The sequence below is a fragment of the Microbacterium rhizosphaerae genome, from assembly GCF_034120055.1.
Lineage (GTDB): Bacteria > Actinomycetota > Actinomycetes > Actinomycetales > Microbacteriaceae > Microbacterium > Microbacterium rhizosphaerae.
The window spans coordinates 2,342,455-2,398,941 of the sequence record NZ_CP139368.1; the positions used below are offsets into that span (position 1 = coordinate 2,342,455).

The window sequence follows — 56,487 nt, forward strand, 5'->3', positions numbered from 1 at the left end:
TGTGCTGCTCGAACTCGTTGCGCGGGATGCGGACCGCCGGCACGCCGTCCGGCCCCGACGGAGGCGGTGGGGCATCGTCGACGTCGCGAGGCTCGGCCTCGTCCTTCGACGGCGGCGCGGTCTCGTCTGCTCCCGCGGCGACCGGCTGCGGCAGCGGCGGCAGCGGCGGAAGGGGTGGCACGGCAGGAGGTGGTGGCACGGCGGGAGGCGGTGGCACGGCGGGAAGGGCGGTCGATCCGGTGTCCGGGCGCTGCGACCGATCCCGTTTGCGATGGGACGGCGCGTGCGCACCCTCCTCGCCGGGTGTGCGGTCAGCGGGAGCATCGGTCATCGGCGCGCCTCAGACCTCCAGCAGTTCGGCTTCTTTGCGCTTGAGCGCCTCGTCGATCTCGTCGACGTGGGAGCGGGTGACGGCGTCGAGCTCTTTCTCGGCACGCGTCAGCTCGTCGTCGCCGACCTCGCCCTTCAGCGCATCGAGGTCGTCCTTCGCCTTGCGACGGATGCCACGCACGTGCACCTTCGCGTCCTCGCCCTTGCTCCGGACGATCTTCACGAACTCCTTGCGGCGCTCCGCGGTGAGCTCCGGAAGCGTGACGCGCACGAGGGCGCCGTCGTTCGTGGGGTTCGCACCGAGGTTCGGCATGTCGCGGATCGCCTGCTCGATCGCCTTCAGCGCCGACTTGTCGTACGGGTTGACGACGAGCGTGCGCGCCTCGGGGTTGCTCAGGGAGGCGAGCTGCGCCAGCGGTGTCGGCGAGCCGTAGTAGTCGACCATGACCTTCTGGAACATCTGCGGGTTCGCGCGGCCCGTGCGGACGGTCGCGAAGTCCTCCTTCGCGGCCTCCACTGCCCGATCCATGCGGGTTGCGGTCTCGGACAGGACGTCGGCGATCACGGGGGCTCCATTCGATCCAGAGGTTCACATCAGTCTAGTCGGCGCGCCCCGCGCGGCCGCGGACGGCGGTCGCCGCGTCACGCGGTCGATCAGGCGGTGACGAGCGTCCCGATGCGCTCGCCGAGCAGCGCCCGCGTGACGTTGCCCGCGGGCTCCATGCCGAACACGCGCATATCCATCTTGTTGTCCATGCACAGGCTGAACGCGGTCGAGTCGACGACGCGGAGACCGCGCTGAAGGGCCTCGAGGTAGGTGATCGTATCGATCTTCGTGGCGGATGCATCCGTCTTCGGGTCGGCCGTGTACACGCCGTCGACGCCGTTCTTGGCGACGAGGACCTCGTCGGCGTCGATCTCGAGGGCCCGCTGCGCGGCGACCGTGTCGGTCGAGAAGTACGGGAGTCCGGCGCCCGCGCCGAAGATGACGACGCGGCCCTTCTCCATGTGACGTTCGGCGCGGCGCGGGATATACGGCTCGGCGACCTGCGTCATGGAGATGGCGGACTGCACGCGGGTCGCGGCACCCGCCTGCTCGAGGAAGTCCTGAAGGGCGAGCGCGTTCATGACGGTGCCGAGCATGCCCATGTAGTCGGCACGCCCCCGGTCCATGCCGCGCTGCTGCAGTTCGGCGCCGCGGAAGAAGTTCCCGCCGCCGACCACGATGGCGATCTCGACCTGATCGACCGCGGCCGCGATCTCACGCGCGATCTGACCGACGACATCGGGGTTCACGCCCAGCTGTCCGGCCCCGAAGGCTTCGCCGGAGAGCTTCAGGAGGACGCGGCGGCGCCCGGTGTTCTCGGTGATCACGTGTTGTTCCTCTCGTCGCGAGTCAAAATCTACATGCCAAGGGCCCGCACCGAGCAGGTGCGGGCCCTGGGGGGATGACTACGCGCCGACCTTGAAGCGGGCGAAGTCGGTCACCGTGATGCCGGCGTCCTTCGCGACCTGCGCAACGGACAGCTTGTTGTCCTTCGCGTAGTCCTGGTCGAGCAGAGCGACCTGCTTGAAGAACGCGTTCACGCGACCCTCGACGATCTTCGGGAGCGCGGCCTCCGGCTTGCCCTCGTTGCGCGAGATCTCGGTGACGATCTCGCGCTCCTTCTCCACGTCCGCCTCGGGCACGTCGTCCCGGGAGAGGTAGGTCGGGTTCGCGAACGAGATGTGCTGCGCGATGCTGCGAGCGGTCTCCGCGTCGTCACCCGAGTAGGCGACCACGACGCCGACCTGCGGCGGCAGGTCCTTGCTCGTGCGGTGCAGGTACACCTGGAAGTTGTCACCGGTCAGGGTGCGCACACGGCGCAGCTCGACCTTCTCGCCGAGGATCGCGGCCTCGTCCGAGATGAGCTGGCCGACGGTCTGCGAGCCGGCGGGGGCGTCCAACCCGGCCTCGGCCGAGTCCGCGGCGACCGCGGCGACGGCGTCGGCGACCTTGTCGGCGAGGGCGATGAACTTCTCGTTCTTCGCGACGAAGTCGGTCTCGGTGTTCAGCTCGATGAGCGTGACCTTGCCGTCGCTCTCGCGGGCGGCGACCAGACCCTCGCTCGTCGAGCGGTCGGCACGCTTCGCGTTGCCCTTCGCGCCCTTGAGGCGGAGGATCTCGACGGCCTTGTCCATGTCGCCGTCGGCCTCTTCGAGGGCCTTCTTCGTGTCGACCATGCCCGTGCCGAGCTGCTCGCGGAGAGCCTTGATGTCGGCGATGGTGAAGTTTGCCATGGGTGGCGGCTCCTTGTTCGTGTCAGTTCTCATGGATGCCGCGGCGGAGCCGTCCTGAGACGACTCCGCCGGGCGAAAGACGGGTTGAGGGGTTCGATCAGGCCTCGGTGCTCTCGGCCTCGGCGGCGAGCTCCTCGGCGACGATCTCGTCGGCGATGGCCTCGGCAGCGAGCTCCTCGGCGATCTCCTCCGCCACGACCGCCTCGACGGCCAGCTCCTCGGCGGCCTCCTCGTCGCCCGCCTCGGCGGCGGCGATGGCCTCGGCGGCCAGCTCCTCGGCGACCTCTTCGGCCACGACGGCCTCGGTGGCGAGCTCGACGGCGTCGGCCTCGGCGGCAGCGGCGCCCTGCTCCAGCAGCTCGCGCTCCCACTCGGCCAGCGGCTCGGCCTGGGTCTCGTCGGTGGCCGGCTGGTGGCGCTGGATGAGGCCCTCGGCGGCGGCGTCGGCGATGATGCGGGTCAGCAGCGAGACGGAGCGGATCGCGTCGTCGTTGCCGGGGATCGGGTACTGGAACTCGTCCGGGTCGGCGTTCGTGTCGAGGATGCCGATCACGGGGATGCCGAGCTTCTTGGCCTCGTCGATGGCGAGGTGCTCGCGCTTGGCGTCGACGACCCACAGTGCCGAGGGGGTCTTCTGCAGGTTGCGGATGCCGCCGAGCGACTTGTGCAGCTTGTCGAGCTCACGACGCTTGAGCAGGAGCTCCTTCTTGGTGAAGCCGCTCGCAGCCGGGTCTTCGAAGTCGAGCTCCTCGAGCTCCTTCATGCGCGCGAGGCGCTTGCTGACCGTGCTGAAGTTGGTGAGCAGACCACCGAGCCAGCGCTGGTTGACGTACGGCTGGCCCACGCGGGTCGCCTGCTCCGCGAGCACCTCCTGCGCCTGCTTCTTCGTGCCGACGAAGAGGATGGTGCCACCGTGGGCGACCGTCTCCTTGACGAACTCGTAGGCCTTGTCGATGTAGGCCAGCGACTGCTGGAGGTCGATGATGTGGATGCCGCTGCGCTCCGTGAGGATGAAGCGCTTGACCTTCGGGTTCCACCGGCGGGTCTGGTGTCCGAAGTGGACGCCGCTGTCGAGCAGCTGGCGAATGGTGACGACGGCCATGGCCGTTCTCCTGTTCCGGCGCCTCGCGGCGCCCTGTTCGGTTCTTCGCGACGATCGGCGATCGCCACGCCTGGCGCCCGGCGCACTCCCACCCGCAGCAATGCTGGGGACCGTGGGGAGTGGATGCCGTCCGATGCGGGTTCCGCTCGGACTCTGGGCACGCGGAGTCACCCCGACGAGCGGGATGCACGACAAGTGTATCAGTCGAGGGTGGCGGGCATGATTCTCTCCACTTCCCTGGTCGCGTGCTCCGCATCCACCGCTCGCGAGCGGACGGATCCGTCCCCGGCCGGCGACGAGGAGGATCGCGTGATGACACCGCTCGTCCGAGGCCTCGTCCTCGCCGTCGTCACGATCGGACTGGTCGCCGTTCCCGGCGGTGCGGCGGCATCGTCGGCCGCGATGGCAGCGCGGGCGCCGTCCGGCGGTCCCACGGCGCACGGATGGCTCTGGCCTGTACACGGTGCGCGGATCGCAACGCCCTACGCCGCGCCCGCGCAGGCGTACGGTCCCGGTCACCGCGGTGTCGACCTCGAGCCGCGGGGCGGCGACGCACACGTCCGGAGCCCGGCGGACGGCGTCGTGGCGTTCTCCGGCATGATCGCGGGGCGAGGGATCCTGACGATCGACCACGGCGGCGGGCTCGTCACCACCCTCGAGCCGATCACGTCGGAGCTCCACCCGGGGGACGCCGTGAGCGGCGGCGAAGAGGTCGGTGAGATCTCGCTGGGCGGGCATGCGCCCGCGGCGGCGATCCACTTCGGAGTGCGGCTGAACGGCGAGTACATCAATCCCCTGCTGCTGCTGGGAGGCGTGCCGAGGGCGATCCTGCTGCCTTGCTGCGAGTAGTGGCGCCGTCAGGCCCGCGGATGCGCGAGCTTGTAGGCGGCGGCAAGCCGCTCGCTCGAGACGTGGGTGTAGATCTGCGTGGTGCCGAGGCTCGCGTGTCCGAGCAGTTCCTGCACGCTCCTGAGGTCGGCGCCGCCGTCGAGCAGGTGGGTGGCCGCCGAGTGGCGCAGCAGGTGCGGACCGACGGCGGCCGATCCGACGACGGGACCGATCACGCGCGTGACGAGGTCGTAGACGGCCCGCGGTGACATGCGGCGGCCGCGCGCTCCGAGGAACAGCGCTCGCCCGTCCGTGCGCCGCACGTCGCCCTCGACGCGGGCGGCGAGCGTCGGTCGCCCTCGCGCGAGATACGCGTCGAGCGCCTGGGCTGCCGGCATCCCGTACGGCACGACCCTTTCCTTCGAACCCTTGCCGAGCACCCGCGCCGTGGCGCGCCCGCGGTCGAGGTCGTCGATATCGAGACCGCAGAGCTCCGAGACGCGCACTCCCGTGGCATACAGCAGCTCGAGGATCGCGTGATCGCGCAGGGCGACCGCATCCCCGTCCTGCGCCGTGCGGGCGAGCGCGTCGAGTGCGGCGCCGACTCCCTCGGTCGTGGCGACCTTGGGCAGCGGCCGGCTGCGCTTCGGTGCGACGAGTCGGAGAGAGGGATCGGATGCCAGGAGCTCCTGTTCGAGGGCCCAGCCGAAGAAACCCCGTGCGGCCGCAGCGCGGCGCGCGATGGACGAGCGCGCGTCGCCGTGCTTCGCGCGCTCCCAGAGCCAGGACCGCAGGTGCTCGAGGTCGATGTCCTCCAGCGGAACCCCCGCTGTCGCCGCGGCCAGGCCCGCGAGGTCGGATCGATACGCCCGAACGGTCGCGGGCGACAGGCGCCGCACGTCGGCGAGATACGCCGTGTAGCGGTCGACGGCGGCCATGAGCTCCATGGGTCCATCCTGCGACCCGCCCGCCGGGTGCGCGGCGGGGCGCGCGGCGATTCCCCGGCCTGATGAGGCCCTCCGTCGAGCACCGTGCCGTCGCCGCGGCGGCCGAGCGGACCACGCATCGCTCAACCGCTCGGGACGAGCCTCCGCCAGCCGGCGGCATCCGCCTCGGCTTCCCCGTCCAGGCGCATGAGGCCGAGATGCAGCGTGACGTCGTCTACCGCCATGCCGCTGCGCCGCGCGATCTCGTCCACCGTGCGACCATTGCGCAAGCTCAGCGCGTCGCCGACGCGAGTCCTGTCGTCCGTCCGCGGCCGCCGATCCCCGGCGGAGGGGGTCTGGCCCGAGCCGTCCGGGGACGGCATCAGGAATAGCCCGTCGCCCTCGAGCAGCTCGAGGACGTCGCCCGCCCCGGTGATGCATCGCACATCCCTGTCGGAGTCGCGAAGCAGGCGGTGACACCCCGCGGAAGCGGGGCTCGTGACAGGACCCGGGACCGCCCCGACCGCCCGGCACAGATCGGTGGCGTGGTTCACCGTGTTCAGCGCGCCACTGCGCCACCCCGCCTCGACGACCACGGTGGCATCGGAGACCGCCGCGATGAGACGATTCCGTGCCAGGAAGCGCCACTTCGTCGGAGCCCCGCCGCAGGGAACCTCGCTGACCACGACTCCGGATCGCGCGATGCGCTCCAGGAGCTCGAAGTGACCCGCCGGGTACGGTCGCTCGACCCCGCCGGCGAGGAAGGCGGCGGTCACGCCACCTGCATCGAGCGCGGCCCGATGGGCGGCCCCGTCGATGCCGTAGGCCGCCCCGGACACCACCGCGACGCCGCGGCCCGCGAGCTCGGATGCGAGCTCTCGCGCCACGTGCTCCCCGTACGCCGTCGCGGCGCGGGCGCCCACCAGCGCGACCGCGGGGTGCAGCCGGGTCAGCGCTTCGCGCTCGCCGCGGATCCAGAGGCACGCCGGAGCGTTGTCGCCGAGATCGTCGAGGCCCCGGGGCCACCACGGATCGCCGGGGGCGACGAGGCCGACCGCATTCCGGCGGGCGATCTCGAACGGCGCGTCGAGCTCCTCCTGGACGAGCCGCGGACGCCAGCGCTTCACGGCGTCGTGCCAGTCCCTCTCCCTCACCCCCGCGGCCTCGCGGCCGTCGTCGCCGGCGAGCACCAGCTGCAGGGCCGACACCGCGCCGAGCGCTGCGACGAGCGATCCGGCGACGCGGTCCCCCGCTTCGGCGATCGCGCTCCACAGGGCGGCCGCGTAGACCTCCTCGTGATCACGGGAACCCGCAGCGACGAGCGGCGCGACGAGCGAGCGAGCGCGAGAGGAGGAGAAGGTGGGACGGGTCATGTGCGGATTCCCTTCTTGAGGAACAGGGCGCGGCCGATGTCGTCGATCGCGAGTCGGTCGCGGCCGTCGAGCGCAGCGGCGCTCCAGGCGAGGCGCAGGACGCGGTCGTAGCCGCGCAGCGTGAGAGAACCGCGGGCCAGGGCGTTGTCGAGGGGGCGCCGCACCGCGGGCGGCGGCGCGTACGGCCCCTGCCGCAGCCACGTGCCGGAGACGTGGGCGTTCAGGCGCCACGGCGTGTCACGCAGCAGGGAAGCCGTCCGCGCCCGGGCTTCGCTCACCCGATCGCGGGCCGTCGCCGTCGTGACACCGGAGGAGCCGCGCGCCGTGTGCGCGACGGACACGCGGGTCATCGCGAGCTCGATGTCGACGCGGTCGAGCAGTGGTCCGGAGAGCCTGCTGTGGTAACGACGGATGGCGAAGGGCGCGCACGTGCAGCTGCCGCCGCGCACGCCGTAGTCGCCGCACGGACACGGGTTGGTGGCGAGCACCAGCTGGAAGCGAGCCGGGAACTCGGCGCTGAGCCCGGAGCGATGGATGACGATCGACCCGTTCTCGAGGGGCTGCCGGAGCGCGTCGAGCGCGCTGCTCGCGAACTCGCCCGCCTCATCGAGGAACAGGACGCCTTCCGTCGCGCGCGCGATGGCGCCCGGCCGGATGATCTTCGATCCGCCGCCGACGAGAGCGGCGACGCTGGCCGTGTGGTGCGGAGCTTCGAACGGCGGGGTGCGGGAGAGGTCGGTCACGGGATCGCCGGACAGCGACCGGACGGAGGCGACGGCCAGGGCCGCTTCGTCTTCGAGGGGAGGGAGGATGCCGGGCAGGCGCCGAGCCAGCATCGTCTTGCCCGCGCCCGGCGGTCCGCTCATCATGATGTGGTGTCCGCCGGCGGCCGCCACCTGCAGTGCTTCGACGGCCTCGGGCTGCCCGATCACGTCGGCCAGGTCGAGCGATTCGCTCTCCGCGACCGGAACCGGAGCCGCGCCCAGCGCTACGGGCTCGACCTCCGGCACCTCGACGCTCGCACCGTGGAAGCGGGCGGCCTCGGCGAGCGACCCGGCGCCGATCACGCGGATGCCGTCCACGAGCTCGGCCTCGCGCCGGTTGGACTCCGGCACCACGACCCTGTCGAATCCCGCCCGCGCGGCCGCCAGAACGGCAGGGAGCACGCCGGGCACCGGGCGCAGGCGCCCGTCGAGGCCGAGCTCGCCCAGGTGGACCGTCGCGGCGACGGAGGCGGCATCCATGATCCCCTCCGTCGCCAGCGATGCGATCGCGATGGCGAGGTCGAAGCCCGACCCCTGCTTGGGCAGGCTCGCCGGCGAGAGGTTCACGGTCAGCCGACGGCGCGGGAGCGGGAGCTCGCTGTTGTCGCAGGCGTTGCGCACGCGCTGCACCGCCTCTCCGAGCGCCTTGTCGGGAAGGCCGATCAGCCGGAAGTCGGGCGTCTGCTTGGTCAGGTCGGCCTCGACCTCGACGATCGCGCCGTCGATTCCGGTCAGAGCGACCGACCAGGTGCGCGCGACGCTCACCACAGATCCTCGAGGTGCACGAGGGCGGCAGACGCCGGATCGGGACCGGTGATCGCGATCGCATCGAGGCGAAGCTCGCCCGCCGATTCGGGATGCGCCTGCCGCCACGCCATGGCGAGCCGCCACAGCCGGGCGCGCTTGCGCGCGTCGACAGCCTCGAGCGGATCGCCGAACAGGTCGCCCCGGCGGGTCTTCACCTCCACGACGGCGATCGCCCCGCCGCGCTCGGCGACGATGTCGATCTCACCGCCACGGGTGCGCCAGTTGCGGTCGAGGATGCGGTAGCCCGTCGCTTCGAGATGCGCGGCTGCGCGGTCCTCGCCCGCGCGCCCCAGGTCGTCCTTCGCTGCCATGACGGCCATGCTGGCCGGTCGGCGACGGGTCGGACCCGCGCGCCGAATCGGATGTCAGCAACCGGCGGCGACCCCGGGACGGGGAGGAGACGTCAGCTGTCGAGCGAGAGCTCTTCAGGCAGGTGGAAGTCACGGCGCGACAGCTCCTCGACGTTGACGTCCTTGAACGTCAGCACCCGCACGGACTTCACGAACCGGTCGGCGCGGTAGATGTCCCACACCCACACGTCGGTCATGGAGATCTCGAAGTAGAAGTCGTGCTCCGTATCGCGGCGGACGACATTGACCTCGTTCGCCAGGTAGAACCGGCGCTCGGTCTCGATCACGTACTGGAACTGCGAGACGACGTCCCGGTACTCCTTGTAGAGCGCCAGCTCGAGTTCACGGTCGTAGTCGTCGAAATCCTCGTCCATGGTCTGTCCATCCTACGGCGACGCGAACGCGCGCGACGCTCCGCACGAGCGCCCGCGCTCAGAACAGCGTGGGCGCATCCGCGATCGCCCAGGATGCCCGGTGGTGGTCGCTGAGCCCGTGCACGCGGATCGCCTCGCGGTGGTCGACGCTGGCGTACCCCTTGTTGCGGTCCCAGCCGTAGACGGGCACGTGGACATGCAGCTCGCGCATGTGATCGTCGCGCGCCACCTTGGCAATGACGGATGCCGCCGCCGCGCTCGCGCAGTCGCGGTCGGCCTTGACGATCGAGTGCACGGTGAGACCGGTCGCGCCGGCCGGGGTGATGTAGTCGTAGTTGCCGTCCAGGAGCACGACGGCGTCCTCGGGGACGACGCCCTGTGCGCGCAGCTCGGCGAGGGCCCGGATCGCCGCGTTGCCGAGGGCCCGCATGATGCCGACCTGGTCGATCTCGGCGGCGCTGGCCCAGCCGACGGCGCTCGCGCCGACCCAGGCGGCCGCGCGCGCGGCGACCTCGGGCCTGCGCATCTCGGGCACGAGCTTCGAATCCCGCAGGCCCGGGGGCACCCGCTTGCGGGCGCGCGCCGCATCCACCGCCGTCGCGCCGACCGCGACAGGACCGGCCAGCGCGCCGCGACCGACCTCGTCGCACGCGATCACGAGCGCGTGCTCGCGCAGCAGGCGCCGCTCGACGGTGAGGCGGGGCTCGACGACGGTCATCATGTCGAGGCCAGCTTAGGGGGACGGCCTCGGGCTCGCACTCGGGGACGGGACGGACGCGAAGACCTCGTGATGGAAGTCGATGAGGCCGAATCTGTCGAACGGCCACGTTATGACGAAGGCGCGGCCGACGACGTTGTCCACGGGGACGAACCCCTTGCCGGGCTGGTCGAGGTGATATCGGGAGTCCTGGGAGCGGTCGCGGTTGTCGCCGAGCACCCACAGGGAGTCCTTCGGCACCACGACATCGAACGGGACCGGCCGCGGCACGGTCTCGCCCGGCGACAGCTTGACGTAGACGGACTCGTCGAGCGGCGTCCCGTTCACGGTGATCTGACCGAGCGCGTTGCAGCAGACGACGTGGTCGCCGGCCACGCCGATGACGCGCTTGATGAGGTGGTCGTCGCTGTCGGGGGCGGAGAGCCCGACGAGCGAGAGCAGCCAGTCCCCCGCCTCCACGATGAACGGACGGGCCGGTGCGGTCGACGGCGGAAGCCAGCCGCCCGGATCGCGGAACACGACGACGTCTCCGCGCTGGTAGCCGCCCACGTGCGGCGTGATCTCATCGACGAGGATGCGGTCCTGGATCTGGAGGGTGTCCTCCATCGACGCCGACGGGATGTAGAACGAGCGGACGAGGAACGTCTTGACGACCAGCGAGACGAGGATCGCGACCGCGACGATGACGACGATGTCGCGCAGGAGCGAGACCCAGCCGCGCTTGCGCACCGCAGCGGAAGACGAGCGGCTCGCCGGTGCGGGCGTCGCGGCGGACTCAGCCGAGTTCTCGGTCGTCATGGCATCCTTCGTGCATGCGGCGGCGGTCGCGCAGCCAGCCTCTCAAGCGTCCCACATCCATCGGCGCGCGACGCACCGCGCCGGCCCCCATCCGGCTGTGAAGCGGCTAGGAACGACGAACGCCCCGGCTGTGCCGGGGCGTTCGTGGAGACCGACTCAGGAGTGGTCGCGCTTCTCCTTGATCTTGGCCTTCTTGCCGCGGAGGCTGCGCAGGTAGTAGAGCTTCGCGCGACGGACGTCACCGCGCGTCACGAGCTCGATGTGGTCGATCACCGGGCTGTGCACCGGGAAGGTACGCTCGACGCCCACCTGGAAGCTGATCTTGCGGACCGTGAAGGTCTCGCGCACACCGTCGCCGGAGCGGCCGATGACGACGCCCTGGAAGACCTGGATGCGGGAGCGGTTGCCCTCGGTGATGTTGACGTGCACCTTGACGGTGTCGCCGGGGGCGAAGTCGGGGATGTCCGAGCGGAGCGAAGCCGCGTCGACGGCGTCGAGGATCTGCATGATCGATCACTTCCTGCACCCGCCACAGGTCGGCTGCGAGATTCGTATGGGAAAGGATTCGTGTGCCCGGCGCCGCCGGCTTCGCCTGGCGGCTGTATTCCCCTGAGGCAGAACCTTTCAGGGCACAAGCATCCATTCTGCCATGGATGCCGCGCACGGCAAAAACGCTACGGAGCCGTCGGCTTCTTGCCCTCGGTGATGACGATGATGTCGGGCTCCGCCCGCAGGTCGTCCGCCGTCGTCGAGGGCCGCTCGGCGGCGATGAAGCCCACGCCGGCGCGGGTGTACTGGACGATGCCCGCGGGCCGGGCCTCGCGCCAGAGCTCCCAGAGGACGAGCCAGAAGAGTCCGACGAAGACGGCGATCGTGAGGACGAACACCGGCGCCCACCATGCGGGGTTGTAGAAGCCGAGGGCGATCGTCAGGCAATGCCAGACCGTGAATCCCAGGACGTCCCACCACGAGATCGCGCGCTGCGCCCGCACCGTGCCCCGCGCACGCACGAGGAGCGTGAGGACGAGCTCGCCGATCAGCACCGACGGGATCGCGAGGAACAGCACCCAGAGGAAGGCCCACCCGCCCGCATTGAAGACGCCCCAGCCGACGAGCAGCCACAGCGGCAGCAGGAAGGCGGCGGGGATCAGCCACCCGAAGAACGCACGCCGCAGCCACATGCCTTAGATGGTACGCCGGACCGGTCCTGCGCGGACCCGGTGCAGCGCGGCGCGGGGCATCCTCACAGCGAGGGGGCATCGCATCCGCGAGAATGAAGACAGAACGGAAGGAAACCGATGATCGAGCTGCGCACCCCCGCCGAGATCGAGCAGATGCGACCCGCGGGCCGCTTCGTGGCCGAGACGCTCGCCACCCTGCGCGACGAGACGAAGGTGGGCACCAATCTGCTCGCGATCGACCGCCGCGCGCACGATCTCATCCGCCGCGCCGGCGCGGAGTCCTGCTACATCGACTACCACCCGTCCTTCGGCGCCAGCCCGTTCGGCAAAGTCATCTGCACCTCCATCAACGACGCGGTGCTGCACGGACTCCCCCACGACTACACGCTGCGCGACGGCGACCTCGTCTCGCTCGACTTCGCGGCGTCGGTGGACGGCTGGGTCGCCGACTCCGCCGTCTCGTTCATCGTCGGCACGCCACGCGACGAAGACCTGCGCCTCATCGACACGACGCAGCGGGCGCTCGCCGCGGCGATCGCCGCCGCCACGGTGGGCCATCGGATCGGAGACCTGTCCGCCGCCATCGCCGCCGTGTCGCACGGCGAGGGCTACGAGATCAACACCGACTTCGGCGGCCACGGCGTCGGCCGGGTCATGCACGGCGACCCGCACGTGCCCAACGACGGCAAGGCCGGGCGCGGCTACCCGCTGCGGGCGGGTCTCGTGCTCGCGCTCGAGCCATGGCTGCTCGCGACGACCGACGAGCTCGTCACCGACCCCGACGGCTGGACGCTGCGGAGCGTGGACGGCTCCCGCGGGGCGCACTCCGAGCACACCGTCGCGATCACCGACGACGGCCCCATCGTCCTCACCGACCGGTCCTGGCTCGGCGTCGACTGACCGTCGCCCCCCGCGTCAGGTGCGCGCCTCGGTCTTGGGGGCGTGCACGGGCGTCGTGACCGCGGCCAGAGCCGCGAGCGAGGCGGCCACCGAGTGGTCGGGCTCGACGTCGACGCGCGGGTGTTCGGAGAGCAGGATGAGCGACCGCGCCTCGAGCCGGATGTCGTCGCCCGGGCGGACGATCGCCGAATCGGCGCGATGACCGGCGGTGTCGATCACGATCTCCCAGTTCGGGCTGTATTCCACCTCGGGCACGTGGAAGTCGATGCCGTCGTCGCCGCCGTTGAACAGGATGATGAAATGTCGGTCGCGGATCGGCTCGCCGCGGCGGTCGCGCTCCTGGATGCCGAGCCCGTTGAGGAACACGCCGATCGCCCGGCCGAATCCGGAGTCCCAGTCCTCCGGCTGCATCAGGGTGCCGTCGGGCCGCAGCCACGCGATGTCCTGCACCGGTGCGCCCTCCTCGCGCCGCACGGGTCGCCCCTCGAAGAACCTGCGACGGCGGAAGGTGGGATGGTCGCGCCGCAGGCGCGCCATCGCCGCGGTGAACTCGAGCAGGGGTCTGTCGGCTGCCTCCCAGTCGACCCACGTGAGCTCGTTGTCCTGCGCGTACGCGTTGTTGTTGCCCTGCTGGGTGCGGCCGAGCTCGTCGCCGTGCAGCAGCATCGGCACGCCCTGGCTGAGCAGCAGCGTCGCGATGAAGTTGCGCTGCTGCCGCGCTCGATCCGTGAGCACGGCAGGGTCGTCCGTCGGCCCCTCGACACCGAAGTTCTCCGAGCGGTTGTCGTCGGCGCCGTCGTGGTTGTCCTCGCCGTTGGCCTCGTTGTGCTTCGAGACGTAGCTGACGAGGTCGCGCAGCGTGAAGCCGTCGTGCGCCGTGACGAAATTGACGGATGCCACCGGCCGGCGTCCCGAGTGCTCGTACAGGTCGCTCGACCCGGTCAGCCGTGAGGCGAACTCCCCCAGCGCCTGGGGCTCGCCGCGCCAGAAGTCGCGCACCGTGTCGCGGTACTTCCCGTTCCACTCGGTCCATTGCGGCGGGAAGTTGCCGACCTGGTATCCCCCGGGGCCGACGTCCCACGGCTCGGCGATGAGCTTCACCTGCGACACCACGGGATCCTGCTGCACGAGTTCGAAGAAGGTCGCCAGGCGGTCGACGTCGTAGAACTCGCGCGCGAGCGCCGAGGCGAGGTCGAACCGGAAGCCGTCGACGTGCATGTCGAGCACCCAGTACCGCAGCGAATCCATGATGAGCTGGAGGGAGTGCGGGCTGCGGACGTTGAGGCTGTTGCCCGTGCCCGTGTAGTCCGTGTAGAACCGCCGGTCCTCCTCCAGCTTGTAGTACGCCGCATTGTCGATGCCGCGCATCGACAGCGTCGGCCCGAGGTGATTGCCCTCGGCGGTGTGGTTGTACACGACATCGAGGATCACCTCGATCCCCGCGCTGTGCAGTGCGCGGACCATCCCCTTGAACTCCTGCACCTGCTGGCCGGCGTCACCTGCCGCGGCGTAGCGGTTGTGCGGCGCGAAGAACGAGATCGTGTTGTAGCCCCAGTAGTTCGACAGGCCCTTCTGCTGGAGCACGGAGTCGTCGACGAACTGGTGCACCGGCATGAGCTCGATCGCGGTGACCCCGATCTTCGTCAGGTGATCGATGATCGCCGGGTGCGCGATGGCGCTGTAGGTGCCGCGCATCTCCTCGGGGATGGCGGGATGCCGCATGGTGAGACCGCGCACATGGGCCTCGTAGATGAACGTCTCGGCGTACGGCGTCGCCGGTCGGCGGTCGCCGGCCCAGTCGAAGTACGGGTTGATGACGACGCCCTTCATCATGTCCGCCGCGGAGTCGTCATCGTTGCGCGAGTCGGGGTCGCCGAAGGTGTACCCGAACACCGGCTGCCCCCACGTGATCTGACCCTCGACGGCCTTGGCGTACGGGTCGAGCAGCAGCTTGGCGGGGTTGAAGCGCAGGCCCTGCGCAGGGTCGTACGGGCCGTGGACCCGATAGCCGTAGCGCTGGCCGGGCTGGATGTTCGGGACGTAGGTGTGCCAGACGAAGGCATCGACCTCGTCGAGCGGCACGCGCGTCTCGCCGCCGCGTGCGCCGAACAGGCACAGCTCGACGCGCTCGGCGCCCTCGCTGAACAGCCCGAAGTTGGTGCCACCCCCGTCGAAGGTCGCTCCCAGCGGGTAGGCGGATCCGGGCCACGTATGCATCGTCATCCCTTCAGGCGCCGCCGAGCGCGCCGATCACATGTACGCGGACGTTGTTCGTCGACCCGGAGACTCCCGGTGGCGCTCCGGAGATGACGACGACCCGATCGCCCTTCTCGACACGGCCGGCGGCGAGCATCATCTCGTCGAGGCCGCGGATGAGATCGTCCGTCGTCTCCGCGCGCGGCATGAGGAGCGGCTCGACACCCCAGACCAGGGCGAGCTGCGCCTGCGTCGCGGGGAGATCGGAGAAGGCCACGATCGGCGTGGCGTGTCGCAGGCGCGAGAGGCGCCGGGCGGAGTCGCCGCCGTGCGTGAACACGCAGAGGTACGAGGCATCCACGAACTCGGCGATCTCGAGCGCCGCGAGGGTGAGAGCACCGCCCTGCGTGTGCGGGCGCGTGCCGAGCGGCGGGATGCGGTCGAGCCCGCGCTCCTCGGTCGACGCGATGATGCGCGCCATCGTCTCGACCGTCTGCACTGGGTGCAGCCCGATGCTCGTCTCACCGGAGAGCATGACGGCATCCGCGCCGTCGATGACGGCGTTGGCGACATCGCTCGTCTCGGCCCGCGTGGGAACGGGGTTCGCGAGCATCGACTCGAGCATCTGCGTGGCGACGATCACGGGCTTGGCCCAGCGCCGGGCGAGCTCGATGGCGCGCTTCTGCACGATCGGGACCGACTCGAGCGGCAGCTCGGCGCCGAGGTCGCCGCGGGCGATCATGACGCCGTCGAAGGCGTCGATGATGTCCTGCAGCTGGTCGACGGCCGCCGGGCGCTCGATCTTGGCGATGACCGGCACCTGACGCCCCTCTTCGGCCATGACGACCTGGACGCGCAGGGCGTCCTTCGGTCCCCGTACGAACGACAGTGCGACCATGTCGACACCGAGCCGCAGCGCCCAGCGCAGATCGGCGACGTCCTTCTCGGTGAGAGCGGGAGCCTCGACGTCGACGCCGGGGAGGTTGATCGCGGTGTGGTCCTGCACGAGTCCGCCGAGGACCACCTCCGTGCGCACGCTGCGCTCGTCGGTGTCGCCCACGCGCAGGCGGACCCGCCCGTCGTTCAGCACGATCTCGTCCCCCGGTGCGACACTCGCGATGAGAGCGGGGAACCGCGTGCTGACCCGCTCCTGCGTGCCCGGCACGTCGTCGGTGGTGATGGTGAACACGGCGCCCTCGACGAGGCGCTGCGGGCCCTCGGCGAAGGTGCCGACCCGCATCTTGGCGCCGGACAGATCCGCCAGGATGCCGACGGGGTGGCCGTTGGCGGCCGAGGCCTTGCGCACCGACTCGTACAGCCGTCGATGCCGGTCGTAGTCGCCGTGGGCGAAGTTGATGCGGGCGATGTCGATCCCCGCACGCACGAGGGCGTTGACGGTCTCGTCGTCCGTGGTCGCCGGTCCCAGGGTCGCCACGATCTTCGCGCGTCGCATCCCGCCGTCCCCCTTCCGCCGGCGCCGCAGCCGACGACCAGTTCAGTCTTCCATCTGCACGCGTGCGCGGGTCGGGTCCTCACAACTGTGACGTCGACGCTGTGAACGAATCGTTCCCTCGAGGTAATCGGGGCCGCGTCGGGCCGGAAACACCGTCGCCGTACGGTCGCTGCACGAGCACCGCCCACCGAGGAGGAACAATGCCACGGCACGAGCACGTCAAGAGCCGGAAACATGGCGCTGACACGCAGGCAACATCGCTTGAATACCGTGACGGGATGGGCAGCCCCTCCGCACACGGACCACGCATCGTCGTGGTGGGCGCCGGCATGGTCGCGCATCGGTTCGTCGAGAGCCTGCTCAGTCGCGCCGGCGAGGGGTGGCGGGTGACCATGATCGGCGAGGAGGATCGCGACCCCTACGACCGAGTCGGACTCACGGCGTTCTTCGCCGGCGCCGGCCCGGAGGACCTCACCCTCGATCGCGGGCTCTTCGATGACGAGCGCGTGGGATTCCTCCGCGGCGACCCGGTCGCACGCATCGATCGCCGTGCGCGCCGCGTGACGACCAGGGCCGGGATCAGCGTCGGCTATGACATCCTCGTGCTCGCCACCGGCTCGTCGCCCTCGCGACTCGCGGTCGAAGGCTACGGTCTGCCCGGATGCTTCGTGTACCGCACGCTCGACGACGTCGAGGCGCTCGAGGCGTTCGTGCAGCGCAGGTCTGCCGCGCTCGGCCGGCCCCTCGTCGGAACCGTCATCGGCGGCGGACTGCTCGGCCTGGAGGCCGCCGGTGCGCTGCAGGGGCTCGGCGTCGACTGCACCGTCGTGCAGTCCTCGAGCAGACTGATGTCGGCTCAGCTGGATCAGCCGGCCGCGGATGCGCTGCGCCGGCTCATCGAGGCGCGCGGCATCGCCGTGCGGACGGACTCGGTCACGACGCGGCTCGACCCGGACCGCAGCGGGTCGGTCGCCGGCCTCGAGTTCCGCGACGGCGACTACGCCGCGACCGACGTGGTCGTGTTCACCGTCGGCGTCCGGCCGCGGGACGAGCTGGCCCGCGCCGCGGAGCTGGACGTGCACCCGCGCGGCGGCGTCCTGATCGATGCGGGATGCCAGACATCGGACCCCCGCATCCTGGCCATCGGCGAGGTCGCGAACTACGCGGGGATGTGCGTGGGGCTCGTCGCCCCCGGGTACGCGATGGCCGAGGTCGCGGCGACGCGGCTCCTCGGCGGCGACGCATCCTTCCCCGGCTACGACCTGTCCACGAAGCTCAAGCTCTCGGGCGTCGACGTGGCGAGCTTCGGCGATGCGTTCGCCGAGACGCCGGGCGCACTCGACGTCGTGTACGCCGATCCCGTTGCGGGCGTCTACAAGAAGCTCGTGCTGTCCGACGACGCGAAGACGCTGCTCGGCGGCATCCTCGTGGGCGATGCGGCCGCCTACGGGTCGCTGCGGCCCCTTCTCGGGGCGCCCCTCGGGGCCGATCCGGCCGCCTACCTCCTCCCGGAGGGCGCCGGCGCGGCTCCCACCGGCGAACTGCCGGACGCCGCCCTGGTGTGCTCGTGCAACAGCGTCAGCGCGGGAGCGATCAGGGCCGTCGTGCACGACGACGGCTGCACCGACGTGGCGGGCGTGAAGGCATGCACCAAAGCGGGCGCGGCCTGCGGATCGTGCCTCGTGACGGTCAAGAAGATCGTGGGCGCGGAGCTCGTGAAGGCGGGCGCCACCGTGAGCACCGCGCTGTGCGAGCACTTCGATCTCTCCCGTCGTCAGCTCTTCGACGCGGTTCGCGTGTCGGGGCTGACGACGTTCAGCGCCGTCATCGAGCGGTTCGGTCGCGGTCGCGGCTGCGACATCTGCAAGCCCGTGCTGGCCAGCATCCTCTCCACCCTCGTCCACGGGCACGTGCTGGACGGGGAGAACGCGACGCTGCAGGACACGAACGACCACGTGATGGCGAACCTGCAGAAGGACGGCAGCTACTCGGTCGTGCCGCGCATCCCCGGCGGGGAGATCACCCCCGAGGGCCTGCTCGTCATCGGCGCGGTCGCGCGTGACTTCGGGCTCTACACGAAGATCACGGGCGGCCAGCGCATCGACATGTTCGGCGCGCGGCTCGAACAGCTGCCCGACATCTGGCGGCGGCTGGTGGATGCGGGTTTCGAGTCCGGCCACGCGTACGGCAAGTCGCTGCGCACCGTCAAGTCGTGCGTCGGGTCGACCTGGTGCCGGTACGGCGTGCAGGACTCGGTCGGGATGGCTGTCGCGCTCGAGCTGCGCTACCGGGGGCTGCGCTCCCCCCACAAGCTCAAGCTCGGCGTGTCGGGATGCGCGCGGGAGTGCGCCGAGGCGCGCGGCAAGGACGTCGGGGTCATCGCCACGGAGGCGGGCTGGAACCTCTACGTCGGAGGCAACGGCGGATTCACGCCTCGGCATGCGGTCCTGCTCGCCGAGGGCCTGAGCGACGACGAGCTCGTGACGACCATCGACCGCTTCCTCATGTACTACATCTTCACCGCCGATCGCCTGCAGCGGACCGCTCCGTGGCTCGAGGAGCTCGAGGGCGGCGTGGACGGTCTGCGCGCGGTGGTCCTCGAGGACAGCCTGGGGATCTGCGCCGATCTGGATGCGGCCATGGCCGCCCACCTCGACCGCTACGAGGACGAGTGGAAGGCGACGCTCGACGACCCGGACAAGCTGCGGCGCTTCGCGTCGTTCGTCAACGAGCCGACGACCCCTGACCCGTCCCTCGCCTACACGGCGGAACGCGGACAGGCCCGGCCCGCCACAGCCGACGAGCGCGACAGCGGGCGCGTCCTCATCGCCGGCACGACTCTGGAGGTGCGGCGATGACCAATGTGGCCGAGCGTGTGACGACCTGGACCGACGTGTGCGGCCTGGACGACCTCGAGCTCGAGCGCGGCCGGGCCGCCCTCATCGACGGGACGCAGATCGCCCTGTTCCTCGTCCACGGCGGCCGCGTGCACGCCGTGTCCAATCTCGACCCGTACAGCGGCGCGAACGTCATCTCGCGCGGAATCGTCGGGACGCGCGGGGACGCGCCGACCGTCGCGTCGCCGATGTACAAGCAGGTCTTCGACCTCCGCACGGGGATGTGCGTGGACACGCAGGGCAAGGATGCGGCATCCCTCGCCGTCTGGCCCGTGGCCGTCGACGGCGATCGAGTGCTCGTGAAATGGGGAGGCACCGGATGACGGTCACCGGACGTGTGGACATCGTGGGCGGCGGTCCGGGCGCTCTCGATCTGATGACGGTGCGCGCGTGGCGGCTGCTGGCGCGCGCCGACGTCGTCGTCATGGACCGCCTCGGTCCGACCGACATCGACGAGCTCCTCGGCCCCGGTGTCGAGATCATCGATGTCGGCAAGCATCCGGGCCACCACCCCGTGCCCCAGGACGAGATCAACGCGATCCTCGTCGCACGGGCGCGGGACGGGATGCGGGTCGTGCGACTGAAGGGCGGCGATCCGTTCGTCTTCGGCCGGGGCGGCGAGGAGGTGGCGGCGTGCCGCGCCGCCGGCGTGCCCGTCGAGGTCGTCCCCGGCGTCACGAGCGCCGTCGCGGTGCCGGAGGCGGCCGGCATCCCGGTCACGCATCGCGGACTGTCCTCGGGCTTCCATGTGGTGAACGGGCAGGCGGAGCTCACCCCGTCGACGCTGGCCGCCCTCGCCGACGACGCGGTGACGACGGTCGTGCTCATGGGCGTGTCCGCCCTGCCGCGGCTCATCGCCGCGGCCCTGCGCGCCGGGGCGAAGCCCGAGCGCCCGGTCGCGATCGTCGAGAGCGGGCACACGCCGTCCCAGCGGACGACACGCACGACCCTCGGCGCGGCGGTCACGGCGGCCGCGATCGCCGGGGTGCGCAATCCGGCGGTGATCGTGATCGGGGAGGTCGCCCGCGAGGGCCTGCTGGACGGCCTCGCGCTCGTGTCCGGAGCCTCCGTGGATCGGCAGGCCGGATGAACGACTCGCGGCCTGCCCTGTCCTCCGCACTCGAGGGATGCACGATCGTCATCGCGGTCGATCGGCGCTCGAGCGAGCTCGCGGCGGCCCTGCAGCGGCACGGAGCCGCGGTGCGTCATGCTCCCGCCCTGTCGATCGTGCCGCACATCGACGACGAGGCGCTGCTCGCCGCGACCCGCGAACTCATCGCGCGCCGGCCGGACATCGTCGTCGCGACGACCGGCGTCGGGTTCCGCGGGTGGATGGAGGCCGCCGACGAAGCCGGCCTCGTCGACGATCTCCACGAGGTGCTCGACCGGGCCCGGATCGTCGCGCGCGGGCCGAAGGCGCGCGGCGCCATCCAGCAGGCCGGCTTCACGGCCGACTGGGTCGCCGAGTCCGAGACATCCGCCGAGCTCGGCGAGTACCTGATCGCGGCGGGCGTGGCCGGGCGGCGCATCGCCGTGCAGCACCACGGCTCCGGGGCGGACGGGCTGGACGATCTGTTCGCGGATGCCGGCGCCGACGTCGTGAGCCTCACCGTGTACCGCTGGGGACCACCGCCCGACCCGCTCGCGGTGTCGCGGTCGGTCCTCGCGGCGGCGCGCGGCGAGGTCGACGCGGTGCTGTTCACCTCGGCGCCCGGCGCGGCGGAATGGGTCGCGGCGGCGGAGCGCGAGGATGCGCTCGAAGACATCGTGGCGCGATCGCTCCGCGGCAGGCTGCTCCTGGCCGCCGTGGGTCCCATCACCGCGGGACCGCTCCTGGCGACCGGCGCCGACACCCTCGTCGCCGAGCGCGGCAGGCTCGGCTCGCTCGTACGGGCGGTGGTCACCCACTACAGCGGAGGCTCCGGCGCGTCGCTGCCGACCACCGCCGGCACGCTCGAGCTGCGCAGCGCGGGCGTGGTGCTCGACGGCCGGCACATCCCGCTCTCCCCCAGCGCCACCGGGATCATGGCGGCCCTGTTCGACGCATCCGGCGGCGTCGTCACGCGCCACCGCCTGCACGCCGTGCTCCCGCGCTCCGGCGACAGCACGCACGCGGTCGAGATGGCGATCGCGCGGCTGCGCGAGTCGCTCGACGCCCCCGGGCTCGTGCGCACCGTGATCAAGCGGGGCTACCGCCTCGACGTCGTCGACGCCGCGTGAGCGTGTTTCGCGCGTGTGACGAAACCCCCACCCGATGCCGCCGCCTCCGGTGACGAAGACGTGACCTCGGCGCAAGACGGCGCCCGATCGGCGGAAACGCGACGCTCATAGCGTGAGTGGCACTCGCCCGCTGACCCTCGAGGAGGCGCACATGACCACCACCACCACACCCCGCACGACAACCGGCTCGACACCGAGCACCGCGAGCCTGTCCCTGACCCGCCGACCCGGTCGCTGGATCGACGGATGGGACCCGGAGGACATCGGATTCTGGCAGGCCGAAGGCCGCGCGATCGCCCACCGCAACCTGCGCTGGTCGATCTTCGCGGAGTTCCTCGGCTTCATCGTCTGGCAGCTGTGGAGCATCGTCGTCGTGATGCTGCCGGCCGCAGGCTTCCACCTGACGACCTCGGAGTCCTTCTGGCTCATCTCCCTGCCGAGCCTCGTCGGCGCGACCCTCCGGTTCCCGTACACGTTCATGGTCGCGATCTTCGGCGGCCGCAACTGGACGATCGTGTCGGCCGGCCTGCTTCTCATCCCGACGGTGCTCCTCGGGATCGTCGTGTCGAACCCTGAGACGCCCTTCGGGGTGCTCCTGCTCGTCGCCGCCCTCGCAGGCGTCGGCGGCGGCAACTTCGCGAGCTCGATGGCGAACATCACGTACTTCTTCCCGCAGCGCGAGAAGGGCTGGGCGCTCGGCCTCAACGCCGCAGGCGGCAACCTCGGCACATCCGTCGCCCAGTTCGCCGTCCCGATCGTCGTGACGATCGGCGCCGCGGCCACCATCCGGCTTCCCCTTGCGGGATGGATGTGGATCCCCCTCATCCTCGTCGCCATGATCGGGGCGTGGCGCTGCATGGACAACCTGTCGTCGGCGAAGGCCGATGTCCGCGGATCCGCCGGTGCGCTGCGCGAACCGCACCTGTGGATCATGGCGCTCCTGTACATCGGCACGTTCGGCTCGTTCATCGGGTTCGCGAGCGTCTTCCCGAAGCTCATGACCGACCAGTTCCCGGCGATGTCGGCGATCCACGTCGGCGGCGCCATCGTCTCCCTCGCGTTCCTCGGTGCGCTCGTCGGGTCGCTCGCCCGACCGTTCGGCGGCCGCCTCGCCGACCGCTGGGGCGGCGCACGTGTGACCGCGGCCGCCTTCGCCCTCATGGCCGCGGCCACCGTCACGCTCATCCTCGTGATGCCCCTCCACGCCTTCGGCGCCTACCTGGCCTGCTTCCTGGTGCTCTTCGCGGCGACGGGTGTCGGCAACGGCTCCGCATACCGGATGATCCCGAGCATCTTCGCCGCGCGGGCGCACGCGAAGGGCATCGCCGCCGGATCACCCGAGGCCGTGACCGTGCAGCGCCGGGCGGCGGCATCCCTCGGCATCGTCGCAGCCATCGGCGCCTACGGAGGGTTCATCGTGCCGCAGATCCTGAACGCCTCGCAGGCGTCCACGGGCGGCTACGCGGCGGCCTTCACCGGCTTCGTCCTCGCGTACGCGGCGCTGTTCGCGCTCACGGTGGTGGTGTACGTCATCCCCCGCGCATCGCTCGCGAAGCAGCGCATCTGACACGACACGCACGGGAGGAGGGATGCGTCGACCCGGCGCATCCCTCCTCCCTTTCGTGCGCCCCTCCTCTTCGTGCGCCGAGGAGCGGAGCCGGAGCCGAGCCGGAGCCGGAGGATCAGTAGACGTCGCGGGCGTAGCGGCGGTCGGCTGCCATCCGCTGGACGTACTCCGCGGCACCGTCGGCCGACAGGCCGCCGTGCAGCTGCGCGATCGAGACGAGCGCCGCCTCCACGTCGGGCGCCATGCGCGTCGCGTCACCGCACACGTAGACGTGGGCGCCGTCCTCGAGCCAGCGCCACAGCTCCGAGCCGTGCTCGACCATGCGGTCCTGCACGTAGATCTTCTGCCGCTGATCCCGCGAGAACGCGACGTCGAGGCGCGTGAGGAAGCCGTCGGCGCGCATGGCCTCGAGCTCCTCGCGGTAGTAGAAGTCGGTGGACTCGTGCTGCTCGCCGAAGAACAGCCAGTTGCGTCCGGAGTGCCCGTCCGCGCGGCGGTCGTGAAGGAATCCGCGGAACGGCGCGATCCCCGTGCCGGGGCCGATCATGACCATCGGCGCGCCGGGGTCGCTCGGAGGCCGGAAGTCTGCGGAGCGCTGGAGGAAGACGGGCACCCCCGGCTCCTCGCCGTCGGCGAGGAAGGTCGAGCACACGCCGCCGCGGCGATCGCCCGCATCCGTCTCGAAGCGCACGACCGACACCGTGAGCTCGACCGTGCCGGCACCGGACTTCGGGCTCGACGAGATCGAGTACTGCCGAGGCTGCAGGCGCTTGAGCACGTCGACCCACTCCGCGGCCGAGGCATCCACCGGGAACGCGCGGACGAGGTCGACGGCCTGACGGCCCCACAGGAACTGCTCCAGCCGACCCTTGTTCTCCCTGCGCAGGAGCGCCGCGAGCGTGCTGTCGCCGCTGCGCTCGGCGACGAAGCGCACGAGGTCGAGCGGGGTCCGGGTGATGTCGAGCCGCGTCCGCAGCGCATCGCCGAACGAGCGCTCCCGATCGTCGATCTCGACGATCGTCCCCGCCGGGATGCCGGTGGCCTCCAGCCACTCGGCGACCACGGAGGAGCTGTTCGCGCACACGACGCCGAGCGAGTCGCCCGCCTCGTAGGCGGCACCCGTGTCGGCGATGTCGAGGGCGAAGCGCCGGACCTCCTTCGCGGAGCCGCGCCCGCTCAGCAGATCGTTGCGCACGCGGGACGCGAACACGGGGTTCGTCCGCGTGAAGAGCCGCTGGGTGGATCGGGTCGCCTCGGCCGGCGCGGTGCCGGTGCCGAGCAGTCCGACGACCCGGTCGAGCCAGGCGTCGCGGCTCCCATCGGCGTCGGGCTCCACGTCGACCCGCTCCAGGATCGCGGATGCGCCGAGCGCACCGAGCCGCTCGTCGAGGCGGCGGCCGTGTCCGCAGAAGTCGTCGTAGTTCGAGTCGCCCAGGGCCAGCACCGCGTAGCTCAGGCCGGTGAGCTCCGGGGCGGTGTCGGCCGCGAGCTCGCTCCACAGCGCCGCCGCGTTGTCCGGCGGGCCGCCGTCGCCGAAGGTCGACGTGACGACGAGCAGGCGCCGCGCCTCCGCGAGTTCGTCCGCCCGGAGATCGGCCATGCTGCGCACGCTCACCGGGATGCCGTTGGCCCGCATCGTCTCCGCCGCCCCGGCGGCGAACTCCTCCGCCGAGCCCGTCTGCGATCCCCAGGCGAGGATGACCTCGTCCAGCGCCTCGACCGCCTCGGCCGAGCCGGCTCGCGCGCCCGCGAGCAGCCCGTCGGCCCAGGCGCGCGCGAGGGGCGACAGCGGCGCGGTGGGCGGGATGGCAGGCAGTCCTGCGACGGACGCCGTCGATGTCAGGAAGCCTGCGAGGTAGGCGGCTTCGACGTCCGTCAGGGCGGGCGGCGTGAGCCCGGCCGCCGCGAGGACGGAGGGCGCGGCCGGTGTCGCCACCGCGGCCGGCGGCGCATCCGTCGCCTGCCGTGGCGGTCCGACCCGCCGAACCGACACGGCCGCGTACTTGAGCTCGGGCTGCGCCGAGTACTCGTCGACGGCGTCGCTCGTGGCGGCGTTCACCGCGAGGTGCTCGCCGTGCTCGTCGTTCCAGTGGAACGGCGCGAAGAGGTTCCCGGGCTGCACCCGATCGGTCACGACCGCCGGAACGACGAAACGCCCCCGACGGGAGGCGACCTCGACCTCGTCGCCGTCCGCGATGCCGTGCGCCGCCGCATCCCTCGGGTGAAGCTCCACGAACGGGCCGGGATTCAGCTTCGTGAGCGCGCCGACCTTCCCGGTCTTCGTCATCGTGTGCCACTGATGCGGCAGCCGACCGGTGTTCAGCACCCAGGGGTGATCGTCATCGGGCAGCTCCGCGGCATCCATGTGGGGTCGCGCCAGGAACTGCGCGCGACGCGACGGCGTCGGGAAGGCGAGCGCCGGGATCGATCCGTCCTCGGCGATGCGCAGGGTCTGGCTCACCCCGTCGTTCAGGTAGCGGATGGGATGCCGGTCCGCCGCGTCGTCCGGCGGCGCCGGCCACTGCACCGGCCCTTTCCGCAGGCGGTCGTACGTGACGCCGCGCAGGTCCCACCCGGTCTGCGGGTTCCAGAACCGACGGATCTCGTCGAACACCTCCGCGCTGGTCTCGAAGTCGAATCCCTCGCCGTAGCCCATCGCCTTCGCCACACGGCAGATGGTGAGCCAGTCCGGCAGCGCCTCCCCGGGCGGCTCCAGCACCTCGCGCACCATCGTGAGCGTTCGATCGCTGCTCACCATGACGCCGTCGGACTCGATCCACATCGCCGCCGGCAGCGCGATGTCGGCGTAGGCCGTCGTGGCGGTCTCGGCGTAGGCATCCTGCACGATCACGAGCTCGGCCGCCTCGAGGGCCTCGATCACGGTGCTCCGGTTGGCGACGGATGCGACGGGGTTGCTGCAGATGATCCAGACGGCCTTGATCTCGCCTGCCGCCACGCGCCGGAACATGTCGATGGTCCCCGTGCCCGAATCCGCGCGGATCGCACCGGGCTCCAACCCCCACACCTGCTCGACGAAGGCGCGGTCGTCCGCGCTGAAGACGGACCGCTGTCCGGGCAGTCCCGGCCCCATGTAGCCCATCTCGCGACCGCCCATGGCGTTGGGCTGTCCCGTGAGCGAGAACGGGCCGCTTCCCGGGCGGCAGATCGCGCCCGTCGCCAGGTGCAGGTTGCAGATCGCGTTCGTCGACCATGTGCCGTGGGTCGACTGGTTGAGGCCCATCGTCCACAGCGTCATCCATTCGCCCGCTTCCGCGATCCAGCGGGCGGCGGTGCGGATGTCGTCCTCGGCGAGCCCCGTGAGTCCGGCCACGACGGCCGGAGGATACTCGGCGAGGAATGCCGGCATGGCCTCCCAGCCCTCGGTGTGCGCCGCGATGAACTCCTCGTCGATGCACCCCGACTCGACGAGCAGGTGGAGCAGGCCGTTGAGCAGGGCGAGATCCGTTCCCGCGCGGATCTGCAGGAACAGGTCGGCCCGCTCGGCCGTGGTCGTCCGCCGCGGGTCGACGACGATCAGGCGCGCTCCCTGCTTCAGCCGGTCGGCCATCCGCAGGAACAGGATGGGGTGGCAGTCGGCCATGTTGGAGCCGATGACGAAGAACAGGTCGGCGCGGTCGAGGTCCTCGTACGAGCCGGGAGGGCCGTCCGCGCCCAGCGACTGCTTGTAGCCCGTCCCGGCAGAGGCCATGCACAGGCGGGAGTTGGACTCGATGTGCATGCCGCGCACGTAGCCCTTCACGAGCTTGTTCGCGAGGTACTGCGCCTCGGTGCTCAGCTGGCCCGAGACGTAGAGGGCCACGGCATCCGGACCGTGCTCGGCGATGATCGCGCTCAGCCGGGCCGCGGCATCCGAGATCGCGTCATCGAGTGGCACGGGAGCAGGAGCCTCGCCCCGCACCGGGCGGACGAGAGCGGATGCCAGCCGCCCGGGTGCCCGCATCAGGTCGGCGTGCGTGGCGCCCTTCGTGCAGAGCCGACCGCGATTGGTCGGGTGCGACCTGTCGCCTGCCACCTTCAGTGCAGCGGGCGCCGCCGTCACGGCGATGCCGCAGCCGACTCCGCAGTACGAACAGACGGTGCGGGTCTCCGGCATGCTCCGATCATCGGCGCACCACGTTCCGTGCCGTCGTCCATGGGGTTACCCCGTCATCACATCCACCCCACAGCCGGTGAGCGGTGAATGTGAGGTCGTCACTCCTCGTCGACGAGGAGATCGGGCCGCCGCTCCCGCGTGCGCAGCAGCTGCTGCTCGTGCCGCCACGCGGCGATCGCGCCGTGGTTGCCGCTCAGCAGGACCGGCGGCACCTCATAACCGCGCCAGGCCGACGGCTTCGTGTACGACGGGTACTCCAGCAGACCGTCCTCGTGCGACTCCTCGACGAGGCTGTCGGGATTGCCGACGACGCCGGGGATGAGCCGCCCCACGGCCTCGATCATGGCCATGGCCGCGACCTCTCCCCCGTTGAGGACGTAGTCGCCGAGGCTCATGAGCCGCACCTCGCCGAGCGTCGCGGCGTAGGCGAACACCCGCTCGTCGATGCCCTCGTACCGACCGCAGCCGAACACGAGGTGGTCCGTCTCGACGAACGCCCGCGCCGTGCGCTGCGTGAAGAGCTCGCCCGCCGGCGAGGGGAAGACGATCACGGGGCGCTCCGAGCCCGCCGTGACGGCATCCAGCGCCTCGCCCCAGGGCTCCGGCTTCATGACCATGCCCGCGCCGCCCCCGTAGGGCGTGTCGTCGACGGTGCGGTGACGGTCGTGCGTCCAGTCGCGCAGGTCGTGCACGCGGACATCGAGGAGACCCGCCCCGCGCGCCTTCCCGAGGAGCGAGACCTCGAGCACGTCGAAGAAGGAGGGGAAGATCGTCAGGACGTCGATGCGCACCCGACGATGCTAGCCGGGGAGGCTCACTCCCCGGAGTCGGCGTCCGTGGGGTCGGCGTCGGCTTCGGCGTCGCCCGGCTCGTCCTCGTCGGCGGCCAGGTCCTCGAAGAGGCCGGGCGGCGGGGTGACGACGACACGACCCGCCGCGATGTCGACCTCGGGGACGATCGCCTTCACGAACGGCACGAGCACCTCGCGCTCGCCGCTGCGCACGATCAGCAGATCCTGCGCGGGGAAGTGATCGATGCGCAGGACCCGGCCGATCGTCTCGCCGTCGCGGATGACCTCGAGGCCGACGAGCTGGTGGTCGTACCAGGCGTCGTCCTCGGACGATTCGGCGCCGGCATCCTGATCGATCCAGAGGATCGCGCGCACGAGGCTCTCCGCCGCTGTGCGGTCGTCGACGTCCTGGAGGAAGACGACGGGATGCGAGTTCATCCAGCGGAACTCGCGGACGGTGACCGACTTGCCGTGCCACGGCGAGGACTCGGGCACCTGGAGGGTGAAGACCGCGCCGGGGACGAAGCGCCCGTCCGGGTCGTCGGTGTACAGCTCGAGCTTGAGCGCTCCCTTCAGGCCGTGGGCCTTCAGGAGCCGCCCGACGCGAAGCTGCGTACGCGCGGGCTTGGACTCGGAGGAGGAACGCGGGACCTTGACCTCGGCCATCAGTCGTCCGCGACGTCGACGCGCACGCGCCGCCCATCCGCGAGAGCGGTGATGAGCGTGCGCAGGGCCTTGGCGGTACGGCCGCCGCGCCCGATCACGCGACCACGGTCGTCGGCGTGCACGTGCACCTGCAGCACGTCCCCGCGGGCCGACGTGGACGAGACGATCCGCACGTCGTCCGGGTGATCGACGATCCCCTTGACGACGTGCTCGAGCGCGGCGGCCAGCACGACTATTCGGCCGACTCGGTCGACTCGGCCTCAGCGGCCTCGTCCGCGGCGGGAGCCGGCTCTTCGGTCTTCTTCTCCGCCTTGGGCTTGATGACCGACTTCTTGGCGTCGTCGATCTGGAACTCGCCCTTGACCTCGGCCGTCTTCACGGTCGAGACGGCGTTCTTGTCGCCCTTGAACCTGCCCCAGTCGCCCGTGAGCTTGAGGATGGCGAGCACCTGCTCGGTCGGCTGCGCGCCGACGCCCAGCCAGTACTGCGCGCGGTCGGAGTCGACCTCGATGAACGAGGGCTCCTCGGTGGGGTGGTACTTGCCGATCTCCTCGATGACACGACCATCGCGCTTGGTGCGCGAGTCGGCGACGACGATGCGGTAATACGGGGCACGGATCTTGCCGAGCCGCTTGAGGCGGATCTTGACAGCCACAATTCTCCTGAACTGGTGTGTGTGAACGTCGAACGTCGCCAGAAGCGTGGGGTGCACACCCGGCGGAAGCTCTGTGGGTCGGTCCGCGCGTCGGATTAGAGGGTCGGACGGCGGTCCAACCATCAATTCTGCCAGATCATGACGGATGCCGCGAACCGGCGGCGAGCCTCGTGTCAGACTGTGCGCATGACGGTGCCCTTCGCGCCATCCGCGCGCTCGACGGTGGGGATCGAGTGGGAGATCATGCTCGCCGACGGCGAGACAGGTGCTCTGGTTCCGCACGCCCCCGGGATCCTCAGCGCCCTCGCGGAGGAGACGGCCCACGAGCGGTTCAGCGTCACGGGAGAGCTGCTGACGAACACCGTGGAGGTGACGAGCGGCGTCGGCGACACGGTCGCCACCGCCGTCGACGACATCGCGGACGCGATCGCAGCCGTCCGTCGCGTGACGGACGGGCTCGGCGTGGAGCTGCTGTGCGCGGGCAGCCACCCCTTCGCCCAGTGGTACGAGCAGGGCGTCACCGATAAGACGCGCTATCACAAGCTCATCGAGCGGACCCAGTGGTGGGGCCGCAACATGATGATCTGGGGCATCCACGTGCATGTCGGCGTCGACGACGTGCAGAAGGTGTTCCCGATCATGAACGCCCTTGCGATGTACCTGCCGCACCTTCAGGCGCTGTCGGCATCCAGCCCGTTCTGGGCCGGCGAGCGCACGGGCTATGCGTCGAACCGCGCGCTCGTCTTCCAGCAGCTGCCCACCGCGGGTCTGCCCTGGCCGTTGCAGTCCTGGGCGGAGTTCGAGGGATATCTGGATGACATGCAGCGCACGGGTGTGATGGCGGACGCGACGGAGGTGCGCTGGGACATCCGACCCGCGCCGCGCTGGGGCACGATCGAGGTCCGCGCGTGCGACGGCATGTCGACGCTGCCGGAGCTCGCGGCCGTCGCCGCGCTCACCCAGGTGCTCGTGGAGCACTTCTCGCGCGAGCTCGACGAGGGCGCGACCCTCCCGTCCCTGCAGCCCTGGTATCTGCGGGAGAACAAGTGGCGCGCGGCCCGGTACGGCTTGGATGCCCGGGTGATCGTGGATGCGATCGGCACACAGCGCTCCGTCCGCGATCACCTCGCCGAGACGATGGAGGACCTCGCCGACATCGCGATCGAGCTCAAGTGCTCCCGCGAGTTCGCCGGACTCCAGACGATCACGACCCAGGGTGCGAGCTACGCCCGCCAGACCATGGTCGCCGATGCCTCCGAGGGCGATCTGCGCGCCGTGGTCCAGCACCTCATCGGGGAGTTCCGCGAGGGTCCGACCCTGCGCGCGCACCTCGCCGCCCTCCGCCACTGAGCGCGAGCCATCCTCCTCCTACGCATCCGCCATGGATGCCCGGCCGGATATGGCCGTGTCGCCGTCGAGGCGTACCGTGGAGCGAGTGCTGCTCCCCCGCCGTGCCCGTACCGCCGCCGTCCTCGCCGCCCTCGCCGTCGTCCTCACCGGGTGCGCGGCCACCGCCACCGCGAGCTCACCGACGGGCACACCCGCCGAGGCGGCGCAGGCGACAGCGACCGCGACGCCGGCTCCGTCCTCCTCGGCGACGGCCGCACCGGCACCGGCTTCCGGCGCGCAGCCGCAGGTCGTGGTCACCATCGGGGACTCGATCATGGCCGGTCTCGGCCTCGACGAGCAGTACGCCTGGCCGTCCCTGCTGGCGACGGGAACGCCGACGAAGCTCGTCAACCTCGCGTGCAGCGGCGCCGGCTTCATCGCGATCGGCGGATGCGGCACGAACTACGCCGGCCTCATCGCGCAGGCCGCGCAGGCCCAGCCGACGCTCGTCATCGTGGAGTCGTCGAGCAACGACATCGGGCAGACGGATGCCGCGATCGATGAGGCGACGCAGGCCACGATGGCCGCGCTGCGCTCCGCCGTGCCCCACGCCACCATCGTCGCGCTCAGTACGGTCTGGAACGACGAGGACTCCTGGCCGGAGGAGGTGACGTCCTCGTCGACCGCGATCGAGCGCGCGGCGGCCGTCCAGCACGCCCTCTACCTCGATCTCGGCCAGCCGCTCGAGGGACACCCGGAATGGATGCAGTCCGACGACGTGCATCCGACGATCGACGGTCAGCGGGTCCTCGCCGAGTCGGTGCGCCGCGCGCTGGCCGGCGTCGGCCTCGCTCTCTGACGCGCGGGACGGGCTCTCGGCGGCTGCCGCCTCGGTCGGCTCGGGCCGGGCTCTGGCGCGCCGGATGCCTCAGCGGTTGCCGAAGAGCTTCTGGATCTCGGCCATGTCGGCCTCGGTCGGCGCGCCCTGCGTCGCTCCCGCGAGCCCGAAGCCCGAACCGGTCGGTGCAGCGGGAGCCGCGGTGATCCCCGCGTTCTCGGCTGCGCGCTTGGCGGGGTTGCCCGAGCGCGAGCCGGAGCGGCCCTTCTGCGCCGTCTTGCCGCGCTTGCTCGACGCGCCGGGCTTGCCCATCGGACCCATGCCGGGGATGTTCGGCACACCGCCGCGAGCGACGGTCTTCATCATCTTCGCCGCCTGGTCGAAGCGCTGCACGAGCTGGTTGACGTCGGTGACCGTCATCCCGGAGCCGCGTGCGATGCGCAGTCGGCGCGAGCCGTTGAGGATCTTCGGGTTGCGTCGCTCGCCCGGAGTCATCGAGCGGATGATCGCCTCGGTGCGATCCATCTCGCTGTCGTCGAAGTTGTCGAGCTGCTGCTTCATCTGACCCATGCCCGGGAGCATCCCGAGCATCTTCTTCATCGACCCCATCTTCTTCATCTGCTGAAGCTGGTCGAGGAAGTCCTCGAGGGTGAACTGATCGTTGGCGATCTTCTCCGCGACCTTGCGGGCCTCCTCCTCGTCGAACGCGGCCTGCGCCTGTTCGATGAGGGTGAGGATGTCGCCGAGGTCCAGGATGCGGCTGGCCATGCGGTCCGGGTAGAACGGCTCGAGGTCGTCGAGGCCCTCGCCCATGGACGCGTAGATGATCGGGCGTCCGGTCACCGAGGCGACCGAGAGCGCAGCGCCGCCGCGCGCGTCGCCGTCGAGCTTGGACAGGACCACGCCGGTGAAGTCGACGCCCTCCTGGAAGGCCTTGGCCGTGTTGACGGCATCCTGACCGATCATCGCGTCGATGACGAACAGCACCTCGTCCGGGTCGACGGCACGACGGATGTCGGCCGCCTGCTTCATCATCTCGGCGTCCACGCCGAGGCGGCCGGCGGTGTCGATGATGACGATGTCGTGCAGCGCCCGACGCGCCTGCTCGACGCCGTCCTTGGCGACCTTCACCGGGTCGCCCACGCCGTTGCCCGGCTCGGGAGCATAGATGGCTGCGCCCGCCTGCTGTGCGACCACCTGCAGCTGGTTGACGGCATTCGGTCGCTGCAGATCCGCGGCGACCAGGAGCGGTGTGTGTCCGTCCTTCTCGAGCTGCTTCGCCAGCTTGCCCGCGAAGGTCGTCTTGCCCGAGCCCTGCAGGCCCGCGAGCATGATGACCGTCGGCGGGTTCTTGGCGAACTGCAGCCGGCGCTGCTCCCCGCCGAGGATCGCCACGAGCTCCTCGTTGACGATCTGCACGACCTGCTGCGCGGGATTGAGCGCCCGATTGACCTCGTCGCCGAGAGCGCGTTCGCGCACCTTCGCGGTGAACTCCTTGACGACGGGCAGCGCGACGTCGGCGTCGAGCAGGGCGCGCCGGATCTCCCGGACGGTGCCGTCCACGTCCGCGGGCGTGAGCTTGCCCTTGGTGCGAAGGTTGCGGAAGGTCTCGGTGAGCCGATCGGAGAGCGTGCCGAAGGTAGCCATGATCCCTCGATTCTACGGGAGCGCACCCGGCGGTTCGTCGGTCCGCAGGCGGCTCGTCCGCCCGCGGCCCGCGCTCAGTCGGCCGGGCCGAGCTCCTGGAAGAGCGTGAGCTGCAGATCCGCGGGTCCCTGGAGGCGTGCGTTGAGCGAGCGCCACGGGGTCTCGCGGGCGGAGGCGAGGACCGTCGCCCCTGCGGCCTCCAGCCGCCGCGTCTCCGCCGCCGAGTCGGCCACTTCGAACGCGAGGCGGATGTGCGGGCTCGTCACGCCGTCCGTCTCGACGCGGTCGATGAAGCGCACCTGCGCCGCGTTCGCGAGCTCCAGCGTCGCCCTGCCCGCCCCGAGGATCGCGACGCGGGCGCCCCTGTCGCCGTCGTACGACTCCTGCTGCGCAAGCCCCAGGGCGTCACGGTAGAAGGCGAGCGCACCGTCGAGATCGTCTGCGGCGACCACGACGCGCAACTGGGACACGCGACTGGGCGCCGCCTCCGCCGCGATGTCCAGCGCGCGTCGGACGGTCGGCTCGAGAGGTGCACGCCCCGCGCCGTCGTGGGCCCACGACCAGACGGACGCGAGGACGGCGGCGGCGTATGCCGCTCCGGCGATCTCCGCGCGCAGCGTCTCCGCGCCGTCCCGCTCCAGGCGACGCGACACGGCGTGGGCGATGCGCGTCCGGCGCACCGACGCCTCGCGCGAGAGCTCCTCGTCGAGGCCCATCGCCTCGGCGTTGACGATGGCGAGGGCGAGGCTGTCCGGCACGAACCCGCTGAGAGCCGCGGAGAGCGCGACGCCCACGGGCGGCGCATCCGCCGCATCCAGTCGAGCCGCAGCATCCGCGAGCCGCTCGTCGAGACCCGACCAGAGGATGTCGGCCTTGGAGGAGAAGTAGTTGAAGAAGCTGGAGCGGCTCACGCCGGCGCGCGCGGCGATGTCGCCCACCGAGGTCGCCGCGTAGCCGCGCTCCAGGAAGAGCTCGCAGGCCGCCTCCGCCAGCGTCTCGCGCGACGACGCCTTCGGCCGGCCGGCCCGGGACTCGCTCGACATGGTCCCACCCTAGGACCGGTCGACGGCGGCGCAGGGATGCTTCGGCACTCCCCGGAGTGGCCCCCGGACTGCCGTCGCCTGCAGGACGCAGGATCTGACCTCCATCGGGAGGGCCGCACGAGCCTCGCCGTGACCGCCGAGGGTCGTCGCTCACTGCGCGAGCTGCGGGGAGTCGACGCTCAGCTCCTCGGCCGCCTGAGGCGGGAACGCCTCCTTCCGAGTATTGTTGGACGCGATCCACAAACGCGCCACAAGCGAAGGAGCAGCGTGCTCGAGATCCAGACCGTCGGCCTCGCCCCGGACTACATCCCCTATCTCGACGGATGGGCGCTGCAGCGCAGCATCCATTCCGATGTCGTCGCGGGAACGCGACCCGACACCCTGCTGCTCCTCGAGCACGAGCCCGTCTACACGGCCGGGGCGCGCACCGCCCGTCACGAGCGCCCGACCGACGGCACGCCCGTCGTCGACGTCGACCGCGGCGGCAAGATCACGTGGCACGGCCCGGGCCAGCTCGTCGGATACCCGATCGTCCGGCTCCACGAGCCGATCGACGTCGTGGCGCACGTGCGGACGCTCGAGCATGTCCTCATCGGCGTGCTCGCGACCTACGGTGTCGAGGGCTACCGCGTCGAGGGGCGCAGCGGGGTCTGGGTGCGCCGGCCGCTCGGCGAGGACAAGGTCGCCGCGATCGGGGTCCGCGTGCAGCGGGGGGTGACGATGCACGGCTTCGCGCTCAACTGCGACAACTCGCTCGCCGCATTCCGCAGCATCATCCCGTGCGGGATCTCGGATGCAGGCGTCACGACGCTCAGCGAGGTCGCCGGGGCGGAGATCTCCCCGGCCGACGTCCTCGACACCGTGTCGCGCGCGTTCACCGCCGAGTACGCGGAGGTCGCGGCATGAGCGTTCCCGACGGCCGCAAGCTGCTGCGCCTCGAGGTCCGCAACGCGCAGACGCCGATCGAGCGCAAGCCGGAGTGGATCAAGACCAAGGCGAAGCTCGGTCCGGAGTATCAGGCGCTGCACTCCCTCGTGAAGGACGAGGGCCTGCACACGGTGTGCCAGGAGGCCGGCTGTCCCAACATCTACGAGTGCTGGGAGGACCGGGAGGCGACGTTCCTCATCGGCGGCTCGCAGTGCACGCGACGGTGCGACTTCTGTCAGATCGACACCGGAAAGCCCGCCGACTACGACGTCGACGAGCCGCGGCGCGTGGCCGAGAGCGTGCAGCGGATGCAGCTGCGCTACGCGACCGTGACGTGCGTCGCGCGCGACGACCTGCCCGACGGCGGGGCATGGCTCAACGCCGAGACGGTCCGTCAGATCCATGCGCAGAACCCCGGGACCGGGGTCGAGCTGCTGGCGACCGACTTCAACGGCGACCCCGCGCTGCTGCGCGAGGTGTTCGACGCCCGCCCGGAGGTCTTCGCGCACAACGTCGAGACGGTTCCGCGCATCTTCAAGCGCATCCGCCCCGCGTTCCGCTACGAGCGCTCGCTCGACGTGCTGACGCAGGCGCGGGATGCGGGTCTCATCACGAAGTCGAACCTCATCCTCGGCATGGGCGAGGAGCCGGAGGAGGTCGTCCAGGCTCTTCAGGACCTGCACGATGCCGGCACCGACATCGTCACGATCACGCAGTACCTGCGTCCGTCGCCGCGCCACCTTCCGGTGGCCCGCTGGGTGCGCCCCGACGAGTTCGTCGGCTTCAAGGAGGAGGCGGAGCGCATCGGCTTCCTCGGCGTGCTCGCCGGTCCCCTCGTGCGCTCGTCGTACCGTGCGGGTCGCCTGTGGGCGCAGTCGATGATCTCGAAGGGACGCGACATCCCGCCGCACCTGTCGCACCTCGCGCGCGACATCGCCGAACACGGCCTCGGGTTCGCACAGGCGGTCTGAGAGCCGCTGTGCTCAGTCGGCGCTCGTGACCGAGAGCACCGACCCGTCGGAGTCGAGGTTCACCAGCAGCACGTCGTCCGTCGCATCCGGGTCGAGCGCGTACTCGAGCACCGCGAACGGGTCGGATCCCCCGTGCTCGTCGGCGAGGATCGTCATGCTCATGAACTGCAGCGAGCGGATGACGTCGATGTGCAGGTCGCCCGAGACGTCCACGAGCAAGCTCTCGATGTCGTCGCCGAGTTCCTCCTGCTGTTGGAGGATGTACTCGGTCACCTCGCTCGTGCGGTCGTCCAATTCCGACACCATCGCATTGCGTGCGGCGACATCGAGCGATTCGAGGGATGACACCATCGCCGCGGCCACATCCAGCGCCGCCTGAGAGACATCGTCCTGATCCGGCGCGGTCAGATCGACCGTCACCGCCTGGTCGCCGAGCTCCACCGTCTCGGACCAGAAGATGGACCCGTCCGGTCCGGATTCGAGGAGTCCGAAGAAGTCGTGCTCGATGGCCATATCCCCATAGAACCAGGGTCGGGGCGGATGCGGTAGACCGTCGCACGGCGCGTCGGCCGTCATTCCGAACAGGCCCCGGGCAGGCCCATTCAGGCGAATGCGGACGATCAGCCGACGAGGGATGCCGCGAAGACGTGGGGCGTGAATCCGGTGAGGTCGTCGATGCCCTCGCCCTGTCCCAGGAGCTTCACCGGGATGCCCGTGCGCTCCTGCACGGCGAGCACGAAACCGCCCTTCGCGGAGCCGTCGAGCTTGGTCAGCACGAGACCCGTGACGCCGGCGTGCTCGAGGAACGCCTGGGCCTGCATCACGCCGTTCTGCCCGGTCGTGGCATCGAGCACGAGCAGCACCTCGCTGATCGGCGCGAGCTTCTCGATGACGCGGCGGATCTTCGTGAGCTCGTCCATCAGTCCGCCCTTGGTGTGCAGGCGGCCCGCCGTGTCGACGATGACGATCTCGGTGCCGGTGCGCTGGGCGTACTCGACGGTCTGGAAGGCGACGGATGCCGGGTCCTGCCCCTCGCGCTCGGGACGCACGATCGCAACACCGGAGCGCTGCGCCCACGTGGCGAGCTGGTCGACCGCCGCGGCACGGAACGTGTCGGCCGCCCCGACGACGACGCTGCGCTGGTAGCGGCGGAGGAACTTCGCGAACTTGCCGATCGTGGTGGTCTTGCCCACGCCGTTGACACCGACCACGAGGACGACGGCCGGGCGCTCGGTGAGCTTCAGCGTCGTGTCGAACTTCGCGAAGTGCTCCTCGAGAGTCTCCGTCAGCATGCGCTGCAGATCCTTCGGGTCGGTCGTGCGGTACCGCTCGACCTTCGCGCGCAGCTCGTCGACGAGCCGCTCGGTGATGTCGGGACCGAAGTCGGCCGTCAGCAGGGCCGTCTCGAGGTCCTCCCACGTGTTCTCGTCGATCGTGGGCTTGACGAACAGGCCGCGCAGCGCGCGACCGAGCGACCAGGAGCTGTCTGCCATGACTCCACCCTACGAGAGCCCGGCTGAGCGTCCGGCCGACGGACGCCCGCGTGCACTCACGCAGAGGCCCGCTCACGCGCGACGCGCTGCCCGACCACGGCCGACACGCCGTCCTGCCGCATCGAGACGCCGTAGAGGGCGTCGGCGATCTCCATCGTCCGCTTCTGGTGCGTGATCACGATCAGCTGGCTGGAGGCGCGAAGCTCCTCGAACACCCCCAGCAGGCGGCCGAGGTTCGCGTCGTCGAGGGCCGCCTCGACCTCGTCGAGGATGTAGAACGGGCTCGGCCGTGCCATGAAGATCGCGGTGAGGAGGGCCACTGCCGCCAGCGAGCGCTCGCCGCCCGACAGCAGCGACAGCCGCTCGATCTTCTTGCCGACGGGGCGCACCGACACCTCGATGCCCGTCGTCAGCGGGCTGTCGGGATCGGTGAGGGCGATCTGCCCGGTGCCCCCGGGGAAGAGGATCGGGAAGACCTGGGTGAACGCGGCCTTCGTATCCTCGAACGCGGCGAGGAAGATCGCGACCATCCGCTCGTCCAGCTCGTCGATGATCGTGAGGAGATCCTTCCGCGTCTGGGTGAGATCGGCGAGCTGCTCGACGAGGAACTTGTGCCGCTGCTCGAGCGCCGCGAACTCCTCGAGGGCGAGCGGGTTGACCCGGCCGAGCTGCGAGAGCTTGCGCTCGGCGTCCTGCAGGCGGCGGCGCTGCTGGGTCCGATCGAACGCGAGGGGCTCGGCATCCTCCTCCCCCGCCGGGATCTCCTGGTCGGGTCCGTATTCGGCGACGAGGACGCTCTCCTCGAGCCCCAGCTCGGACTGGACGCGCTCGACGAGGCTCGTGACGTGCAGCCGCTTCTCGTGGATCTGCAGCTCGAGCCCGTGCACGCTCTCGGTCAGGCCGCTGAGCTTCTCGCGCGCCGCGAGCTCCTGCCCGCGCAGCTCCGACAGCTCCGCCGTCACCGCGGTCCGGGCGCTCTCCGCGGTCGCGAGCTCGACGCGGGCCTGTGTGACGGAGCGGTCCACGGAATCGAGCAGCGGAGGCAGCCGGTCCGCGACGGATGCCGCGACCTCCCGCTGCAGCCGGCGGATGGCCGAGCGGCGCGCGGCCTGCTCCGCCGCCGCCCGCTCGCGCTCGCGCTGGCGCTCGAGCCCCGTGACGCGGGCCTCGCCGGCGCGGATGCGCTCCTTCATGGTCTCGACGTCGAGCCGGGCGCGCATCTCCGCGTCACGCGTCCGCTCCAGCGCGTCGAGCACGCCGTCGCGCGCCGACGCGTCGAGGATCGGGCGGGGCGCCTCGAGAGCCGCGTTAAGGCGCTCCTGCGCGGCGCGCGCGGTGGTCTCGGCGTCCGCCACCGCGCTCTGCGCCTGCCGCAGGCCCGTCTCCAGGCGCTCGCACTCGGCGACCGCCGCATCGTGGGTCACTGTCGCGCGGTTGACGCGCTCGGTGTGGGCGGCGAGTGCCGCGTCGTGCGCACGCAGCGCATCGAGCGCCTCCTTCGTGTGACGGCGCGCGGCCTCGAGCTCGTGTGACCGATCGGTGAGCGCCTCGCGCAGGGAGTCGGCGACGACGGTGATCTCGGCGAGGCGCTCGGCCGCCGCATCCCTCTCCGCCGCCAGCTCCAGCCGCGACCTGCCCGCGCCGGACCCGACGCGGAGGGCGTACTCGGTCATGACCTCGCCCGCCCTCGTCGCGACGGTGACGGGTCGGCCCGGCTCCGCCTCCGCCAGTCGCGTGACGGCTGCGAGCGCCGCATCCAGGTCATCGACGATCGCGACGTGCGAGAGGAGTGCGAGCAGGCCCGCCGGAGCCGTGACGACGTCGCGGGCTGCGACGATCCCCGCGAGCCCTGCGTGCTCGCGCACGGCGTCCGGCTCCGCGATCGCGATCTCGACGACGCCGATGTCGGCCCCTCGCACGGCGTTCGCCGCGGAGCGCGCGTCCGCGGGCGTGCCGACGAGGACGCCCTCCGCCAGCGGCCCGAGGACCGCGGCGATGGCCGCCTCATAGCCGGGACGCACCTGGACGTGGTCGCCGACGAGACCGCGGATGCCGTGTCCGCCCGCGGCGATGAGCTCGGTGGCGCCGTTGCGCACGTCGAGCGCGCGGCCGAGCGCCGTCGACTGCGCCCCCAGCGCGTCGATCTCCCGCTCGGTGGCGTGCAGGCGCTCACGCAGCTGGCCGACGCGGGTCTCGGCCTCCGTGGCCGCACGCTGAGCGCGCTCGTATGTCGCGGCATGCTCCGCCGACGTGCCCTCGGGCACGAGATCGGGGTCGAGTCCTTCGAGGGCCTCCTCGGCCTCCGCGCGGCGGGTGAGCGCCTGATCGAGCGCGGTCTGCTGTCGGGCGACGGCCGCCTCGACGGCGGCGAGGGCGGATGCGGCGGCATCGGCCTGTCCGCGCAGCGACGTGATGCGCATGTCATGCTCGGAGACGAGCGCGCTCTGGGCGGCGATGTCGGCATCCAGCGCGTCGAGCTCGGCACGAGCCCGCGTCACCTCGCGCGCGGCGGCGGCCGCCGCATCCTGCGCCGTCCCCAGGCCGGCGCTGATCTCGTCGATCTCCGCGAGAGCCTCGTCGATCACGCCCTGCGTCACGGTGGTCTGGGGGCCGGCCCCGTCGTCGTCGGCCGCGAGCAGCGCCAATCGCTGCCCGGTGAGCGTGTAGAGGCCGCGCAGGCGCTCCTGCACCTGCTCCAGGGCGAAGGCGACTCGGCGGGCGTCGTCGACACCCTCGGCGCGCTGCTGCTCCTCGAGCTGCTCGATGCGCGCGCGGACGACCTCGACCTGCTCCTGCAGCACGAGGCGTGCCTCGTGGCGCTCCTGCTCCGTGCGCGCGTGCGCGCCGAGCTCGGCGCGGAGGCCGACCAGCTCGTCGGCGAACAGCCGCGCCTTCGCATCCCGCACGACAGCCGCGATGGTCGCCGCCTCACGAGCGATCTCGGCCTGTCGTCCGAGCGGCTTCAGCTGGCGGCGCAGCTCGCCGGCGAGGTCGCTGAGGCGGGTGAGATTCGCCTCCATCGCCTCGAGCTTGCGGAGCGTTTTCTCCTTGCGACGGCGGTGCTTCAGGATGCCGGCGGCCTCTTCGATGAAGCCGCGGCGATCCTCGGGTGACGCCTGCAGCACCGAGTCCAGTCGCCCCTGCCCGACGATGACGTGCATCTCGCGACCGAGCCCGGAGTCGCTCAGCAGCTCCTGCACGTCGAGCAGGCGGCAGGCGTCGCCGTTGATCGCGTATTCGCTGGCCCCGTTGCGGAACAGCGTGCGGCTGATGGTCACCTCGGAGTACTCGATCGGCAGCGCGCCGTCGCTGTTGTCGATGGTGAGCTGCACCTCGGCGCGCCCGAGCGGCCCGCGCGTGGACGTGCCGGCGAAGATGACGTCCTCCATCTTCCCGCCGCGCAGCGTCTTGGCGCCCTGCTCCCCCATCACCCACGCGAGGGCGTCGACGACGTTGGACTTGCCTGAGCCGTTGGGTCCGACGATGCACGTGACGCCCGGCTCGAACGCGAAGGTCGTGGGCTGGGCGAACGACTTGAAGCCCTTGAGCGTCACGCTCTTGAGGTGCATGGATGCGCCCTCCCTCGCCGCGGCGCGCACAGCCGGACCGGCGCCGGTCTGCGTCGGCCGTTCACCACGGTACCCGACGCCGTGGGCGCGGCCGCGGATCGGCGCGACACGCCGGAAGTTCATCCAACCTCTTGACGACCTGTGAATCTCTGCGGTAGCGTCGGGGACCGCATCGAGCGTTGAAAGGAGGTCACCGATGATGCTCACGAACATTCCCCGCACGCGGCGTATGACGCCGCCGGCATTCCTTGCCGTCGCAGGAGGAGTCTGCCCGGTGACCTCTGCGTTCCGCTCTGCAGCTCTGACAGCGATCTGACGACTCGTCAGGAGAGCTCCGCCCGCCGCCCCTCGGCGGCTCGGCCTCACCGTTCCGGTTGAGCGCGCAGCTTCTGCGCATCCTCCCCCGCTCGCATCGAGCGGACACGACCCATCTCGTCTCTCCGAGGGCGCGACCGCCCTCCCCTTTCCGAAGGATTCCCATGCATACCGCACTGTCCACCGTCCGATCGACCGATCAGGACGCCACCGTCTACATCGTCGATCCCACGACCATCGACCATCACCTGCCCCTCGGCGAGCGACTGTCGCTGCGCCTGGCGGTCTGGCTGCTCGTTCGCGGCGCGCGTCTCGCGCACGCCGAGCGGCAGATCCACGCCCGCCACCACGAGAACGCCCGGGACCGCGAGCACCGCGAGCACTACGCGCTGCGCGCGACCGTCCTCGGCAGCCACCTCGACTGATGCGGCGGCGCGACACCGCGCCGCCGCATCCCTCACACGAAAGAAGCGATCGATGCACACCACGACCGTCGGCCTCGAACTGCGGCCGATGCCCGTACCCACCACCCTCGACGCGGAAGATGCCGCCGACTTCGTCGACATGGTCCGCGTCCGCAACCTCGTCTACCGCGAGATCTCGGGCCACAGCGACTTCGACATCACACCCGGCGAGCTGCTGCCGGCCCTGCAGCCGACGCCGTACACCGACCGGATGTTCTGGAACGTCCTCGTCGACGGGGAGCTCGTCGGGCGGGCGGGCCTCGACCTGCCGCTCGAAGACGGCTCTCGGGTCGGCTTCTGGCGCGTCGAGCTGCGGCGCGACGCATGGGGCCGGGGCGTCGGCACCGCGGCGTACGAGCTGATCGAGCGCGTCGCGCGGGAGCGCGGACGCTCCGTGCTCCAGACGTCGGTGGACCACCCGCAATCGGACGGCCCGCGGCTCGACGCGCCGACCGGGTTCGGCAGCATCCCCGCCGATCGCGCCGCGCGCTTCCTCCGCGACCGCGGCTACGCCCTCGAGCAGGTGGTGCGCATGAGCGCGCTCACGCTCGACGACGACACCTTCGCTCGGGTCGCCGAACACCTCGCTGCGGCCCGGGCGGCGTCGACCGACTACCGGCTGGTGTCGTGGGATGCGCCGACCCCGGCCGAGTTCGTCGCGGGCTACGGCACGGTGAAGGCCGCGATGAGCACGGACGCCCCCGCCGCCGGCATCGAGTACGACGCAGAGCAGTGGGATGCCGACCGCGTCGCCGCCCACGACCGCCGGTACGTCGATGCCGGCCGTCGTCTGCACGTGACGGCAGCCCAGCACATCGCGACGGGAGAGCTCGTCGCGTTCACGGAGCTCGTCATCGGGCACGACCTCGCGGCGACGACCCACCAGGAGGACACGCTCGTCGCGCGGGCGCACCGCGGCCACCGGCTCGGGATGCTCGTCAAGGCCGCGGCGCTGCTGGCCTGGCGCGACATCGCGCCCGACTCGCGGCGCGTCATCACGTTCAACGCGGAGGAGAACCGACCGATGCTCGACATCAACGAGGCGCTCGGCTTCACCCCGGTCTCCTACGAAGGCGAATGGAAGAAGGAACTCTCATGAGCGCCACGACGATGATCGAGACCAACCGGATCACGATCCCCCGGACGCTTCGTGCACCCGACGCGGGCGACCTGCACGAATTCGTGCGCATCTGGAACGCCAGCGCGGCGGCGGATGCCGGTCACGACGCGCTGTACGAGGAGCCGGAGTCGATCCTCGGCTTCTGGCAGGCGACGGACGACTGGGTCAGCATCCCCTTCCTCGCGCGTGCCGATGGCGTCGTCGTCGGCGCCGCCGTCGTGCGGATCGCGACCGAGGACGGCCACACGACCGCGGAATCGGATGTGTGCGTGCTGCCGGAGAACCGAGGATCGGGTGCCGAAGAGGCGCTGCTGGCCGAGGTCGAGCGGACCGCACGCGAGCACGGACGCACCCGCATCCAGCACTTCACGCTGCATCGCGCGGAGGCGCCGGAGCACGAGCTGCGGCCGCCGAGCGGCTGGGGCGTCATCCCCGCCGACGATCCGCAGACGCGGTTCATGCTCAAGAGCGGCTTCCAGCTGGGTCAGGTCGAGCGCAACAGCGCCTTCGATCTGCGGGCGGATCCCGCACCCGTCCAGCGCGCCTTCGACGAGGCCATCGCCTTCGCCGGCCCGGACTACCGATATGTCGAGTGGACCGCGCCGACCCCCGAGGAGCACCTCGACGGGTTCGCCTACGCGATCTCGCGCATGGACACGGACGTCCCCGCAGGCTCGCTCGTCATCGAGCCGCAGCATTGGGACGCCGACCGTATCCGTCGGCGCGACGCGCGCCAGAAGGCGCAGGGGCTCAACGTCTCCGTCGCGGCGGTCGTCCATGTGCCGTCGGAGCGGATCGTGGCGTTCAACGAGCTCGTGATCGGCGGCGACCCGACGGCGGCGACATCGCAGTTCGGCACCCTGGTGCTGAAGGAACACCGCGGGCACCACCTCGGCATGGTCGTCAAGTGCGGCAACATCCTGCGCTGGCGTGGACTGTTCCCGCAGTCGCCGCGGATCTCGACCTTCAATGCGGAGGAGAATCGGCCGATGCTCGACATCAACGAGGCGATCGGGTTCGTCCCGATCTCGTACGCGGGCGCGTGGGAGAAAGAACTCGTGTGAGGCCACTCGAGGATCGGGGGCGGAGCCGCCCGCGTGCTCAGCCGAGTGCGCGGGCGGCCAGCGCGAGCCGCTGGCAGTGGCGGCAGAAGTGGCTCGAGCGGTTCATGAACGCATCGCGCACGATGGGCCGCCCGCACCGCGCGCACGGCTGGCCGGTGCGTCCGTACGCGTTCAGGGAGTGCGCGAAATAGCCGGCCTGGCCGTTCACGTTGACGTACTGCGCGTCGAAGCTGGTCCCGCCCTCGGCGAGGGCCTTCTCGAGCACCGCGCGGACTTCGGTCAGGAGGCGACGGGCGGCGCGCGTCGAGAGCAGATTCGCCGGGGTCTCGGGATGGATGCGCGCTGCCCAGAGGGATTCATCGGCGTAGATGTTGCCGACGCCGCTCACCACCGTCTGATCGAGCAGCACCCGCTTGATCGCGGAGTTCTTCCGTGCCAGTGTCGCGCGCCAGAGCCGGTCGTCGAACGCCGGATCGAGTGGGTCGCGTGCGATGTGCGCGACCTGGCTCGGCAGGAGCGCAGCATCCGTCCCCCACCCGGCGGCCGCGCCGTCGGCGGTCGGCACCAGCACGTCGATCGCGAGCGATCCGAACGTGCGCTGGTCGGCGAACACCACGGCCAGCTCGCCGTGCTGCGCATGCACGATGTCGAGGCGGACCCGCTCATGCCGTTCGGGCGGAGCGCCGGCGGGGCGCAGGAGCAGCTGGCCGCTCATTCCGAGGTGGCCGATCAGGGCGTGGTCGCCGTCGTCGATGCCGAGCCACAGGAACTTCCCCCGCCGGGCGGCGCCCGTGAACGAGCGGCCCGTGAGACGCGCCTCGAACTCGGCCGCGGTCCCCTCGTGGCGCGTGATCGCTCGCTCGTCGATGACGGATGCCGCGACCACCGTGGCGCCGATCACCGCGGGAGCGAGGCCGGCGCGGACCACCTCGACCTCGGGGAGCTCCGGCATCAGCCGCCGTTCGCACCGCGGCCGCTGAGCTGCTGCCACGCGCGCAGGGCCGCCGCCATCTCGGCGTGCTTCTTGCTCGACCCGATGCCGTCCGTCGTGAGGTCGCCGACCGTCACGGTCGCGGTGAACGTGCGGTCGTGGTCCGGGCCGGTGGACGTGACCGAGTAGATCGGAGCGTGTCGGCCGAGACGGGCCGCCGTCTCCTGCAGAGCGGTCTTCGGATCCACCGCGGCGCCGTAGCGCTCGGGGTCGGCCAGCAGCGGCTTGACGAGCCGCTGCACGAGCCCGGACGCGGCCTCCGGACCCGCCGACAGGTAGGTCGCACCGATGAGGGCCTCGGTCGTGTCGGCGAGGATCGAGTCCTTGTCGCGGCCGCCTGTCTGATCCTCGCCGCGACCCAGCCGCACGAACGCGCCGATGCCGATGCCGCGCGCGACTTCGGCCAGAGCGACGGTGGACACCACGCTCGCCCTGCGCTTGGCCAGGGAACCCTCGTCGAGATCCGGGAGCGTCGTGTAGAGCAGGACCGTCACGGCCTGCCCGAGCACCGAGTCGCCGAGGAACTCGAGGCGCTCGTTGTGGGGCACGCCGCCGTGCTCGTACGCCCAGGAGCGATGGGTCAGAGCAAGAGAAAGAAGCTCGGGGTCGATGTCGACCCCGAGCTTCTCGAGGAGTTCGCGCTGACGCGCTCGGTCCGTCAACGGAGCCCGATCAGATGTCGGCGACCTTGCGGCCCTTGTACTCCAGGAACAGCTCGGTGCCCTGCGAGTCGGTGACGACCTTCGCCTGGTGCGGGCGGCTGTAGACGACCTTGCCGTTCTCGACGGTCTTGACGAGCGTGGGGGCCTCGGCCTTCCACTGGGCGCGACGCGAGCGGGTGTTGGAGCGCGAAACCTTGCGCTTCGGAGGGTTGCCTGCCATGGTTCTTCTCTTTCGTTCCTAGGTCATGGGTGTCGACTCGGAGCCCGAGTCCTCAGCCGGCTCCTCTGCGAATCCGGCGAGCGTGGCCCAGCGTGGATCGAGGGGCTCTCGCGATTCCGCATCGGCGTTGTCGGCACGCAGTTCGCCCGTGACGGGATCGAGTCCCGGGCAATCCGGCCGACAGACCGGCTGAAACGGAAGCGAGAGGACAATGGCGTCCCTGACCGCGGTTTCAAGATCCACGTGGTCGTCTTGAACCTCGAAGTCATTCGCTTCCTCTCCAGGATACGCGAAAAGCTCCTGGATCTCGACTTCGACGGGCGCGGCGATGTCGGTCAGGCACCGGCCGCATACTCCCGAATAGGTGCCCCGGGCGTCCGCGGTCACGAGAATGCCCTCGTGCACGGATTCGAGGCGCACGTCGATCTCGACCTTCGAGCCGGCCGGAAGGGACACGAGGCCCTCGCCCCACTGCTCGGTCAGCTGCGGGTCGAGCTCCACTTCGCGCATCTCACCGGGGTGTCGGACGATATCGCGCACATTGAGGCTGAACGGTCCGGGTCTGCGATTCCTCACCCGGGAATTCTAGCGGTGGCGCTGCCCCCGAGGGGCGGACCGGTGGCGTCTCAGATGCCGCGCGCGCCGGTGTCCAGGAACCGTGCGACGGCGGGCGGGACGAACGGGGACACGTCGCCGCCGAGCCCGGCGACCTGGCGCACGAGCGAGCTGGACACCAGCGCGTGCGCAGGGTCGGGCAGGAGGAACACGGTCTCGATGCCCGCCAGGTGACGGTTGACGATCGCCATCGGGGTCTCGTACGCGACGTCTACCTGCGAGCGGATGCCCTTGACGAGCACGCCGGCGCCGACATCGGTGGCGTAGTCCACGAGGAGGCCCATGGCCCACGACGCGAGCACCACGTCGCCCTCGACGCCGTCCTCGGCGATGGACTGCTCGAGCAGTGCCAGACGCTGCGCGATCGGCAGCATCGCCTCTTTGCCCGGATTGTGCACCACCACGACGTGAGTCGTGTCGTACAGCGACGCTGCGCGACGGATGACGTCCAGATGACCGAGTGTCGGCGGGTCGAACGAACCCGGTACGACCGCGATGCGGTTGCTCACGGCATCCACCCTATCGGGCGGTCCGGACCGCTCAGCTGCGCGCCATGGCTGCGCGCTCGGTCGCGTCCAGGCGTCGCTCGATCGCGGCGGCGAGGCCGGGGTGCGACTTCAGCGCCGGATCCGCATCGAGGATCCGCTCGGCCTCCTGCCGCGCGAGCGCGATGAGATCGCCGTCCTTCACGACGCGCAGCAGCCGCAGCGACGTCCGCGCGCCCGACTGCGCATCGCCCAGCACGTCGCCTTCGCCACGCAGCTCGAGGTCCACCTCCGCGAGCTGGAAGCCGTCGAGGGTTGCCGCGACGGCATCCACGCGCTCCCGCGCCGGCGAGCCCGTGGGCGCCTCCGTCACGAGCAGGCACAGGCCTGGGACCGCGCCGCGCCCGACGCGCCCGCGCAGCTGGTGCAACTGCGAGACGCCGAACCTGTCGGCCTCCAGGATGACGATCGTCGACGCGTTCGGCACATCGACACCGACCTCGATCACGGTCGTGGCCACGAGCACGTCGATCTCGCCCGCCGCGACCGCCCGCATGGTGGCGTCCTTCTCGTCGGCCGACATCCTGCCGTGGAGGATCGCGACCCGCAGGTCGGTGAACAGGGGATGCCGCGACAGCAGATCGGCCGCCTGCACGACGCCCCAGCGCGCTCTCGCCGCCTCCCCCGCCACCGGCTGCTCCGGCGCCTCGACGTCGTCGGTCGAGGAGGACGCCGAGGACGCCTCCGCATCGATCGCGGCGCACACGACGAACACCTGGTGGCCCTTGCCGACCTCCTCGGCGACGCGCTCCCACACCCGCGCGAACCATGCGGGCTTCTCGTCGAGGGGTGCGACGAACGTCTCGATGCCCGCCCGGCCGGCCGGCATGGTGCGGATGGTCGACACGTCGAGGTCGCCGAAGACCGTCATCGCGACGGTCCGCGGAATGGGGGTGGCGGTCAGCACCAGAGCGTGGGGGCTGGAGCCCTTCGCGCGCAGCGTCTCGCGCTGCTCCACCCCGAAGCGGTGCTGCTCGTCGACGACGACGAGACCGAGGTCGGCGAACGTCGTGCTGTCACTCAGGAGCGCGTGGGTTCCGACGACGATGAGCGCTTGGCCGGCCGCGACGCGCAGCGCCGCCTTCCTGCGCTCCGCCGCGCCCATCTGTCCCGTCAGGAGCGTCGGCATGAGCTCCGGGGCGAGCCGGGGTCCCAGCATCCGGGTCATCGAGCGCAGATGCTGCGCCGCGAGCACCTCGGTGGGCGCGATCAGCGCCGACTGTCCGCCTGACTGGGCGACCTGCAGCATGGCGCGCAGCGCGACGAGCGTCTTGCCCGAGCCGACCTCGCCCTGCACGAGGCGGTTCATCGGCCAGTCGCCCTGCAGGTCGGCCGCGATCTGCGCGCCGACGGACTCCTGGTCGGGCGTCAGCGGGAACGGGAGACCCGCGTCGAAGCGTTCGAGCAGCGCACCGGGCGCGCGCGAGACGGCCGAGAGCGCGCGGACGAACTGCCGCTGCTGCAGAAGCGCGGTCTGCAGCACGAGAGCCTCGTGCATGCGGAGCGTTCGACGCGCGGGCGCGATCTGATCCTCGAAGTCCGGACGGTGGATGCGCTCGAGCGCGTCGCGCGCCGGCAGGAGCTTGTGCCGCCGGCGCAGGTCGTCGGGCAGCGGGTCGGCCACGTCGCCGAGCCCGTCGAGCACCAGCGCGATGACCTTCTGGATCTGCCACGTCGACATCGCGGAGGTCGCCGGGTAGATCGGGATCGGCAGATTCGCGTACGCCTCGGCGTTCATCTGCGCCTCGGCCTCGTCGTCGAACAGCTGATAGTCCGGATGCGCGAACTGCTTGCCGCCGCGGTACTCCCCCACCTTGCCCGCGAAGATGCCGCGGCGACCAGGGCGCAGTTCGCCCAGACGCCACGCCTGGTTGAAGAACGTCAGCGAGACCTCGCCGCGGCCGTCCCCGATGACGACCTCGAGGATGCTGCCTCTGCGGTTCTGCATGCGACGCTCGCCGGCGCTCTTGATCTGGGCGACGATCGTGACCTGGTCGCCGACGTTCAGGGACGAGATCGGCGTCAGCTCGCCGCGCGTCGCGTACCGGCGCGGGTAGTGCGACAGCAGGTCGCCGACCGTGCGCATGCCGAAGGCGCGTTCGAGCGCCTTCGACGTCTTGCCGCCGACGACGCCGTCCAGGCGCGCGTCGAGCGTCGAGCCGGTCACGTCCGCACCGCTCCCGCCACCTCTGGCGCGCCCTCCCACTGCAGGGTGCGACCGTCGAAGGCGACATCCGTGTGAAGCTGCGCGCTGCCGTCCGCGGCGACGGTGAGCCGCTGCGTGAAGGGCTCCTCGAGCAGGCGGATGTCGACGATGAACCCGGCGCCCTGCCAGCCGCCGGAAGCGGCCGCCGGTCGCCCCTCACGGATGCCGGGGATCCACGCATCCGGGGCGAACTCCAGGGTGTCCTGCCCGATCAGCAGGGAGCGGCCCTCGATGCGGATCCGCGGGATCTCACCCTCGTACGCGTGCTCGACGGGCTCGTCGCGCAGCTCGCCGCCGAGGGGGGCGATGTCGAGACGACCGGGGACCTCGACCGGATGCGTCGTCGGCGCGGTGCCCTCGAGCGCCGGGATCAGCGCGTCCCACAGCACGTCGAGCGGCTGCTGCATGTTCTGCAGCCCGCCCGTGATCGCGATGACCGCGTCGTGACGCGGCAGCACGACGACGTACTGGCCGAAGGCGCCGTCCGCACGGTAGCCGTCGTGTCGGCATCGCCAGAACTGATAGCCGTAGCCCTGCACCGAGTCGGTCGCGCCGCCCCACGTCGAGTTGTCCGCGTGGGCGCTCGTCGCGGTGTCGATCCAGGCGGCCGGGATGATCTGCGCACCGTGCCACGCGCCGCGCTGCAGCAGCAGCTGCCCGAAGGCGGCCAGCTCCTCCGGGCGCGCGGACAGGCCGTAGCCGCCGACGTCGTATCCCTGGGGACTCTGCTCCCACGTGACGTCGCCGAACCCGAGCGGGTCGAACAGCCGGGGCCGCAGATAGTCGACGAGCCGCATGCCCGCAGCCTGCTGCACGATGACGGCCAGGAGGTAGGTCGCAGCGGTGTTGTACGTCCAGTGCACCCCCGGCCGGTGGGCGAGCGGGGCGGCGAGGACGCTGCGTGCCCAGTCGCCCTCCTGCCAGCGGGCCGGCTCCGTCTCGTGCCCGACGGTCATCTCCAGCAGGTGCCGGACCCGCACGTCGCGCAGCTGCTCCGACGGAGCGGCGGGAGCGGCCTGCGGCAGCAGGTCGACGACGCGATCGTCGATGCCGAGAAGACCCTCGCCCAGTGCGAACCCCACCGCCATCGAGGTGAAGCTCTTGCTGACCGAGAAGAGCAGCTGGGGTGCATCCCGTTCGTACGGCGCCCACGTCGCCTCGCCGATGACGTGACCGTGACGCACGATCGTGACGGTGTGGATGTGCGGGACCGCATCGAGCCCGGCCACCACGGCGGCGACGGCGGCGGACGCGACGCCCTGGGACTCGGGGGATGCACGCAGGAGGAGATGCTGAGCCATGGCGCCCAGACTATCCGCGGCCCGTGACACCGCGGCCGCGGTCGGAGCCGCGACGGGATCCGCGACTGCCCGGTAGGTTGTCGCTGTGACCCGCATCATCGCCGGACGCGCCGGATCCCTGACGCTCGAGGTGCCGGATGCCGGAACGCGACCCACGAGCGACCGCGTGCGCGAGTCGCTCTTCGGCGCCCTCGAGTCCGCCGACGCCCTGCGCGGAGCGGTCGTCCTCGATCTGTACGCCGGCTCGGGCGCGCTCGCTCTCGAGGCGGTCAGCCGTGGAGCGGCATCCGCCGACCTGGTCGAGAGGTCCGCTCGCGCCGCGGGTGTCGCGCAGCGCAATGCGGCCCGCGTCGCGAAGTCGACCGGCGGCGATGCCCCGATCCGCGTCCATCGCGTCCCGGCCGATGCCTTCCTCGCCGGCGCCGCCGGCGCCCCGACCTGGACGCTCGCCTTCGTCGACCCGCCCTACGACCTCGGCGAGGTCGAACTCGCCACCACCCTCGGCCGGCTCGCCGGCCGGCTGTCCGAGGGGGCCCTCGTCGTGATCGAGCGGGCGAGCCGCTCCCCCGGGCCCTCGATGCCGGACACGTTGAGACTCACGCGGTCCAAGAAGTACGGCGACACCACCCTCTGGTGGGCCGAGCGGGTGTAGCGGGCCGGCCGCTCAGCCGCGCTGCTCGTCCCAGTCCGCGTACGGGTCCCATCCCCCGCGGCGGTCGAACGGCTCGCCGTCGACGAGCAGGGGTGCGCCGGCATCGGCGCGCACGGCGCCGATCGGACGGAATCCCGCAGGCAGGTCCGCTCTTGGGAAGCAGGCGAGCAGGGCATGATCCTCGCCGCCCGTGAGCGCACGGTCGAGATCGGGACCGAGCGCGCCCGCGTGCAGGTCGATGGACACGCCGGATGCCGTCGCCATCCGCCGCGCGTCCATCGCGAGGCCGTCGGACACGTCCATCATCGCCGTCGCACCGGCGATCGCCGCGACCGGCCCGAGACCGATGGGCGGGTGCGGCCGCAACTGGGCGTCCACCGCATCCCGCTCCCGCTCCGACAGCGCATCGCGGTCGACCGGGATCGGCGTGCCCGTCGCGTCCCGGAATCGCTCGAACAGGATGCGCAGCCCTTCCGCGGCGTGCCCCGCGTCGCCGGCGATCGCCACGACGTCCCCCGGCCGTGCACCGCCGCGCAGGACCGGTGCCCGACCGTCGAGCACCCCGAGCGCGGTGACGGCGATCGTGAGCGTCTCGGAGACCGTGAGGTCTCCGCCCTCCACCGCGCATCCGGGAGCGAGCTCGGCACAGCCGGCGCGCAGTCCCTGCGCGAACCCCTCGACGAAGGACAGACGGGTGTCCTCGGGCATCGCCAGCGCGACGAGCAGCGCCGTCGGGCGCGCACCCATGGCGGCGATGTCGGCCAGGTTGACCGCGGCCGCCTTGAAGCCGAGATCGGCGGCGCCCGACCAGGCCAGCCGGAAGTCCGGCCCGTGCACGAGGGTGTCGACGGTCGCGACGACGCGCCCGTCCGGCGTCGACAGGACCGCGGCGTCGTCACCGGGGCCGATGAGGGCGCCGGACGGCCCGATGCGGCCCAGGATGCGGGAGAGGATCTCGCCCTCCGACAGTTCGGCGACAGTCGGGTCGGGCGCGGTCATCCCTCCACCGTAGCCCGGCGTAGCCTGGAGGAGTGACCCGCACCCGCCGCATCCTCGCCTGCGCTGCGCTGGCCGCGACCCTCGCTCTGGCCGGCTGCTCGACGACCGTGTCGCTCACCCCGGCGGACGATGCGAACAACCCGCACTGCGCCGACGTGATGGTGCGGCTGCCGGGCACGATCTCCACGTCCGACCGCGTGTGGACGGATGCGCAGGCCACCGCGTCGTGGGGCACACCCTCTGCCGTGATCCTCGCGTGCGGAGTGGCGGTACCCGGTCCGACGACGCTGAAGTGCGTCTCGTTCCACGGTGTGGACTGGATCATCCAGCCGGAGAAGGACAACACCTACCGTGTGACCACCTTCGGACGCAAGCCCGCTGTCCAGCTGCTCATCGACACGAGGAAGATCGACTCCAACGCGGTGCTCAGCGCCGTGAGCCTCGCGGCCACGACGCTGCCTCAGCACGGCGACGGCTGCACGGCGCCCGAGACGCCGGCCTCCTGAGCCGGCGGCCGCGCACCGTCTCCTGCGGGCGAGCGCCCCGTCAGCTGCGGGCGAGCGCCGTCTCGACGAGGTCGGTGATGAGCTCTCCGTAGGTCATGCCGCCGGCGATCCACACCTTCGGGAACATCGAGATCGGGGTGAACCCGGGCATCGTGTTGAGCTCGTTGACCACGGGGCCGTCGGCGGTGAGGAAGAAGTCGACGCGCGCGAGACCTCGGCCGTCGACCGCCTCGAAAGCGCGCAGCGCCATCTGCTGAAGCGCACACACGTCGCCGTCGGCCATCTCGGCCGGGCACACGACATCCACACCGTCGCCGCCCAGGTACTTGCCCTCGAAGTCGTAGAACTCACGCGTCGTCAGGACGATCTCGCCGGGCAGCGACACGCGCGCCGGCGCCCCGGCGCGGCTCTCGAGCACACCGAGCTCGACCTCGCGGCCGACGAGTCCCTCCTCGATGAGCACCTTGTCATCCTCCGCGAACGCGACGCGCAGCGCGTCGTCCAGCTCCCCGAGGTCGTGCACCTTCGAGACGCCGACGCTCGAGCCGGCGCGCGCGGGCTTGACGAACCACGGCAGACGCAGCTCCGCCGCCGCGGCTGCCGCCGCGGCATCCTGTCCCGCCCGGACCGTGACCCACGGCGCCACGGGCACACCCGCGGCCTGGAGCACGATCTTCATGAAGTGCTTGTCCATGCAGATCGCCGAGTCGAGCACACCGCCGCCGGCGTACGGCAGATCGAGCGTGTCGAAGAAGCCCTGGATGGTGCCGTCCTCGCCGTGGGGACCGTGCAGGATCGGCAGCACGACGTCGAGTTCGCCCAGACTCTCGACCGCCCCGTCCGCGCGACGCACGCGCAGCTCCCGCACGCCGGATGCCTCCGGCCACAGGATGCGGGTGCCGTTGTCGAGGACCTCGGGCAGGCGGTCGGGATCGAGCGCGAACTTGTCGGGGTCGTCGTCCTCGAGGACGAATGCGCCGGTGCGCGTGAGACCTACCGGGACGACTCGGAAGCGATCACGATCGATCGCCCGGAGCACGCCGCCCGCCGTGGCGGAACTGATCGAGTGTTCGCTCGACCGCCCTCCGAAGAGCACCGCCACTGCCGGCTTGTCCATACTCGGTCCTCTCTCCCTGCGGGGTGTCGTCGTCCGTCGTCAGGTGCGGCGCGATCTCGCGCGGGTTCATCGTGCCGTCGAGCACGCGCTTGACCTGCTCGACGATCGGCATCGAGACCCCCGCCTGCTTGGCCAGCTGGAGGATCGGAGCGACGGATGCGAGCCCCTCGGCTGTCTGGTTCATCTGCTTCACGACATCGTCGAAGCGGTAGCCCTGTCCGAGCAGACGCCCGGCCGTGTTGTTGCGGCTCAGCGGCGACTGGCACGTCGCGATGAGATCGCCGAGGCCGGCGAGCCCCTGGAGCGTCTCGGGGTGCGCGCCCTGGGCGACGGCGAAGTCCGTCATCTCCACCAGTCCGCGCGTGATGATCGACGCCTTGGTGTTCTCGCCGTACCCGACGCCGTCGACGATGCCGATGGCGACCGCGATCAGGTTCTTCAGGACCCCGCCGAACTCCGTGCCGATCACGTCGGTGTTGACGAAAGACCGGAAGTAGCGGTTGCGGGCACGACGAGCGACGTCCTCCGCGGTCTCGAGGCTCATCGATGAGATGACCGCCGCCGTCGGCTGCTCGCGGGCGATCTCGAGGGCGAGGTTCGGACCCGAGGCGACCGCGATGCGGTCGGGGTCGCATTGGAGCTCCTGCTCGATGACCTGGCTCATCCGCAGGCCCGTGCGCTTCTCGACGCCCTTCATGAGCGACACGATCGGCACATCGGAGTGTGCGACGAGCGCGCGCAGCGCCTTCAGGTTCTCGCGCGCGGTCTGGCTCGGGATGGACAGGTAGATCTGCGTCGCACCATCGATCGCCTCGGAGAGGTGGGGCGTCGCCGTCATGGAGCGCGGCAGGTTGATGCCGGGCAGGTACTGGCTGTTGCGCTTCGCCTCGGCGATCTCGTGGGCGAGCTCGGGGCGGCGCGCCCACATCACGACCTGGGCGCCGCCGTCGGCGAGGATCTTGCCGAAGGTCGTACCCCAGCTGCCCGACCCGATCACGGCGACCCGGGGTCCGGCACCGCGGTGCTCGGGTCTAGGAGTCAAGGCGTCCCGTCTCGTTCTGCCCGTGCGTGGACGGGTTCCACCGCTCGGCGGGCGCGGGGATGCCGCGCACCTCCGCCAGCATCTCGGCGAGACGGCCCATGACGGCATCCGTCCCCTCCGCGAGGGCGTGCGGGTGCAGCGGGGTGTCGCGCTCGTACTCGGTGAGATCGACGGGATCGCCGAAGACGACGGTGATCGGCTTGCGCAGCGGCCACAGGCTGAACCTGCCGTAGCGCGGCAGGATCGCCTGCGTGCCCCACTGGACGACCGGGATCAGCGGGATGTTCCCGGCCATCGCGAGCCGCACCGCGCCGGTCTTGCCGCGCATCGGCCACATGTCGGGGTCGCGCGTGAGCGACCCCTCGGGGTAGACGATGAGACCGCGTCCGCGCTCGACGAGCATCTCGGCGGTGTCGAGCGTCTGCTTCGCCGAGGCGGCCGACGACGAGCGGGCGACCGGCACCATGCCCGTCAGCTTCAGCGCCAGGCCCACCACCGGCACGCGGAACAGGCTCTCCTTGGCCATGAACCGCGGCTGCCGGCCCAGTCGCCACACGGCGGCGGCGACGATCAGCGGGTCGAACTCGCTGTAGTGGTTGGGGGCGACGACGAACGCGCCCTCGCGGGGCAGCTTCTCACCGCCCTCGATCCGGATCTTGGCGAGGAGGCCCAGCACCGGCACCACGAGGGCGGCGAAGATCCACCAAAGAGTCGGGGTGGCCTTCTCGCGGGTGGCGAGCCGGCGTTTCGGTCGCGACACCGACGTCATCCGATGACGTCGAAGTCGGCGCCGACGGCGGCGAGCTTGTCGAAGAACTTCTCGTAGCCGCGTCGGATGATGCCGACATTGCGGACGGTCGACTCGCCCTCGGCGGTCAGCGCCGCGATGACGTGGCTGTAGCCGCCGCGCAGGTCGGGCACGACGATGTCCGCGCCGTGCAGCGGCGTGGGTCCGTTGATGACCGCGGCCTGCTCCAGGTTGCGGCGCGGCACCCGGCGCGGGCCGCCCTGCAGACCGTGCGGGTGCACGACGATGTCCGCGCCCATCTTGACGAGGGCGTCGGTGAAGCCGAACCGGTTCTCGTACACCGTCTCGTGCACGATCGACTCGCCGTGCGCCTGCGTGAGCGCGACGATGAGCGGCTGCTGCCAGTCGGTCATGAAGCCCGGGTGCACGTCGGTCTCCACCGTGACCGGGCGCAGGTCGCCGTCCCGGCGGAACAGGATGCCGTCCTCGCGGATCTCGAAGCCAGCACCCACCTTGCGCAGCACGTTCAGGAACGTGAGCATCTCGGGCTGGCGGGCGCCGCCGACGAAGATCTCGCCGTTCGTGGCGAGCGCGGCGCTCGCCCAGCTGGCAGCCTCGTTGCGGTCGAAGACGGCTCGGTGATCGTAGCCCTCGAGCCGGTCCACGCCCTCGATGAGGATGACGCGGTTCGGCTCGTAGGAGATGATCGCGCCCATCTTCTGCAGGACCGCGATGAGATCCATGATCTCCGGCTCGATCGCCGCGTTGCGCAGCTCCGTGACGCCGTTCGCGCGGACGGCGGTCAGCAGCACCT

At 71.0% G+C, this 56,487-nt stretch carries 54 protein-coding genes (2 of these 54 cut by a window edge); 16 read left to right on the top strand and 38 right to left on the bottom strand.

The window, feature by feature from the left end; all coding sequences use genetic code 11:
- From SM116_RS10445 to rpsB, 5 genes are all read right to left on the bottom strand, one after another.
- Positions 1-331, bottom strand: the start of a protein-coding gene (locus tag SM116_RS10445) for a phosphatidate cytidylyltransferase (RefSeq protein WP_320940925.1). The gene continues 887 nt to the left of window position 1, outside the view; 331 of the gene's 1,218 nt are visible here — the first part of the coding sequence; its start codon is at positions 329-331; its stop codon lies beyond the left edge, outside the window.
- A 9-nt stretch (positions 332-340) separates the two neighbouring features.
- Positions 341-895, bottom strand: a complete 555-nt coding sequence (gene frr, locus SM116_RS10450) for a ribosome recycling factor (protein ID WP_320940926.1) — start codon at positions 893-895, stop codon at positions 341-343.
- A gap of 89 nt (positions 896-984) precedes the next feature.
- On the bottom strand, positions 985-1,704 hold the full coding sequence (gene pyrH, locus SM116_RS10455) for a UMP kinase (protein ID WP_320940927.1): 720 nt from the start codon (positions 1,702-1,704) through the stop codon (positions 985-987).
- Between the two features lie 78 nt (positions 1,705-1,782).
- Positions 1,783-2,610, bottom strand: a complete 828-nt coding sequence (gene tsf, locus SM116_RS10460) for a translation elongation factor Ts (protein ID WP_320940928.1) — start codon at positions 2,608-2,610, stop codon at positions 1,783-1,785.
- A 97-nt stretch (positions 2,611-2,707) separates the two neighbouring features.
- Positions 2,708-3,712, bottom strand: a complete 1,005-nt coding sequence (gene rpsB, locus SM116_RS10465; protein ID WP_320940929.1) for a 30S ribosomal protein S2 — start codon at positions 3,710-3,712, stop codon at positions 2,708-2,710.
- 219 nt (positions 3,713-3,931) lie between these two features.
- Between rpsB and SM116_RS10470 the strand changes: the two genes are divergently transcribed.
- Positions 3,932-4,561: a murein hydrolase activator EnvC family protein gene (locus SM116_RS10470; protein ID WP_320940930.1), complete on the top strand. Its 630-nt coding sequence runs from the start codon at positions 3,932-3,934 to the stop codon at positions 4,559-4,561.
- Between the two features lie 8 nt (positions 4,562-4,569).
- On the opposite strand, the gene SM116_RS10475 is transcribed toward SM116_RS10470, so the two are convergent.
- The 9 genes from SM116_RS10475 to SM116_RS10515 form a co-directional block, all read right to left on the bottom strand.
- Positions 4,570-5,487, bottom strand: a complete 918-nt coding sequence (locus SM116_RS10475) for a tyrosine recombinase XerC (RefSeq protein ID WP_320940931.1) — start codon at positions 5,485-5,487, stop codon at positions 4,570-4,572.
- A 122-nt stretch (positions 5,488-5,609) separates the two neighbouring features.
- Positions 5,610-6,839, bottom strand: a complete 1,230-nt coding sequence (dprA, locus tag SM116_RS10480; RefSeq protein ID WP_320940932.1) for a DNA-processing protein DprA — start codon at positions 6,837-6,839, stop codon at positions 5,610-5,612.
- A complete protein-coding gene (locus tag SM116_RS10485) occupies positions 6,836-8,368 on the bottom strand; it encodes a YifB family Mg chelatase-like AAA ATPase (protein WP_320940933.1) in 1,533 nt (510 codons plus the stop codon). The genes dprA and SM116_RS10485 overlap by 4 nt, the downstream gene beginning before the upstream one ends.
- Entirely contained in the window at positions 8,365-8,721 is a 357-nt protein-coding gene (locus tag SM116_RS10490; protein ID WP_320940934.1) for a YraN family protein, read from the bottom strand. Before SM116_RS10490 ends, SM116_RS10485 begins: the two co-directional genes overlap by 4 nt.
- Positions 8,722-8,813: 92 nt before the next feature.
- Positions 8,814-9,134 (bottom strand): DUF2469 family protein, encoded by a 321-nt coding sequence (locus SM116_RS10495; RefSeq protein ID WP_320940935.1) that lies wholly within the window; start codon positions 9,132-9,134, stop codon positions 8,814-8,816.
- 58 nt (positions 9,135-9,192) lie between these two features.
- Positions 9,193-9,852: a ribonuclease HII gene (gene rnhB, locus SM116_RS10500; protein ID WP_320944154.1), complete on the bottom strand. Its 660-nt coding sequence runs from the start codon at positions 9,850-9,852 to the stop codon at positions 9,193-9,195.
- A gap of 15 nt (positions 9,853-9,867) precedes the next feature.
- A complete protein-coding gene (gene lepB / locus SM116_RS10505; protein ID WP_320940936.1) occupies positions 9,868-10,650 on the bottom strand; it encodes a signal peptidase I in 783 nt (260 codons plus the stop codon).
- A gap of 156 nt (positions 10,651-10,806) precedes the next feature.
- On the bottom strand, positions 10,807-11,157 hold the full coding sequence (gene rplS / locus SM116_RS10510; RefSeq protein ID WP_320940937.1) for a 50S ribosomal protein L19: 351 nt from the start codon (positions 11,155-11,157) through the stop codon (positions 10,807-10,809).
- A gap of 167 nt (positions 11,158-11,324) precedes the next feature.
- On the bottom strand, positions 11,325-11,831 hold the full coding sequence (locus SM116_RS10515) for an MFS transporter permease (RefSeq protein WP_320940938.1): 507 nt from the start codon (positions 11,829-11,831) through the stop codon (positions 11,325-11,327).
- Positions 11,832-11,948: 117 nt separating this feature from the next.
- Between SM116_RS10515 and map the strand changes: the two genes are divergently transcribed.
- A complete protein-coding gene (gene map / locus SM116_RS10520; protein WP_320940939.1) occupies positions 11,949-12,731 on the top strand; it encodes a type I methionyl aminopeptidase in 783 nt (260 codons plus the stop codon).
- Between the two features lie 15 nt (positions 12,732-12,746).
- Here the strand turns inward: map and glgX are convergent, their stop codons facing one another.
- Together glgX and pyk are read right to left on the bottom strand one after the other, a co-directional pair.
- Positions 12,747-14,948 (bottom strand): glycogen debranching protein GlgX, encoded by a 2,202-nt coding sequence (gene glgX / locus SM116_RS10525; RefSeq protein ID WP_320944155.1) that lies wholly within the window; start codon positions 14,946-14,948, stop codon positions 12,747-12,749.
- 10 nt (positions 14,949-14,958) lie between these two features.
- Positions 14,959-16,380 carry a pyruvate kinase gene (gene pyk, locus SM116_RS10530; RefSeq protein WP_320940940.1) on the bottom strand — a complete coding sequence of 474 codons (1,422 nt, stop codon included), beginning with the start codon at positions 16,378-16,380 and terminating at the stop codon, positions 14,959-14,961.
- A gap of 278 nt (positions 16,381-16,658) precedes the next feature.
- Here pyk and nirB point away from each other — a divergent pair, with 278 nt between their 5' ends.
- The 5 genes from nirB to SM116_RS10555 all read left to right on the top strand — a co-directional run bounded on the left by nirB (position 16,659) and on the right by SM116_RS10555 (position 23,064).
- Positions 16,659-19,238 (top strand): nitrite reductase large subunit NirB, encoded by a 2,580-nt coding sequence (gene nirB / locus SM116_RS10535; protein ID WP_320940941.1) that lies wholly within the window; start codon positions 16,659-16,661, stop codon positions 19,236-19,238.
- Positions 19,235-19,600 (top strand): nitrite reductase small subunit NirD, encoded by a 366-nt coding sequence (gene nirD / locus SM116_RS10540; RefSeq protein ID WP_320940942.1) that lies wholly within the window; start codon positions 19,235-19,237, stop codon positions 19,598-19,600. Before nirB ends, nirD begins: the two co-directional genes overlap by 4 nt.
- Entirely contained in the window at positions 19,597-20,367 is a 771-nt protein-coding gene (gene cobA, locus SM116_RS10545) for a uroporphyrinogen-III C-methyltransferase (RefSeq protein ID WP_320940943.1), read from the top strand. The genes nirD and cobA overlap by 4 nt, the downstream gene beginning before the upstream one ends.
- Positions 20,364-21,497 carry a uroporphyrinogen-III synthase gene (locus tag SM116_RS10550; protein ID WP_320940944.1) on the top strand — a complete coding sequence of 378 codons (1,134 nt, stop codon included), beginning with the start codon at positions 20,364-20,366 and terminating at the stop codon, positions 21,495-21,497. Before cobA ends, SM116_RS10550 begins: the two co-directional genes overlap by 4 nt.
- Positions 21,498-21,648: 151 nt before the next feature.
- Entirely contained in the window at positions 21,649-23,064 is a 1,416-nt protein-coding gene (locus SM116_RS10555; RefSeq protein ID WP_320940945.1) for an MFS transporter, read from the top strand.
- Positions 23,065-23,179: 115 nt separating this feature from the next.
- Here SM116_RS10555 and SM116_RS10560 read toward each other — a convergent pair whose 3' ends face one another.
- The 5 genes from SM116_RS10560 to rpsP form a co-directional block, all read right to left on the bottom strand.
- A complete protein-coding gene (locus SM116_RS10560; RefSeq protein WP_320940946.1) occupies positions 23,180-27,178 on the bottom strand; it encodes a bifunctional nitrate reductase/sulfite reductase flavoprotein subunit alpha in 3,999 nt (1,332 codons plus the stop codon).
- A 98-nt stretch (positions 27,179-27,276) separates the two neighbouring features.
- Complete coding sequence (gene trmD, locus SM116_RS10565) at positions 27,277-27,969, bottom strand: tRNA (guanosine(37)-N1)-methyltransferase TrmD (protein ID WP_320940947.1); 693 nt, start codon at positions 27,967-27,969, stop codon at positions 27,277-27,279.
- A 23-nt stretch (positions 27,970-27,992) separates the two neighbouring features.
- Positions 27,993-28,634 (bottom strand): ribosome maturation factor RimM, encoded by a 642-nt coding sequence (gene rimM, locus SM116_RS10570; protein ID WP_320940948.1) that lies wholly within the window; start codon positions 28,632-28,634, stop codon positions 27,993-27,995.
- Entirely contained in the window at positions 28,634-28,864 is a 231-nt protein-coding gene (locus SM116_RS10575; RefSeq protein WP_320940949.1) for an RNA-binding protein, read from the bottom strand. Before SM116_RS10575 ends, rimM begins: the two co-directional genes overlap by 1 nt.
- Before the next feature lie 2 nt (positions 28,865-28,866).
- Entirely contained in the window at positions 28,867-29,289 is a 423-nt protein-coding gene (rpsP, locus tag SM116_RS10580) for a 30S ribosomal protein S16 (protein ID WP_320940950.1), read from the bottom strand.
- A 186-nt stretch (positions 29,290-29,475) separates the two neighbouring features.
- Between rpsP and SM116_RS10585 the strand changes: the two genes are divergently transcribed.
- Both SM116_RS10585 and SM116_RS10590 read left to right on the top strand, forming a co-directional pair.
- Positions 29,476-30,639 (top strand): glutamate--cysteine ligase, encoded by a 1,164-nt coding sequence (locus SM116_RS10585; RefSeq protein WP_320940951.1) that lies wholly within the window; start codon positions 29,476-29,478, stop codon positions 30,637-30,639.
- 85 nt (positions 30,640-30,724) lie between these two features.
- Positions 30,725-31,477 carry an SGNH/GDSL hydrolase family protein gene (locus SM116_RS10590; protein ID WP_320940952.1) on the top strand — a complete coding sequence of 251 codons (753 nt, stop codon included), beginning with the start codon at positions 30,725-30,727 and terminating at the stop codon, positions 31,475-31,477.
- Between the two features lie 69 nt (positions 31,478-31,546).
- On the opposite strand, the gene ffh is transcribed toward SM116_RS10590, so the two are convergent.
- Both ffh and SM116_RS10600 read right to left on the bottom strand, forming a co-directional pair.
- Positions 31,547-33,103, bottom strand: coding sequence for a signal recognition particle protein (ffh, locus tag SM116_RS10595; RefSeq protein WP_320940953.1), 1,557 nt, complete (start codon positions 33,101-33,103; stop codon positions 31,547-31,549).
- Between the two features lie 74 nt (positions 33,104-33,177).
- The gene (locus SM116_RS10600; protein ID WP_320940954.1) at positions 33,178-34,146 is read right to left on the bottom strand and encodes a TetR family transcriptional regulator; all 969 of its coding nucleotides are present in this window, start codon (positions 34,144-34,146) and stop codon (positions 33,178-33,180) included.
- A 222-nt stretch (positions 34,147-34,368) separates the two neighbouring features.
- On the opposite strand from SM116_RS10600, the gene lipB reads away from it, so the two are divergent.
- Both lipB and lipA read left to right on the top strand, forming a co-directional pair.
- Positions 34,369-35,052, top strand: coding sequence for a lipoyl(octanoyl) transferase LipB (lipB, locus tag SM116_RS10605; RefSeq protein WP_425563289.1), 684 nt, complete (start codon positions 34,369-34,371; stop codon positions 35,050-35,052).
- On the top strand, positions 35,049-36,044 hold the full coding sequence (lipA, locus tag SM116_RS10610) for a lipoyl synthase (RefSeq protein ID WP_320940956.1): 996 nt from the start codon (positions 35,049-35,051) through the stop codon (positions 36,042-36,044). Before lipB ends, lipA begins: the two co-directional genes overlap by 4 nt.
- A 12-nt stretch (positions 36,045-36,056) precedes the next feature.
- Here lipA and SM116_RS10615 read toward each other — a convergent pair whose 3' ends face one another.
- The 3 genes from SM116_RS10615 to smc all read right to left on the bottom strand — a co-directional run bounded on the left by SM116_RS10615 (position 36,057) and on the right by smc (position 41,106).
- On the bottom strand, positions 36,057-36,557 hold the full coding sequence (locus tag SM116_RS10615; protein ID WP_320940957.1) for a DUF2004 domain-containing protein: 501 nt from the start codon (positions 36,555-36,557) through the stop codon (positions 36,057-36,059).
- A gap of 107 nt (positions 36,558-36,664) precedes the next feature.
- Positions 36,665-37,537 carry a signal recognition particle-docking protein FtsY gene (ftsY, locus tag SM116_RS10620; protein WP_320940958.1) on the bottom strand — a complete coding sequence of 291 codons (873 nt, stop codon included), beginning with the start codon at positions 37,535-37,537 and terminating at the stop codon, positions 36,665-36,667.
- 56 nt (positions 37,538-37,593) lie between these two features.
- Positions 37,594-41,106 (bottom strand): chromosome segregation protein SMC, encoded by a 3,513-nt coding sequence (smc, locus tag SM116_RS10625; RefSeq protein WP_320944156.1) that lies wholly within the window; start codon positions 41,104-41,106, stop codon positions 37,594-37,596.
- A 479-nt stretch (positions 41,107-41,585) separates the two neighbouring features.
- Between smc and SM116_RS10630 the strand changes: the two genes are divergently transcribed.
- From SM116_RS10630 to SM116_RS10640, 3 genes are read left to right on the top strand one after another with little or no spacing between them, the layout of a single operon-like run.
- The gene (locus SM116_RS10630) at positions 41,586-41,846 is read left to right on the top strand and encodes a hypothetical protein (RefSeq protein WP_320940959.1); all 261 of its coding nucleotides are present in this window, start codon (positions 41,586-41,588) and stop codon (positions 41,844-41,846) included.
- 52 nt (positions 41,847-41,898) lie between these two features.
- Entirely contained in the window at positions 41,899-42,984 is a 1,086-nt protein-coding gene (locus SM116_RS10635) for a GNAT family N-acetyltransferase (RefSeq protein WP_320940960.1), read from the top strand.
- Positions 42,981-44,069, top strand: a complete 1,089-nt coding sequence (locus SM116_RS10640) for a GNAT family N-acetyltransferase (protein ID WP_320940961.1) — start codon at positions 42,981-42,983, stop codon at positions 44,067-44,069. The genes SM116_RS10635 and SM116_RS10640 overlap by 4 nt, the downstream gene beginning before the upstream one ends.
- 37 nt (positions 44,070-44,106) lie before the next feature.
- Here SM116_RS10640 and mutM read toward each other — a convergent pair whose 3' ends face one another.
- The 7 genes from mutM to SM116_RS10675 form a co-directional block, all read right to left on the bottom strand.
- Complete coding sequence (gene mutM, locus SM116_RS10645; protein ID WP_320940962.1) at positions 44,107-45,021, bottom strand: bifunctional DNA-formamidopyrimidine glycosylase/DNA-(apurinic or apyrimidinic site) lyase; 915 nt, start codon at positions 45,019-45,021, stop codon at positions 44,107-44,109.
- Positions 45,021-45,722: a ribonuclease III gene (rnc, locus tag SM116_RS10650; protein WP_320940963.1), complete on the bottom strand. Its 702-nt coding sequence runs from the start codon at positions 45,720-45,722 to the stop codon at positions 45,021-45,023. The genes mutM and rnc overlap by 1 nt, the downstream gene beginning before the upstream one ends.
- Positions 45,723-45,732: 10 nt before the next feature.
- Positions 45,733-45,942: a 50S ribosomal protein L32 gene (gene rpmF, locus SM116_RS10655; protein ID WP_005050211.1), complete on the bottom strand. Its 210-nt coding sequence runs from the start codon at positions 45,940-45,942 to the stop codon at positions 45,733-45,735.
- Positions 45,943-45,960: 18 nt separating this feature from the next.
- Positions 45,961-46,452 (bottom strand): YceD family protein, encoded by a 492-nt coding sequence (locus SM116_RS10660; RefSeq protein WP_320944157.1) that lies wholly within the window; start codon positions 46,450-46,452, stop codon positions 45,961-45,963.
- Positions 46,453-46,568: 116 nt separating this feature from the next.
- Positions 46,569-47,066, bottom strand: a complete 498-nt coding sequence (gene coaD, locus SM116_RS10665) for a pantetheine-phosphate adenylyltransferase (protein ID WP_320940964.1) — start codon at positions 47,064-47,066, stop codon at positions 46,569-46,571.
- Positions 47,067-47,097: 31 nt separating this feature from the next.
- Positions 47,098-49,269: an ATP-dependent DNA helicase RecG gene (locus tag SM116_RS10670; RefSeq protein ID WP_320940965.1), complete on the bottom strand. Its 2,172-nt coding sequence runs from the start codon at positions 49,267-49,269 to the stop codon at positions 47,098-47,100.
- On the bottom strand, positions 49,266-50,609 hold the full coding sequence (locus SM116_RS10675) for a serine hydrolase domain-containing protein (protein WP_320940966.1): 1,344 nt from the start codon (positions 50,607-50,609) through the stop codon (positions 49,266-49,268). Before SM116_RS10675 ends, SM116_RS10670 begins: the two co-directional genes overlap by 4 nt.
- A gap of 85 nt (positions 50,610-50,694) precedes the next feature.
- On the opposite strand from SM116_RS10675, the gene rsmD reads away from it, so the two are divergent.
- On the top strand, positions 50,695-51,261 hold the full coding sequence (gene rsmD, locus SM116_RS10680; protein ID WP_320940967.1) for a 16S rRNA (guanine(966)-N(2))-methyltransferase RsmD: 567 nt from the start codon (positions 50,695-50,697) through the stop codon (positions 51,259-51,261).
- Positions 51,262-51,273: 12 nt separating this feature from the next.
- Here rsmD and thiL read toward each other — a convergent pair whose 3' ends face one another.
- Entirely contained in the window at positions 51,274-52,260 is a 987-nt protein-coding gene (gene thiL, locus SM116_RS10685) for a thiamine-phosphate kinase (RefSeq protein WP_320940968.1), read from the bottom strand.
- Between the two features lie 32 nt (positions 52,261-52,292).
- Between thiL and SM116_RS10690 the strand changes: the two genes are divergently transcribed.
- The gene (locus SM116_RS10690) at positions 52,293-52,766 is read left to right on the top strand and encodes a DUF3515 family protein (protein WP_320940969.1); all 474 of its coding nucleotides are present in this window, start codon (positions 52,293-52,295) and stop codon (positions 52,764-52,766) included.
- A 40-nt stretch (positions 52,767-52,806) separates the two neighbouring features.
- On the opposite strand, the gene SM116_RS10695 is transcribed toward SM116_RS10690, so the two are convergent.
- The 4 genes in view from SM116_RS10695 to murA are tightly spaced (at most 34 nt apart) and all read right to left on the bottom strand, a layout consistent with a single transcriptional unit that may run on beyond the window.
- The gene (locus tag SM116_RS10695; RefSeq protein ID WP_320940970.1) at positions 52,807-53,883 is read right to left on the bottom strand and encodes a D-alanine--D-alanine ligase family protein; all 1,077 of its coding nucleotides are present in this window, start codon (positions 53,881-53,883) and stop codon (positions 52,807-52,809) included.
- A complete protein-coding gene (locus SM116_RS10700) occupies positions 53,783-54,880 on the bottom strand; it encodes an NAD(P)H-dependent glycerol-3-phosphate dehydrogenase (protein WP_425563288.1) in 1,098 nt (365 codons plus the stop codon). The genes SM116_RS10695 and SM116_RS10700 overlap by 101 nt, the downstream gene beginning before the upstream one ends.
- Positions 54,881-54,914: 34 nt before the next feature.
- The gene (locus SM116_RS10705; RefSeq protein ID WP_320940972.1) at positions 54,915-55,694 is read right to left on the bottom strand and encodes a lysophospholipid acyltransferase family protein; all 780 of its coding nucleotides are present in this window, start codon (positions 55,692-55,694) and stop codon (positions 54,915-54,917) included.
- Positions 55,691-56,487 carry the 3' portion of a UDP-N-acetylglucosamine 1-carboxyvinyltransferase gene (gene murA / locus SM116_RS10710; RefSeq protein WP_320940973.1) on the bottom strand. Its footprint extends 568 nt past the window's final position, so 797 of the gene's 1,365 nt are visible here — the last part of the coding sequence; its start codon lies off the right edge, out of view — the gene reads right to left on this strand; the stop codon is at positions 55,691-55,693. Before murA ends, SM116_RS10705 begins: the two co-directional genes overlap by 4 nt.

What these genes read in the sequence shown, in the direction of transcription:
- ftsY (WP_320940958.1), bottom strand. Translation starts at nt 37,537, where the DNA reads ATGGCAGACAGCTCCTGGTCGCTCGGTCGCGCGCTGCGCGGCCTGTTC.
- SM116_RS10600 (WP_320940954.1), bottom strand. Translation starts at nt 34,146, where the DNA reads ATGTCGAGCGAGTCCCGGGCCGGCCGGCCGAAGGCGTCGTCGCGCGAG.
- SM116_RS10475 (WP_320940931.1), bottom strand. Translation starts at nt 5,487, where the DNA reads ATGGAGCTCATGGCCGCCGTCGACCGCTACACGGCGTATCTCGCCGAC.
- pyk (WP_320940940.1), bottom strand. Translation starts at nt 16,380, where the DNA reads ATGCGACGCGCGAAGATCGTGGCGACCCTGGGACCGGCGACCACGGAC.
- SM116_RS10555 (WP_320940945.1), top strand. Translation starts at nt 21,649, where the DNA reads ATGACCACCACCACCACACCCCGCACGACAACCGGCTCGACACCGAGC.
- SM116_RS10560 (WP_320940946.1), bottom strand. Translation starts at nt 27,178, where the DNA reads ATGCCGGAGACCCGCACCGTCTGTTCGTACTGCGGAGTCGGCTGCGGC.
- mutM (WP_320940962.1), bottom strand. Translation starts at nt 45,021, where the DNA reads ATGCCGGAGCTCCCCGAGGTCGAGGTGGTCCGCGCCGGCCTCGCTCCC.
- SM116_RS10705 (WP_320940972.1), bottom strand. Translation starts at nt 55,694, where the DNA reads ATGACGTCGGTGTCGCGACCGAAACGCCGGCTCGCCACCCGCGAGAAG.
- rnhB (WP_320944154.1), bottom strand. Translation starts at nt 9,852, where the DNA reads ATGACCGTCGTCGAGCCCCGCCTCACCGTCGAGCGGCGCCTGCTGCGC.
- map (WP_320940939.1), top strand. Translation starts at nt 11,949, where the DNA reads ATGATCGAGCTGCGCACCCCCGCCGAGATCGAGCAGATGCGACCCGCG.
- SM116_RS10495 (WP_320940935.1), bottom strand. Translation starts at nt 9,134, where the DNA reads ATGGACGAGGATTTCGACGACTACGACCGTGAACTCGAGCTGGCGCTC.
- smc (WP_320944156.1), bottom strand. Translation starts at nt 41,106, where the DNA reads ATGCACCTCAAGAGCGTGACGCTCAAGGGCTTCAAGTCGTTCGCCCAG.
- ffh (WP_320940953.1), bottom strand. Translation starts at nt 33,103, where the DNA reads ATGGCTACCTTCGGCACGCTCTCCGATCGGCTCACCGAGACCTTCCGC.
- dprA (WP_320940932.1), bottom strand. Translation starts at nt 6,839, where the DNA reads ATGACCCGTCCCACCTTCTCCTCCTCTCGCGCTCGCTCGCTCGTCGCG.
- rpsB (WP_320940929.1), bottom strand. Translation starts at nt 3,712, where the DNA reads ATGGCCGTCGTCACCATTCGCCAGCTGCTCGACAGCGGCGTCCACTTC.
- SM116_RS10515 (WP_320940938.1), bottom strand. Translation starts at nt 11,831, where the DNA reads ATGTGGCTGCGGCGTGCGTTCTTCGGGTGGCTGATCCCCGCCGCCTTC.
- SM116_RS10585 (WP_320940951.1), top strand. Translation starts at nt 29,476, where the DNA reads ATGACGGTGCCCTTCGCGCCATCCGCGCGCTCGACGGTGGGGATCGAG.
- SM116_RS10630 (WP_320940959.1), top strand. Translation starts at nt 41,586, where the DNA reads ATGCATACCGCACTGTCCACCGTCCGATCGACCGATCAGGACGCCACC.
- nirD (WP_320940942.1), top strand. Translation starts at nt 19,235, where the DNA reads ATGACCAATGTGGCCGAGCGTGTGACGACCTGGACCGACGTGTGCGGC.
- SM116_RS10660 (WP_320944157.1), bottom strand. Translation starts at nt 46,452, where the DNA reads ATGCGCGAAGTGGAGCTCGACCCGCAGCTGACCGAGCAGTGGGGCGAG.
- SM116_RS10675 (WP_320940966.1), bottom strand. Translation starts at nt 50,609, where the DNA reads ATGGCTCAGCATCTCCTCCTGCGTGCATCCCCCGAGTCCCAGGGCGTC.
- SM116_RS10615 (WP_320940957.1), bottom strand. Translation starts at nt 36,557, where the DNA reads ATGGCCATCGAGCACGACTTCTTCGGACTCCTCGAATCCGGACCGGAC.
- SM116_RS10470 (WP_320940930.1), top strand. Translation starts at nt 3,932, where the DNA reads ATGATTCTCTCCACTTCCCTGGTCGCGTGCTCCGCATCCACCGCTCGC.
- SM116_RS10490 (WP_320940934.1), bottom strand. Translation starts at nt 8,721, where the DNA reads ATGGCAGCGAAGGACGACCTGGGGCGCGCGGGCGAGGACCGCGCAGCC.
- nirB (WP_320940941.1), top strand. Translation starts at nt 16,659, where the DNA reads ATGGGCAGCCCCTCCGCACACGGACCACGCATCGTCGTGGTGGGCGCC.
- SM116_RS10635 (WP_320940960.1), top strand. Translation starts at nt 41,899, where the DNA reads ATGCACACCACGACCGTCGGCCTCGAACTGCGGCCGATGCCCGTACCC.
- tsf (WP_320940928.1), bottom strand. Translation starts at nt 2,610, where the DNA reads ATGGCAAACTTCACCATCGCCGACATCAAGGCTCTCCGCGAGCAGCTC.
- thiL (WP_320940968.1), bottom strand. Translation starts at nt 52,260, where the DNA reads ATGACCGCGCCCGACCCGACTGTCGCCGAACTGTCGGAGGGCGAGATC.
- rplS (WP_320940937.1), bottom strand. Translation starts at nt 11,157, where the DNA reads ATGCAGATCCTCGACGCCGTCGACGCGGCTTCGCTCCGCTCGGACATC.
- SM116_RS10640 (WP_320940961.1), top strand. Translation starts at nt 42,981, where the DNA reads ATGAGCGCCACGACGATGATCGAGACCAACCGGATCACGATCCCCCGG.
- cobA (WP_320940943.1), top strand. Translation starts at nt 19,597, where the DNA reads ATGACGGTCACCGGACGTGTGGACATCGTGGGCGGCGGTCCGGGCGCT.
- SM116_RS10695 (WP_320940970.1), bottom strand. Translation starts at nt 53,883, where the DNA reads ATGGACAAGCCGGCAGTGGCGGTGCTCTTCGGAGGGCGGTCGAGCGAA.
- lepB (WP_320940936.1), bottom strand. Translation starts at nt 10,650, where the DNA reads ATGACGACCGAGAACTCGGCTGAGTCCGCCGCGACGCCCGCACCGGCG.
- glgX (WP_320944155.1), bottom strand. Translation starts at nt 14,948, where the DNA reads ATGCATACGTGGCCCGGATCCGCCTACCCGCTGGGAGCGACCTTCGAC.
- SM116_RS10550 (WP_320940944.1), top strand. Translation starts at nt 20,364, where the DNA reads ATGAACGACTCGCGGCCTGCCCTGTCCTCCGCACTCGAGGGATGCACG.
- rpmF (WP_005050211.1), bottom strand. Translation starts at nt 45,942, where the DNA reads ATGGCAGGCAACCCTCCGAAGCGCAAGGTTTCGCGCTCCAACACCCGC.
- rimM (WP_320940948.1), bottom strand. Translation starts at nt 28,634, where the DNA reads ATGGCCGAGGTCAAGGTCCCGCGTTCCTCCTCCGAGTCCAAGCCCGCG.
- lipA (WP_320940956.1), top strand. Translation starts at nt 35,049, where the DNA reads ATGAGCGTTCCCGACGGCCGCAAGCTGCTGCGCCTCGAGGTCCGCAAC.